This is a genomic window from Kribbella sp. NPDC006257 (assembly GCF_040613535.1).
In the GTDB taxonomy this organism is placed as follows: Bacteria; Actinomycetota; Actinomycetes; order Propionibacteriales; family Kribbellaceae; genus Kribbella.
This window is the reverse complement of record NZ_JBEXSJ010000003.1, coordinates 56,213-112,136: the sequence shown is the minus strand read 5'-3', so window position 1 is coordinate 112,136 and position 55,924 is coordinate 56,213. Positions and strand designations below refer to the sequence as shown.

The window sequence follows — 55,924 nt, the reverse complement described above, 5'->3', positions numbered from 1 at the left end:
GCGGCACCTTCGACTTCGGGAACTTCAGCTGCAGGCCGTTGCCACTGTGCGTCGTACGGAGGCTCCACACCACCACGTCCCCGACCCGGCTGCGGACGTAGAGAGGCTTGCCCACGTTCACGTCAGGAGTGTTGTGCGACTGGTGGCGCAGGTTGAGACCGCCTGTGTGGCGGTAGTGATCCTGCAGATAGACGCCGAACCGTAGGACCGTGTAGCGACCTTGCCAGTCCGGTGCGTTCGGGTCGATCCGGTCGGCGTTGTCCTTGTGGAACCCCCGCTGGATCCCGTTGACCGTGAACGCACTGTCACCGGCGTACAGGATCTTGTCCTCGCCGAGGATCTGCTGTGCGATCCGGACGAAGTTGCCGTCGGTCAGTACTTCGCGCAGCCGCGCATTGGCGAGCAGGTCGCCGCCGAAGTGCTTCCTGGACCAGTACGCCGCCTCCCGCAGTCGCTGCACATCGTCCTTCGTGTACACCCCACGGACGATCGTCCAGCCGTTCTCCCAGAATCCGGTGACATCCACCGCAACCATCCGCCAACCTCCAGTTCAGCCGGGCAAACACCCGGTCCTACCCGCTCGATGCAGGAAGGTGGTGGTTTGTTGCGATCAGTCCGTGAGGTAGGCAGCGGTTGAAGCGCGCACTGCTTCACTGAAGGCCACTACAGCTGGATGCTGAGCGGCTCCTGGCCGATGCGCGATCCGGGTCCGCCGCCGCGCGTCAAGGGGGAGTAGCCGTACGCCGGGAGGCGGGTCGGCTGCCGCTAGCTGCGGCACTAGCGAGACGCCTTGTCCAGCGGCGACGAGCGCGAGCACTGCTGCGAAGTCGTCGGCATAGTGCCGGATGCGCGGGCTGAAGCCTGCGGAGTGGCACAGCTGCAACGTCACCGCATGGCAGACCGTGCCCGGAGTCCCCGCGATCCATGCGGAGTCCTTCGTACTACGGATGCTGTCGAACCCAACTCCCGCGAGGAACACCGTCTCCTCCAGCAGCGGCGACTCCTCCAACCCCTGACCAGGCGGCGTCGGCAACACGTCGTAGTCGTGCACCAGAGCGACATCCAATCGGCCGTCGCGCAAACCCTCGGGAGCATCAGCCGGATCCACCTCGGTCACCATCAACTCCAGACCCGGATGATCCCGCCCGAGCGTGACCAATGCCCCCGGCAACAAGGTCCGTACTGCGGTAGGAAACGCCCCGATCCGGAACGGGCCGGCCAACTCGTCGCCGGCCGCGGCGACGGCGGCTCCTGCTTCCTCGAGCGCCGACAACACCGTCTCGGCATGCTTCGCGAGGACGCTCCCGGCCGATGTGAGCACCACCCGACGCCCGGATCGCTCGAGCAGCGGCACGCCGGCTTCCCGCTCCAGCGCTGCCAATTGCTGGGAGACGGCCGACGGTGTGTAGGTATGGACCTTCGCCACCGCCGCGATCGTTCCAAGCCGGGCGAGGTCGCGGAGCAGCCGGAGCCGGCGGACGTCGAGCATAAGCACAGCTTACGATTCGGCGTACGAATCGGAACTGGACCTTGGCTGTCGGCTGCCCCGAGGCTGGTGCCATGACGCTCACCGGCCTGTACGTCCCGTTGATCACGCCGTTCGATTCGTCTGGAGCCGTCGCTCTGGATGCGCTGGAGTCGCTTGCCCGACGCGTGCTCTCCGAGGGAGCGGCCGGCTTGGTCGCCCTTGGTACCACCGGTGAGCCAAGCTCGCTCACCGAAGCAGAACGCCAAGCGGTCATCGACGTCGCCACCCGCGTCTGCCGCGAACATCACGCTCAACTTCTCGTCGGTGCCTCGACGCCAGACACCCTGGAGGACCTGCGGGCGAGAGCCGACGCCGCTCTGACCGTCGTACCGCCGTTCGTCCGACCAGGCGAAGCCGGCGCCGTCGCCTACCTGACCCAGCTCGCAGCCAACAGCCCAGTTCCTCTCGTGATCTACCACGTGCCCTACCGCACGGGGCAGCCTCTCTCCGCTGATTCACTCCGACAGCTGGCGGCTCTCCCGAACGTGATCGGCGTGAAGTACGCAGCCGGAATCACCGAGGAGACGATCGCCCTGGTGGCCGACCTGCCACCAGACTTCGCAGTACTGGGCGGCGACGACCTCTTCATCTCTCCGCTCCTGGCCCTAGGTGCCCACGGCGCCATCCTCGCCTCAGCCCACCTCGAAACCACCCGCTTCGCCCAGCTCATCCACGCTTGGCAAACCGGCGACCTCACCACGGCCCGCTCCCTAGGCCACCGCCTGTCCCGCCTCTCGAAAGCCCTCTTCGCCGAGCCCAACCCCACCGTCATCAAAGCCACCCTCCACGCCCACGGCCTGATCCCCACCCCCGACGTCCGTCTCCCACTCCTCCCCGCCACCCCCACCTCCCTCGACGCGGCACTCCTAACCCACCCCGTCCCGGCCTGACTCGGTCTAGCGGCGCCTGGTCTGGTCGGTCGCCGCCCGCCCTCGCGGCGAGCAGTTCCGCGCTCGACGCCGCCCTCGTGGCCCAGCCGATCGCGCCCTGACCGACCTCGACCCAGGCGATCCAACGCCGAAGAAGCTGGCCTGTGAGCCGGTCCTGCGCGACCATCAGCCTGTGCAGACCGCCTCCCTGACCTCTTCGCGCTGGGCAATGCCCGTCGCGGCCGGTGCTACTGCTGGTGCCGTTGTGATCCTCTTCGTCATCTCGGCAACTCCAGCACCGTGGCCGGCGGCGTTGGCGTGCGGCGCACTCGCTGCTTCCCTCATCGGCAGCCTGATCGAGCGGCAGGCCCGAGCACGGCGCGAACTCGTCCGTACTGCGGCCGGCAACCTCCCGCCCGACGCCGCGGCGGCCGCCTTCCACGCAGCCGGACACGGCGAGATCCCCGCCGACCCGGCCGTCCGGGAAGCCGCCCTGAAGATCGCCAGGCACCAGCTCAGCCTCACGCCACCGAAGAGCATCGCGCTCACGATCTTCCCGCTGTTCGGCGCCACCGCGGTGATGATCGCCAGTACCAACGCCCCCGGCTGGGTGCTCGTGGTCTTCGCCCTGCCCGCAGCGCTTGCCCTGATCTGCACCGGCGTCCTGACCTGGCAAGCCTTCTCCCGAGCGAACCGCCTGCGCGAACGCATCCGCCTCCTCTCCACCTGACCCACCGCCAACCCGCTTGGTGCACGACCTGAGCACCCGCTCGCGGTCGGCGTACTCAGTTGGTGCACAAAGTCGCCGAGCTGCCGGACGTGCCGCTTCGGGCGAGAGCTGATTTGCCGGTGGGGTGAGTCTCGAGGTTTTGGCTGTTGATAAAGTAACACGCATGGTTTAACTTACTCGGAATTGGGCTTTGTGTGGCCCAGAGCACACCCCCGGACCGGCCCGGTGGCGGGGTGCTCCCGGAAATTTGAGGAGTTCCGAGATGAAGAGAACGGCTAGGTGTGTCGTCACCCTGACTTCGGCAGCGCTGCTGCTGGCGGCGGCAGCCTGTGCGGACGGCAACACCCCCGCGGCGAGCAGCAGCGGTTCGATCGACGAGAACGCACCCGTCACGATCACGGTCGGGAACCGGCCGAAGCCCGACAAGCCCGCCGACGTCGCTTCGTTCGACCGCAACGTCAAGAAGTTCATGGACGCACACCCGAACATCACCGTGAAGTCGACCGAGACCTCGTGGGACGCGCAGACCTTCCAAGCTCAGGTGGCAGGTGGCTCGCTCCCGACCGTGATGAGCATCAGCTTCACCGAGCCGCTGAACATGATCCCGAACAAGCAGCTGCCGGACATCACCGACGAGCTGAAGCTGGTCGACCTCACCAAGGACCTGAACCCCAACACCCTCAAGCTGGTCCAGGACGACAAGGGCCGGATCTACGGCGTACCGTTCGAGGCCTTCTCCGTCGGGCTTGCCTACAACCGGGCATTGTTCAAGCAGGCCGGGCTGGACCCCGACAAGCCGCCGACGAACTGGGACGAGGTCCGTCAGTACGCGAAGCAGATCACCGAGAAGACCGGTAAGGCCGGCTACGCGCAGCTGACCAAGGACAACACCGGTGGCTGGATGCTCACCACGATGACCTACAGCATGGGTGGCACGGTCCAGAGCGACGACGGCAAGAAGAGCACCTTCAACGACGCGCCGACGAAGAAGGCGCTGCAGTTGCTGAAGGACATGCGCTGGACCGACAACACGATGGGCACCAACTTCCTCTACAACCAGGAGGAGGCCCGGCAGGACTTCGCGGCCGGCAAGATCGGCATGATCATGCAGGCGCCGGACGCCTACGACATGTGTGTGAAGAACTTCGGCATGAAGCCCGCCGACTTCGGCGAGGGCGCGCTTCCGCAGGACGGCGGCCCGTTCGGCACGCTGACCGGTGGCTCGATCAAGATGATCAACCCGAAGTCGACGAAGAACGAGATCGTCGCCGCGCTGAAGTGGATCAAGTCGCAGGAGTTCGACAAGTACACCAGCCAGGAGCTCGCCGTTCAGGACGCGAAGAACGCGATCGCCGACAAGGGTTTCGTCGGCCGGCCGGGCGTGACGCCGCTGAGCCAGGAGACCTACGACCAGTACAACAAGTGGCGTGAGCCCTACAACAACGTCCCGGTGGAGCAGTTCAAGGGCTACATCGAGTCGACCAAGACGCTGAAGCTGCTGCCGGAGCCGTCCAACAAGGGCCAGGAGGTCTACGCCCTGCTCGACCCGGTCGTGCAGCAGGTGCTGACCAAGAAGGACGCGGACATCGACAAGTTACTCACCGACGCCGCTTCGAAGATCGACGCCCGCCTGGCCCGGTAGCCGTCATGGCCCTCCTGACCAAGCCCGTCACCATCACCACCGCGGAGCCTGAGAGGTCCCGCCGGAGCCCAGCCACCTGGTTGCGCTCCGGCGGTCTCAGCGCGGTGCTGTTCGCCCTGCCGCTGGTGCTGACGTTCCTGTACTTCTCCTGGGGCCCGATCGTGCGCGGTCTGGTCCTCGCCTTCCAGAAGAACAACCTGGTCGCACCGGCCGAGTGGGTCGGCTGGTCCAACTTCAGCTACGTGCTGACCGACCCACAGTTGCCACAAGCAACGATCAACACCCTGTACTTCGCGTTGCTGGCACTCGTCTTCGGTTTCCCGGTGCCGCTGTTCCTGGCGGTGTTCATCAGCGAGCTGCGGAAGACCGGCTGGCTCTACAACGTGATCTCCTACCTGCCGGCCGTCGTACCGCCGGTGGTCGCGATCCTGCTGTGGAAGTACTTCTACGACCCCGGTTCCGGTGTCTTCAACGCGATCCTCGGCTGGGTCGGCCTCGGCCCGTACGCCTGGCTGAACTCGCCACACCTGGCGATGCCGGCGATCGTGCTGGAGGCGACCTGGGCCGGCGCGGGAGCCACCTCGATCATCTACCTGGCCGCGCTCACCGGCGTACGGAACGAACTGTATGAAGCCGCTGAGCTGGACGGGGCCGGGATCTGGCGACGGGTCTGGCACGTCACGATCCCGCAGATCCGCGGAATCATCCTGATCATGATGCTGCTGCAGCTGATCGGGACGTTCCAGGTGTTCACCGAACCGTTCCTGTTCACCGGCGGCGGTCCGGACAACGCGACCACCACGATCCTGCTGCTGATCTACCGCTATGCCTTCATCAACGGCGACTTCGGTGCGGCCACCGCCCTCAGCGTGCTGCTCGCGCTGGTGCTGTGCGTGCTGTCGGTCGTCTACCACTTCCTGACCAGACGTTGGAGTACGACATGACCGCGGAGGCGCCGGAGCGCGGCATCATCTCGTCCATGGACCGGCGCCGGCCGCTGATCCAGTACGGACTGCCCATCATCCAGGTGCTGCTGTTCATCGGCGTCGTGATCGCCGGGGTCGGCCCGCTGCTGTGGCTGCTGAAGTCCGGGCTGTCGACGAGCCAGGACATCATCCGGGGACCGATGTCGCTGTGGCCGAGCGGTATCCAATGGCATAACGTGCCGGACGCCTGGACCCAGGTGCAGATCGGTTCGTACCTCGGCAACACGGCGATCATCGCGATCGGATCGCTGATCTCGACCCTGTTCGTCTGTACGACGGGCGCCTTCGTGCTGAGCGTGCTGCGCCCGAAGTGGGGCGGGATCATCACCGGCGCCGTGCTGGCCACCTTGTTCCTGCCCGGCGTGATCTCGCTGGTCCCGCTCTACCTGACCATCCTCAAGATGCCGGTGTTCGGCTGGAACCTGCAGAACACCTTCTGGGCGGTCTGGCTGCCGCAAGCGGCCGGCGCGTTCAACATCTTGGTGATGAAACGGTACTTCGACGCGATTCCGCGCGAACTGATCGAGGCGGCGCGCATCGACGGTGCGAGCAACCTGAGGCTCTTCACGGCACTCATCCTGCCGATGTCGAAACCGATCATCGGTGTGGTCGCCCTGCTCACCGTGATCGGTTCCTGGAAGGACTACCTCTGGCCGCTCCTGGTCCTGCCGGATCCGAAGTTGCAGCCGATCTCGGTCGCACTGCCGAGAGTGCAGAAGACGACAGATCTGTCCTTGCAGATGAGCGCTCTATTCCTGGCGGTTCTGATCCCCGTAGTGCTCTTCTTGATATTCCAGAAGCAGTTCCTCAGAGGAGTCGGGATGAGTGGGGGTATCAAGGAGTGAGTTCAAGGGAAGGAAAGCAGAAGGCGGGTGGGTTGGCGGGGCGCCGGGTGCTGGTGACGGGGGCGACCGGGCGGATCGGGTCGGTCACCACGCGTCATCTGAACGATCTCGGCGCCCTGGTGACCACGTTGAGCATCGTCGAGGACCCGGCGTTGAAGGCCGACCGGGTGGTGATCGGCGACACCCGGTCCGAGGACGACGTCGCGACGGCGCTGGAGGATGTCGAGCTGGTGGTGCACCTGGCCGCCTTGGCGCATCGAGACGCCGGTACGCCGTATGACGTGTACACGGGCAACGTGATCTCCACGTTCAACGTGCTCGCGCAGGCCGGTGCCCGTGGCATCAAGCGGGCCGTGGTTGCGAGCAGCATCAACGCGTACGGCGTACCGATGAATCCGCAGGAGCCGCTGCCGGCGTATTTCCCGCTGGACGAGAACATCCCGTCCGATGTTGCCGACTGGTATTCGTTGTCGAAGCAGAACGACGAGAACACCGCCCGGATGGCCTGGCGACAGTGGGGGATCGATGTGGTGTCGTTCCGGTTCCCGCACGTGAACTCGGCCGACGTGCTGCTGCGGCAGGCCGAGCGAATGCGGGAGAACCCGGCGCCCGGCGTACGGGAGGGATGGTCGTATCTGGATACCCGCGATGCGGCGTACGCGATCGAACTGGGGCTGACGGCAACCTTGTCCGGGGCTCACAAGTTCTTCGTGGCAGCGCCGACCACCAACGCGCCGTACGAGACCGAGGCGCTGCTGGACGCCTTCGCACCGGGAGTGCCGCGGTTGCGCCGGTTCCCCGGGCGCACGGTGCCGATCGATCTGACCGCCGTCCGGACCGTGCTCGGGTTCCAGGCGCGCTACGAACTCGAACTGACCACCGATCGACTGGAGACCTGATGCCGCAGGAGACACCCGCCACCTTCGCCCAGCCCTGGCCGGTTCGCGACGACGTCCGGATCCGGGCGGTGCAGGCGATCGTGACCGCACCGCAAGGCATTCCGCTGGTGGTGGTGAAGATCGACACCACCGAACCGGGCCTCTACGGCCTGGGCTGCGCGACCTTCACGCAACGCTGGAAGGCGGTGCAGGCGTTCGTCAACGAGCACCTGGCACGGCTGCTGATCGGCCGGTACCCGGGCGACATCGGCGACCTCGTCCGGCTGGCCGGCTTCTCCGGCTACTGGCGAGGCGGCCCGGTGACCAACAACGCGATCTCCGGGATCGACCAAGCGCTGTGGGACATCGCCGGCAAGCGGGCCGGGATGCCGGTCTACGAGCTGCTCGGCGGCAAGGTCCGCGCGGCGGCCGACACCTACATCCATGCCGGTGGCATCACCATCGAGGAGACGCTGGAGCAGGCGAAGGAGTTCGTCGCGCAAGGCTGGCGCCACATCCGGCTGCAGGTGTCGACACCCGGCGGCGGTGGTTATGGTGCACCTCGGCTGGCCACGCTGTACCCGGACGCGCCGTACCGCAACGGCTGGTCGGCCCGCGACTACCTCCGTACGACGCCCGACCTGTTCGCGGCGGCCCGTCAGTCGCTCCCGGACAACATCGAGCTGCTTCACGATGTGCACTCACGGCTGACCCCCAAGGAGGCCGTGCTGCTTGCTCGGTCCTTGGAGCCGTATCGGTTGTTCTTCCTCGAGGATGTGCTGCCGCCGGAGCACTGGGATCGCCTACCCGAAGTACGGGCTGCTTCGCCCGTCCCATTGGCCGTTGGTGAGCTGACCACGTCGATGGGGGACGCCGTGCGGCTGGTCCGTGATGGCGGCGTGGACTTCATCCGCTCACACATCTCCGACATCGGCGGCCTCACCCCGGCCCGCAAGGTGGCCGACCTGGCCGAGCTGTGCGGAGTCCGTACGGCGTGGCACGGACCCGGCGACACCTCGCCGATCGGTGCGGCCGCGAACGTTGCGCTCGACGTCAGTTCTGTTGCCTTCGGCATCCAAGAGGGCCACATCTACAACGACGCCACGCACGAGGTGTTCCCGGGCACGCTCCGGATCGTCGACGGCTGGCTGACGCCGAACGAGACGCCCGGCTGGGGGATCGAGATCGACCTGGAGGCCGCTGCCCGTTACCCGGCCCAACTGTCCGGGCACGATGAATGGGCGGCCGGCGTACGTCGAATTGACGGAGCCCTGGAAGCACCATGAGCTTCGCCGCCCCGCGCGAATTCGACAGGTACGATCTCGGCTAGCGGGCGGGCCGGGGACAGTTTTTTCAACGGGGAAAGTTAGCGACGAGGAGGTGGGCGATGGTCACGTCCGACAGTGATTCGGCGGTGCTCGACGAGCAGACGCGCAGCGGTGCGAACCAGTACGACCTGGGCTCCTTCAACGAGGCCGTGATCATCGAGACGATCCGGCTGGCCGGCATCATCAGCCGGACCGAGATCTCCCGCCGGACCGGCCTGACCCAGCAGTCGGTCTCCCGGATCCTACGGATCCTGCTGCAGCAGGGCCTGCTCGTCGAGGAGAAGCAGGAACGCGCCGAACGCCTGGGCAAACCCCGTACGCCGGTGCGGTTGCGCTCGAACGCGGCCCATGCCGTCGGCATCCACATCGACCCCGAGTTGCTGACCGTGGCCGTGGTCGACCTGGACGGCACGATCGTGCGCCGCGAGACCGTCGACCTGGCGGCCGATCTGGACGCCGGCCGACTGGTCGATCTGGCCGCCGCCACGGTCACCGCGGCGCTCAGCATCAGCCAGGTCGACCCGGCCTCGATGCTCGGTGTCGGCGTCGCTGTGCCCGGCCCGATCAATGCCGACGGCACCTTGCTGGACCTGCCGCTGCAACCGGCCTGGCGCGGTCTGGAGATCCGCCAACTGCTGCAGCATCGCCTCAGTCACCCGGTGCTGGTGGAGAAGGACGGCACCGCGGCGGCGATCGGTGAACGCTGGATCGGCCGGTCCGCGCGGGCCCGCGACTTCGCCTACCTCTACCTCGGCACCGGTGTCGGCAGCGGCCTGATCCTGAACGGATCGATCTACCGCGGGCTCACCGCGAACGCCGGCGAGTTCGGCCAGCTGTGTGCGCTGAAAATGGGGGAGTGGGACCCGCAGAACGGTCCGCGGATGATGGCGGAATGCAACCCGACCGCCTCGCTGCCGGTGATTGCCGAAGGATTCGGATATACCGAGACCGATTCGCAGGCGACCGACGAGGCGAAACGCTACAAGGCGGTTTGCCGAGCTGCCGCCGCCGGTGATCCGGCGGCCGCAAAGGCGGTTACCCAAGTGGCATCGGTCATTGCCCAGGGTGCGGTCGGACTGGTCGACCTGCTCGATATCGATCTGATCGTTCTCGGCGGCCCGGCCTTCGAAAAGGAAATCGCCGACGTTTTCGTGAAAGAAATCGACCGGGCAGTGAATTCGCACCCGATCGCGAAAGGCACCCGGACGGTCGCCGTCGAGGAATCGATGCTGCAGGCCGACGCGGCCGCGGTCGGTGCCGCCTCGACGATCTTCCACGACGCCTTCACACCCCGGGTCGGAGGCTCGAGCCAGGCTCGTAGGCTGCCCAAATGAACTTGACCCGCCAACTCACCGACCAGGTCGTGCTCCGCCCGGTGCAGCCGGCCACCGATGCAGAGTCCTACGTCGCGGCACAGGACCGATGCCGTGAGCAACTACGCCCGTACGAGCCGATCCGGCAACCCGACTGGTACACGCCGGCCTTCCACGTTGCCCGCTTCCAGAAGATGCTCGACAACGACACCCAGGTGCCGTGGGTGCTGGCCACCGAGGACCGCGTGATCGGCACGATCAACCTGACCAATATCGTCCTCGGCGCCTGGCGCAACGCCGACCTCGGCTACTGGGTCGACGAAGCCGAGACCGGCAAGGGCCTGGCTTCCGCCGCGGTCGCCGCGGTCTGCGAGCTGGCGGACACCGAGCTGCTGCTGCACCGGATCTCGGCCAGCACCGCTGTGCACAACGCCGCGTCCCAGGCCGTCCTGAGGAAGAACGGCTTCGAGCAGTACGCGACGGTCGAGAACTACCTCTACATCAACGGCAAGTGGGGTAACCACAACCTGTTCCAGCGGATTCTCAACGAGCGGCCGCCGGGCGAAGTCTGAGATTGACGGCGTCCTGGCTCGGTGGTGTCCCGTAGCGGCGGCGGTACTCGCGGCTGAACTGCGACGGGCTCTCGTACCCGACGGCGTAGCCGACGCCGGCGACGTCGTCGGGACGGAGCACCAAGAGCAGCCGCGCTTCATGCAACCGGATCTGCTTCTGGAACTGGATCGGGCTCATCGCCGTGACCGCCTGGAAACTGCGATGGAACGCCGAGACGCTCATCCGCGCCAGCTGCGCGAGTTGCTCGACGCGGATCGTCTCGGCGTAGTGCTCGCGGATCCAGCTGACCGCCTGGCCGACGTGCGTGAGGCTGCTGTCGGCGAGACCGAGCTGACGGACGTTCGCGCCTTGCTCACCGGTGATCAGCAGCCACAGGATCTCCCGCTCGATCATCGGCGCGAGGACCGGGATGTCCCGCGGCCGGTCCAGCAGCCGGAGCATCCGTACGGCGGCGTCGAGGAGCTCGAACGAGGCATCGCTGACTGCGAGCCCCGACGGTGCTGAGCCGCCGCGGCTGCTTTCGTCCGTGCTCAGGAGCAGCTCGGCGATCGCGGACGGTCGCAGCGTGAGCCCGAAACCGAGGGCCGGTTCGGCGGCGCTGGCCTCGACGTACTGGCCGGTGACCGGTAGGTCCACCGACGCTACGAGGTACTGCCCGGCGCGGTAGTCGTAGACCCGGTCGCCCAGCACGAGGCGCTTGGCTCCCTGCGCGATGATCGCCAGCACCGTGCCGGACGTCGAGGCGGTCGGCCGGGTCGGCTCGGTCGCGATCGACGCCAGCACGTTGTCGATCGCCGTACTCCCGTCGTCGCGCGCGTGCCGGGCGATCAACGCGCGCAACTCGTCCAGGGCCATGACTCGATTGAACCAGGTTCAGTCCGGGGGCAGCCGGACCCCTCGGCTGACCTCGACATCGTCGTACCGGCCTTCGAGCACGTCGGTGAACTTGACCGGCCGCTGGAGGGTGGAGGCGATGTAGACGGCGCGGACGGTGGCCAGCGCGTCGATCGCGTCGTGGACGGTGATGCCCGGCTGCTGACCGTTGCCGATGGCATCGAAGATGTCCTCGTACTGCGCGACGTGGCCGCCCGGCGGTTCCGCGTCGACCGTCACCTCCTCGTCGGAGCCGTCGACGTTGAAGCGGCGCAGCAGGTCGTCCTCGAGTTCGGCACCGCCTTCGGTGCCGTGCACCTGGACCCGCGTCCGGCCACCGGGGAAAGCCGCGGTGGTCGCGTGCAAAGTCGCGACTGCGCGGGACTCGAAGCTCAGGGTCGCGACCACCGTGTCCTCGACCTCGATCGCGTGGTGGGCGGCACGGATCGCCTGGGCCTGGATGTTCACCGGCCGGCCCATGAACCACAGCAGCAGGTCGACGGTGTGGACGCCCTGGTTCATCAGCGCGCCGCCGCCGTCCTGTGCCCAGGTGCCTCGCCAGCCGGCGGACGCGTAGTACTCGTCGCTTCGCCACCAGGCGACGGAGGCGACGGCCGAGGTGAGCTGACCGAAGCGACCGGCCTTGATGGCCTGGGCGACGAGAGCGCTCCCTGGGTCGAAGCGGTGCTGGCTGATCACGGAGGAGACGACGCCATGGCTCGCGGCCCGGGTGGCCGCCGCGCCGAGGCGGCGGGCCCGGGGGAGGTCGACGTCGAGCGGCTTCTCGATGACGACGTGCTTCTTCTCGGCCAGTGCCTGTTCGGCGAGCGCGGCGTGGGTCCCACTCGGCGTACAGATGGCGACGAGCGAGATGTCCGATCCCGACAGAGCGCCCGTCAGGTCGCCGTACACCTTCGGCTCCGGCTGCCCGGCCTCTTTCAGCTGGGCGGCCAGCGCCTCCCGGGCGGCCGGGTCGCCGTCGACCAGTGCGGTCACGACGGCATCCGGCCGGGCGGCGATGGTGTCGGCGTGGGTGCGGCCGATGATGCCGCAGCCCACGATGGCGACCTGGTGGTTGTTCGTCTCGGACATCTCGCCCTTTCGGTCAGCCGGCAGTGAAGTTTGCGGTCAGCACCTGGTCCGTTGCGACGGTGAACGTGTACGCCGGGGTGGTGGCCACGATCTCGCCGTTCACGGTCCAGTTCTGGAAAACGCTATCCGATCCGGGCGCCGCCGTCACGGTCACCTGCGCGCCGACTTCGTACGTTCCCGGTTCGGACTCGTTCCCGGCAATCTTCGCCGTACCGTTGCCGGTGACCGCAACCGAGACGTGTCGCTGGACCACGTTGATCACCATCACGTTGTGCAGCGTGACCGGTCCGGTGCTGGTGGCGCCGTTGTAGCGGGCAAGGTTGGTGGCCTCGACGTCGCCCTTGACCACCTTCACGGTGAACCCGCCGTCGCCGAGGTTGTCGGTGCCGAGATTGAAGGCGTCCACCTGGCCGTCGTTGACGACCAGGCCGTCGTGGAAGCCGTAGGCGAAGACATTGAACAAGGTCAGCGCCCGGGCACCGTCGACGGTGACGATCTTCGCCGTCTTGCGCATGTACTTGTCGATCACGAGTTCGAAGATGTTCCCCTCGTTCATCCAGTTCGGCTGCTGGTAGCCGACCCGGGTGACCGCGTTCCCGTTCGACAGCACCCCCTCGATCCGCCCGCCGGTACTCCGGCCGACGGCGATCGCGTGGTCGAAGAAGGCGCCCGCGATCTTGCGGACCACGAAGCCGTCGTTGCGGTAGGTGGTGAAGTCGAGACCGTTCCAGGCATTCGGGAAGCCCGCGTTGATCACGTACGTCTGGGTGCCCTTGCCGCGGACGGCGTACGGATAAGGTACTACGCCTTCGGGCTTTCCGGGGTTGTTGTCGGGATAGAAGACTCTCAGTCCGCGAAGGCCGGCCTTGGTGCCGTTCAGCGTCACGAGAGCGGTTGCCGAGTCGGGTGCAGTCGTCGCCCGTCCCTCGAAGGCCTGCAAGACGGTGCCGGCACTGGCGCCACTCTGATCGCGGTTCGGTACTGCGGAAGACCCGCGCAACTCGACGCTTGCGGGAACGGTGAGGTGCGTGCTGATCCGGTAGAAGCCGGCTGGGAGGTAGACGATGCCGCCTCCGTCACGCCCGGCCTTGTCGAGCGCTTTCTGTACTGCGATCGTCGCGTCGGCCGTGGGGAGATAGCCGACTCCATGCGGCGCGTTCGCGACGTACAGGCTTCTGCGTGCCGGTCCGGGAAGCGGCTTCTGGTTGTAGGTCGGAGCTGTGCCCGCCATCTGGTGAATGGTGCCGGAGAGCGCTCCCTGGAGTGCTGTGCCGGTGAGCTTCACGTAGCCGGCCGAGTTGTTCTGGATCGCCTGGACGCTGCCTTCGACCCGGCCGCCGGCGAGCGTGAGCCCCCACCGATCGTCCATCACGTCGACCTTGAGGCCGATATCGGTACGCCGGATGTCGGGCTCCAGGAAGCTTCCGGTGAACTGGGCGCGCTGGCCGACGATCACGTTGATCCCGATCCGGTAGTCGGAGAGCGTGATCTTGTAGAACTGGTCCCACTCGAGATCGCCGAGCGCGAGACCGGTGCCGTTCGCCCTGGTCCACGCGTCGAGCGTGGCGCGTGCCGGCGGCTTGTACGCCGCGGGTGCTGTTGCCCAGTAGGAGTTGCTCAGGGTGAGGTTCTCCCACGTGCCGACGTCCGAGCCGTTGTAGGCGCGGGCGCCTTCGAAGAGAACGGTTCCCTTCACGTTCCGGACCGTTGCGGACTCGTGCACGGTGCCGGAGGTGTTGCCGTGGTCGTTGGGGAAGGTGCTGATCCCGATGCCGCGGTAGGAGTTCAGCATGGTGACGTCGGAGATCGTCGACATCATGTAGTTCTCGTTGCCGATCCAGGCGTGCCCGGGGATCTCGAACGTGTAGTTGTAGGGGACCGGCTGGGTCGCGCTCTGGTGCGGGTAGTAGGTCGTGACGCCGATGACCCCGGCCGAGCCGCCGACCCGGAAGAGCACCGGACCGTCGTTGCCCGAGGCAACGTCGGCGATCACGACGGTGCCGTAGTCGTCATGTCCCTTGGCATGGGCGTCGGGGTTGCGGTGGTCGCCGCGGAGGGTGCAGAACGCGTGCACCTCGAGGGTGTCCTTGACCAGGTATTTGCCGGCCGGGAGCCAGACGGTGCCGCCGCCCGCGTCCTCGCAGGCGTAGAGCGCGTTCTGGATCGCCTTGGTGGAATCCTTCCGGCCGCTGCGGTCGGCGCCGAACCGGGTGGCGTCGAAGTCGGCGATCACGCCGTCCTCGGTCGGGTTCACCGTTTGGACCAGGGTCGGCGTCGGGTTGACCACCGGCGCTGCCCGGAGCTGGAGCTCCTTGACTGTGAAGTTGTCCGCGCCGGTCATGACCACGCGGACGTAGCGAGCCTTGGTGGTGGCGAAGCGGGTCCGGCTGAACTGGTTCGCACCTGGGGAGCCGGTGCGACCGACAGTCGTGAACATGGTGCCGTTGGTCGAGACCTGCACGGTGTAGTCGGGGGAGGAGGACTGACCCCATTCGACGCGGACATCGTTCACCGATCGCGGCTCTTTCAGGTCCACCTGCAGCCAGGAATCACCGGCGCCGCTCGTCCACGCGGTGCCGTGGTCGCCGTCGTTCGCGTTGGCGACTCCGGTGCCGCCACTTGCGCTCGCCGTACCGGCTGTTGCGAAGTTCGTGTCGACGGCGGAGGCGTTGAACGCATCCAGCTTGGCCTGCAGGGTCTGCAGAGCGGCCTTGACCTGTATGTCGGTGACGCCCGGCGTGGCTGCGACCGCGCGCGCCTCGTCGATTGCCTGCAGGAAGGTCGCGCGGCTGCCGACCGGGAACTGGCCGTCGCGGGTGCCTTCGCGCGCTGCCTTCTGGACCAGGGCGGCCTGGTTGATCAGGTCGACCAGGCCTTCGGTCACGTCGAGAACGGTCGCGACCTTGGCGACCCGGACCGCGGCGACCTTGAGCTCGGCGCGGCCGTCGCCGGTGTGGATCCGGAAGTCGGAACCGTTCGAGCGGTTCGTCATCACCGCGTCCGGGAGCGCGAAGGTGTAGGTCTTCCAGGTCTTGGTGTCGCCGTAGGTGATGACGTCGGAGTTCTTGAACTTCTCCGGGATCGTCTCGCCGGGGGAGTCGTAGTGCAACCCGAACTGGCCGTTGCCCTCGTCGAAGTAGTCGATGCTGATCAGCACCAGGCTGCGGTTGGCGTACAGGTAGCTGTCAGCGACGTTCATGTACATGAACCCCGTCGCCTTGGTCGTCTGCCAGTACGAACGGCCGTCCTGTACGCCGGTGACGATGCCCGGCTGATCGCCGTCGCGCGGGGAGATGCCGTTCTGGATCGTCGAGGCGCCGAGCCCGACCGATGCTCCGAAGGTGCTGATCCGCAAGGCGGCGACGGTGATGTCCGTGCTGCCTTGTAGTCGCAGGTCGGCGCCGCCGAGGCGATCGGTGAACCCGATGTCCTTCAGGTCGAAGGTGCCGATCTTCCATTGCCCGGTGCCGGTGAGCTGTACGTCATCCGCGTGCGCCGCGGGGTCGGCGGCCGCGTCGTACTGGAGCTGGAGCGTCCCCGTGCCGCTGTCGAGATACGTGACGCTCACGACGACGTCGTCGGTGCTCAGCTCGTCGACGTACGTGCGGTCGACGTCGAACGAGAAGTAGCTCGTGTTGGCCGCCTGGTTCGTACGCCAGTAGGTGCGGCCCTGCTCGGTCCCGGTCTGGAGGCCGGCCGGGTCCTGGCCGGCGGAGGGCTGTACGCCGAGGGTGGTCGGTGCCGCTCCCAGGTCGGCACCGACGCCGCTCGGGTACATCGTGGCCGCGTGGGCCGGTGGGGCTCCGGCGAGCGCACCGGTCAGCAGAAGTGCGGGAATCAGCCCGGCGAGCAGGCGGCGTGCGGTCATCAGGGAACCTCCAGATGGCGGACCGGAAGCGCAGTCGCGGTTAAGTTAAACCATGCGTGTTACTTATTCAAGAGTCCGCGGTAGAGCCACTGCGGGCACGATCGAGAGGACTGTGAAGCCGATCGCCCACCAAAGGTGTCGGCATAACCGGCGCTCGTCGGGTGACCGGCGAGCTCACGCTGGAGCACGACGGCCAGTACTGCGGCACCGAACGAACCCGGGACGCGACCAGGGCACCGAGATTCCAGGCGAGTCCGCAGAGCGCCGAGGACGAGGATCCCGGACAGCCACCCGCCACCCACAACACCATCCGGGGGTACGGACAACATTTCGGCACCTCGGACATCAACCCGGCACCTCGGACAGCCAGTGCCTTGTCCTGACGGCCGGCTTGGTGTCCGGACCCCGAGGTGGCTGCGCCTGCGGGGGGTGCGGACTGTTTGGTGTGGGCGGCGGGGGGAGTGGTTAGGCGACGCCGACCAGGGTGCGGGTGGGCTCTAGGGTCTCCAGCAGGGTGAAGAAGTGGGTGGCGGCGTCGGCCAGACGCAGTGAGCCGGCTTCGTGGTGGGTCCAGCCGAAGAGGAGTTCGCCGTCGAGGACGCGTTCGGCCAGCGGAACGGCGTACGAGCTGAGCGTGATGCGGTTCGGGCCGGTCTGCGGGTGGTGATCACCGCAGCCGCACTCGGCCGCGATGACGATCGAGGTGAGTGCCTCTGGGGCGTAGTGCCGCAACCGGAGTGCGGTGCCGCGCGCGGTGAACCGGACGATTGTTGCGTCCGGCAACTGAACGAGGACGTCGACCGGGACCGCGGCCGAGCCCGGCAGCAGGCGGAGTCCGTGGGACGCGAGCAGGTCGGCGAAAGCCTGGAGATTCATGGGAAGTAAGTCCTGTGGGTGCTGGTGTCGGCGGGCGGGCCTGGAGAAAGGGCAGGGCCTCGCGCGCCTCAGACGGCGCGCGTCAGCGACAACAACAGCAACAACACAGCGAGATACGCATGCCGAAGATGATGGCAGAGACCCCACCCGCTGCCAAACCCCGCCCGCACTCTGAGACAACCGTCCGTAGCCGCCGGGTCGCGCACCGATGCCAAGCAGCCTACCGAGGCAAGCCGAGCAGGCACACATCACGGCCGATCGGACCAGCCGACCGCGCAGGCACCCCACAAGGCGGCCCGGACTGCCTACGGTCTCAGCACCGAGATGCCGACCGAGGGGACACCAACCAATGACCGAGCAGAGCTACGACGTCGTCGTGGTCGGCGCAGGATTCGCCGGGCTCTACGCACTGCACAAGTTCCGCGACCAACTCGGCCTGTCGGTCGCGGTGGTCGAACTCGCCGGTGACGTCGGCGGGACCTGGTACTGGAACCGTTACCCGGGCGCCCGGTGCGACATCGAGAGTTTCAACTATTCCTACTCGTTCTCCGAGGAACTGCAGCAGGAGTGGGTGTGGTCGGAGCGGTTCGCCGGCCAGCCCGAGATCCTGCGGTACCTCAACCACGTCGCCGCCCGCTTCGACCTGCGCCGCGACATCCGCTTCGGCACGCGCGTGGAGTCCGCCACCTTCGAGAACGACGGCTGGACGATCGGTACGTCGGACGGCGCGACGCTGCGCGCCCAGTTCCTGGTCTCCGGTGTGGGGAACCAGTCGCTCGCCAAGCAGCCGGACTTCGTAGGCCTGGACGACTTCGCTGGGGACGTGTACTACACCTCGGCCTGGCCCCATGAAGGTGTCGACTTCACCGGCAAGCGGGTCGCCGTGATCGGCACCGGCGCGAGCGGTACCCAGGTGATCCCGGTGGTCGCCGAACAGGCCGCGCACCTGACCGTGTTCCAGCGGACCCCGAACTACGCCATGCCGATCGGCAACGGCCCGCTCGACTACGAACTCCAGTCGCAATTGAAGTCGAACTACGCGGCGCTGCGGGCCCGTTCCCGCTCGAGCTTCAGCGGCATCCCGTACACGCAGGCCCAGCCGTCGGCGGTGGCGGTCAGTCCGGCCGAGCGGCGTGCGACGTTCGAGGCGCGCTGGTCGCAGGGTGGGTTCAAGCTGTTCCTGGACAGCTATCAGGACCTGTTCTTCGACCCGGCCGCGAGTGAGGCGGTGGCCGAGTTCATCCGCGAGAAGATCGGCGAACGGGTCGACGACCCCGAGGTCGCCGCGCTCCTCACGCCGACCGATCATCTGTTCGGCACGAAGCGTCCGCCGCTGGAGACCAACTACTATGAGGCGTTCAACCGGCCCAACGTGACCTTGGTCGATCTCCACAAGAACGCGCTGCAGCGATTCACCTCGACCGGGATCCAGACCGAGCAGGGGTCGTACGAGTTCGATGCTGTGGTGCTGGCGATCGGCTTCGACGCGATCAGCGGGCCTCTGCAGCAACTCGGCATTCGCGGCCGCGAGGGCCGGGCACTGACGGAGCACTGGGTCGAAGGGCCGCGCACCTATCTCGGCCTGGGGGTGCACGGATTCCCGAATCTCTTCCTGATCACCGGTCCGCAGAGCCCGGCGGTGCTCTACAACGGCCCGCTCGCGATCGAGGACCACGTGGACTGGATCGCGGATTCGATCGAGCACCTGCGCGCGAACGGCCTGCGCACGATCGAGGCCACCGCCGAGGCCGAGTCGGACTGGATCGAGCAGACACTCGCGATCGCGGACCAGACACTGCTGCCGCGCACGGACTCCTGGTACATGGGGGCCAACATCCCCGGCAAACCACGCGTCTGCATGGTCTACCTGGGCGGCGCACCGCAGTACCGCGAGGTCTGTGCGCAGGTCGCCGACGACAACTACCGGGGCTTCCAGCTGAGCTGATCGGTCAACGACAAGGACCAGCTGAGTGGTCGGCTCAGCTGGTCCTTTTCGGGGTTTGTGGTCAGTCGGCTTTCTTGCCGAACATGATCTCGTCCCAGCTCGGCACGCTGGCTCGCTTCGAGGCGCGCTTGGCCGGCTTCTTCTTCGGTTCCTCGGCCGGTTGTTCTTCCGCTGCGACCTGCTCAGGCTCGTTGGCAGCCGGCTGCTCGACGGCTGGCTGCTGGGCGGGGGCCTGCGGGTTCGGTCGCTGCTGTGCAGGTGGTTTCGGAACGGGTCGCTGGGTGGGCGGCTGCGGCACCGGGCGCTGCTGCGGCGCTGCCTGCTGCTCGGCCGGCTGGTGCGTTGGCCGCTGCTCCGGCGTGCGCTGCTGAGGTGCCGGCGTTGGCGCCGGGCGCTCGGGGACGATGCGGCGTTCGGTGAAGCGGTTCTCGGGTGCGGCCGCACGCTCTTCCAGCGGCGCAGGCGGTGACGTCTCGACAGGAGGCTGGGCCGGCCGTTCGACAGCCCGTACCGCGGACCGCACGGCCGGCGGCTCCTCGATCGGTACGTTGATCAGCGTCGGCTCTTCGTCCGGGCTCGGCACCGAGTGCACACGCCGCGGCCCCCGCTCACCCTCGCCCGGCATCTCACCGCGCGCCACATCCCCACCGCGGAATCCGTCGGCCCGCGCGCTGTCCCTCCGTGCGCCGTCGCGGCTCGTGTCGCGGCCGGGTCCGCGGCCGAACTCGCGGCCGGGCTCGTGTCCGTACTCCGGCGCCTGGTCGCGCCCGAAGCCCCGGCCGGTGTCGCGGTTGGCGTCCCGGTCCGACTGATGTGCGCGACCGCGCGGCAGGCTGATCGTGTCCTCGAACCCGGCCTCGTAGCTGTCGGCGCCATGGTCGGGAGCAATGCTCAGGTCGAAGTCGGCGACCGCGGTCAGTCTGCGCTCCGAGGTCGGCTGCGGCGCGATCACCTGCGCCTGCTCGCCGACCAGCCAGCGTGCCTCGTCGTCATCCGGTACGGCATACCGTCCCGGGGCGTCGTAGGCGAACATCGCGACCTTCTCGTCGCCGGACTCACCCTCGCTCGCATCCGCGAAGTAGGAAACGCGCACGGCCCAGCGGCCGTCGTCGCGCCGCCAGGCATCCCATTCCGCGGTGGCCGGGTCGACGCCACGGATCCGCAGCCGCTCGGTGACCCAGGCGCCGAGGTTGCGGGTGGGGGCGTCGCCACCACCGCGACGGCGGACCGACGCCCGCTGGGCGAGGCTCGCGACATGATCCCGTTCCGCCAGCACCGGGCCGGCGAAGGCCATCACCCGTTCCATCGGCATCTGGGCGACGGCAGCGACCGCCTCGGGACTTTCTCCGGCTCGGATCCGAGCCTGGATGTCTCGTGGGCGGAGCGCGCTCTCCATTTGAATCTCCAGCTGGCCGAGTCGGGCACGGTCACCGCGCAAGGCCGCACGCAACCGGTCGTCGACCGGAACGGCGAACTCCTCACCCGTCTCGGCCACAGCCAGGATGAGCGTCTTGCCATCCTGACTCAGCCCAACGAGCCTCGCCTCGCGCATTGCCTCTGTTCTCCTGTGCGGTTCTTGACAGTCTCTCCCGACACGTACGCCTGCACCAAGACCGGCGCGCCGTGCCCGCCGGTCATTGTGGAGGTTATGTCACAAAGGTCCATCCTGCCTGCTCAGCAGGGTCCTCGTCGTCACACCAGTCACACTAGTCACAACATCCAGTGACCTCGACGGCAGGTCCGCCCGGATGACCGCTCCGCAAGCAGCCATCCGGACGGAAACCGATCAGTTGTGCGGGTAGGCCGCCCGGACCGCCAGGGCTCGCTTCAGGTCGTCGGCCTCGTCGCCGATCGCCCGCCGGATGCCGGCCGCGACCGACTCGTCCGCGACCAGGTCCGCCGCCAGCCTGACCACCCGCTCGTCGATCGAGAACCGCGGGAAGGCCAGCTGCGCACCTCGCGCCACCGCCCAGCCCGAGCGAAGCTTCTCGGTCGCCGCGATCTCGGCGAAGTACCGCTCGACGTACGGCGCGGTGAGATCCTCCTGACTCGGGTGCCAGAAGCCGGTCGCCGCGGCGTACAGGTCGTAGTTGGCCGCGTCCGCATCGGTCGTGATCAGGTTCCACGCGCGCTCCTTGGCCTCGGCCGTCGGCAGCGAGGCGCGGCACTCGGTGGCGTGCACCTGACCCTCGGAGGAATGGTCGCGCTCGAGCTCGGCGTCGATCTCCGCGTCACCGATGGCGCCGAGCCGGGCCAGCCGCTGGGTGATGTCCCACCGCAGCTCGGCATCGACAGCCAGCCCCTCCGGTACGCCGGTGCCGGCGAGCCAGCCCTTCAGCTGCTCCACCTCCGACGAGACCCGGACCAGACCGCGAACGACCGCCAGTTGCAGGCTGCTCCCGGCCGGGGTCGATCCGACCCGCGCCGCGAGCACGTCGGCCAGCTGCTGACGATGCGGCTCGTAGGGCAGATAGCCGCCGAGCAGCCGGGCCAGGCTCCAGGAGACCATCGTCGCGACCGCGATATCGCTGTCCTCGTGCGGCAGTGCCGCGAGCACCACGTCGAACCCGAGCTGCGGGTCGAGCTCGGCATCCGCGACCGCGTCCCGCAGGCTGTTCAGGACGACCGCGCGGGTCACCCCGTCCTCGATCTTCGGCAGCACCTCGGTCAGCCGGCCGAGGCTGTCGGCGTCCAGCCGGATCTTCGCCCAGGTGTCGTCGGCCGCGTCCGGCACGATCACGGCCAGCGACGGGTCCAGCTCGACCTCGACCTCGTCGGAGTCGAGCAGCACCGGCACCGAGACGCCCCGGCCGGACTCGTCGAATCCGCCGACGGTCAACTGGTGCGGGCGGCTCGCGGGATACGCGGCCGGCGCGACCCGGCGTAGCTTCACCCCGGTCGCGGTCCGCTCGGCGCTGATCGTGTCGACGCCCGGCGTACGGAGCCAGTTCTGGGCCCAGTCCTCGAGGCCGGCCGCGCCGGCCTCGGTCCACTTGCCGACCAGGTCGGCGAAGGTGGCGTTGCCGAACTCGTGCGAGGTGATGTGCGCGCGGACACCGGCCAGGAAGACGTCGTCGCCGAGGTAGGCGGCGAGCTGCTTGAGCGTGGCGGCGCCCTTCGCGTAGGAGATCCCGTCGAAGTCGTCGAGCGAGCTGAGGGCGTCCTTGACCGCGTCGGCCGCGATCGGGTGCGTCGACGACCTCTGGTCGGCCTGCAGACCCCACCACTTGCGGACGAAGGCGAAGTCGATCCAGTTGTCGGTGTACTGCGTCACGGCGCTGGAGACCCGGTGCGCCATGTACTCCGCGAACGACTCGTTCAGCCACAGGTCGTTCCACCACTGCATCGTCACCGTGTCGCCGAACCACTGGTGCGCCATCTCGTGCACGATGGTCCGGGCCCGGCCGCTGCGCTCCTGGTCGGTCACGGCCGACCGGAACACCATCGCGTCGCGGAACGTGACGCAGCCCGGGTTCTCCATCGCGCCGGCGTTGAACTCCGGGACGAACGCCTGGTGGTACTCACCGAACGGGTACCGGTAGCCGAACAGGCGGTGGAACTCGTCGAAGGCCTGCTTGGTGACGGTGAAGATGTCCTCGGCGTCGCGGTCCAGGGCTTCGGCGAGCGACTGGCGCGACACCACCCCGAGCGGGATCCCGTCGTGGGAGTCCAGGATCTGGTGGTACGGACCGGCGACCAGCGTGACGAAGTACGTCGAGAGCGGCTTGGTCTCGGCCAGCTCCCAGCGGCCCGGTGAGACCTGGGTGGCGGCTCCGTTGCCGAGCACGATCCACTCCGGCGGCGCGGTCACGGTCACCTTGTACGGCGCCTTGAGGTCGGGCTGGTCGAAGCAGGCGAAGATCCGGGGTGCCGCATCCAGGAACGACATCGCGTAAAGATAGGTGAGGCCGTCCGCGGCGTCGACGCTGCGGTGCAGGCCCTCGCCGTCGTTGGAGTAGAGCATCGACGCGACCACGACGAGCTCGTTCTCCGCGGTCAGGCCGGTCAGCGCGAGCCGCCCGTCACTCAGTCCGGCGACGTCGACCGCTTCGCCGTTCAAGGTCACCGACGTCAGCTCGGCGGGTTTGACGTCCAGGAAACTGGACTGACTGGACGCCGAGAACACGATCCTGGTCGTGGAACCGAAGGTCTGGTCCCCGCGGGTCAGGTCGAGATCGACGTCGTACGAGTGGACGGTGAGTGCGGCGGCCCGGGTACGGGCGCCGTCGACGGTAAGGCTCGGCATGCCCTGAACTCTATGCGGTCGCCGAAGCTCCCGACACGACCCCGACCTGACTCCAGCAGGACCTTTCCAGGACCTCGCAATGCACTGGTTAAGGTTTGATCATGACCGACATGGAGTACCGGCAGCTCGGTGACTCCGGTCTGACCGTCAGCGTGGTCGGACTGGGTTGCAACAACCTCGGCCGCAGGCTGGGCGCGGACCGGGCGGACGCGGTGGTGAACGCGGCCGTGGACGCGGGCATCACCCTGTTCGACACCGCCGACATCTACGGTCTGGGCAGCGAGCACGGCACCAGCGAGGAGCTGCTCGGCCAGGCGCTCGGCAAGCGCCGCGCGGACGTGGTGATCGCGACCAAGTTCGGTGGCGACATGCACGGCGAGAACGGGCCCGACTGGGGTGTGCGCGGATCCCGCCGGTACATCCGCAAGGCGGTCGAGTCGAGCCTGCGCCGGCTCGGCACCGACTGGATCGATCTCTACCAGCTGCACTTCCCCGACCCGGTCACCCCGATCGAGGAGACCCTCGCCGCACTCTCCGAACTCGTTGCCGAGGGCAAGGTTCGCTACATCGGCAGCTCGCAGTTCGCCGGCTGGCAGGTGGTCGACGCGGACTGGGCGGCACGCACGTCCGGATCGGAGCACTTCATCAGCGCGCAGAACCGCTATTCGCTGCTCGAGCGCGACGTCGAGGACGAACTGATCCCGGCCTGCGAGCACCTCGGCATCGGCGTCCTGCCGTTCTTCCCGCTCGCCTCGGGGTTGCTGACCGGCAAGTACAAGCGCGGCGAGCCCGCACCGGAAGGAAGCCGGCTGGCGAGCCAGCCCGAGCGGCTGAGTTCGGCCGACTTCGACCGGATCGAGGCACTCGAGACGTTCGCGGCCGAGCGCGACCTGAGCCTGATCGACGTCGCCATCGGTGGACTCGCGGCGCAGCCGGCGGTCGCGTCGGTGATCGCGGGTGCCACCACTCCGGAGCAGATCGAGCAGAACGTCGCTGCCGGCCTGTGGAGTCCGACCCCGCAGGATCTGGCCGCGCTGGACGAACTCACGTGACCGTGATCCTGCTACCGCCGTCCGAAGGCAAGACGGGCCGCTCCCGTGGCAAGGCGGTCGATTTGCCGTCGCTGTCGTTCCCGGAGCTCAACGACGTGCGCGAGACCGTGCTGGACTCGCTGGCCAAAGTGAGTTCCACGAGCGACGCGTACGGCGTACTGGGTGTCGGTCCGTCATTGCGGGACGAGGTAGAGCGCAACATCAATTGGCGGACCGAGCCCGCGGTACCGGTCTCTGAGCTGTACTCCGGTGTGCTGTACGACGCTCTCGGGTACGCCACGTTGTCGCCTGGTACCAAGCGTCGCGCCGGTGCCCGTCTCCTGGTGGTGTCTGCGGCGTGGGGTGCTTTGCGGATGGCGGACCGCGTACCGCCGTACCGGCTTTCGATGGGTACTTCGTTGCCGGGGCTCGGGCCGCTCGCTTCGCACTGGCGCGATCCGCTTGTCGCGTCGCTCGATGCGGCGGCAGGGAACTCGGTGATCGTCGACTGTCGTTCGTCGACGTACGCCGCCGCGTGGCGCCCTAGTGGCGAGCAGGCGGCCAAGTGGGTCGCAGTGTCGGTGGTGCGTGAGCGCGGGGGAGTGCGGTCGGTCGTGTCGCACAACGCGAAACACACGCGCGGACTGGTGGCGCGGCACCTGCTGGAGTCGGGGAAGGATCCGGGCACGCCGAAGGCGCTGCACAAGTTGATCTCCGAGCGCTGGAACGCGGAACTCGAGCGGAGCGGCGCGGGCTGGACGCTGACCGTGGTGGAACACGACTGACCTTCACCAGGGGTTCACCGGTGAGTGGTTTCCCCTGCTCACCAGCCGGGGAAGGGTTAGGCAGCGCAGTCAGGGGGCACCGCCCACGACCCTCACCGTCAAAGCGGAAGGAACAACCACCGGCTACAGCCGCGACAAGTTCCCGCACTGGCACACGGTGTCCGGCACTTGTGACACCCGCGAAGAAGTACTGAAGCGCGACGGGACCGGCGTCACCGTGGACAACTCCTGCCAGCCGACAGCCGGCAAGTGGACCAGCGTCTACGACTCAGTGGTGATCACCGACAGCTCTGACGTCGACATCGACCACATCGTCCCGCTGGCCGAAGCCTGGAAGTCAGGTGCGAGCACGTGGACGACAGCCAAGCGGGAAGAGTTCGCCAACAACCTCACGATCTCCCAGCTGATCGCGGTCTCCGCGTCGAGCAACCGCTCCAAGGGCGACAAGGACCCGGCGTCCTGGCAGCCGCCCGACTCCGCGATCCATTGCCTCTACGCGCGCTACTGGATCTCGGTGAAGTACACCTACAAACTCTCCCTCCAGTCAGCCGAGAAGACTGCCCTGCAAGACATGCTCGACGCCTGCTGACCGGCCGGCGGACCGTATCGATGGGACCATAGGGCGAAGAGGTAGTACCTTCCAACGTCCTGGGGAGGCAAGATGAGCGAGAGCTCGGCGACAACCACCGTGGACCGCCCGGAGCTGAAGCGGGTGATGGGACCCGGCCTGCTGCTGCTGTTCGTGGTCGGCGACATCCTCGGCACCGGCGTGTACGCGCTGACCGGCAAGGTCGCGGGCGAGGTCGGTGGTGCGGTCTGGCTGCCCTTCCTGTGCGCCTTCGTGGTCGCGATGCTGACGGCAACGAGTTACCTGGAGCTCGTCACGAAGTACCCGAAGGCCGGTGGTGCGGCGGTCTACACGCACAAGGCGTTCGGGATCCACTTCCTCACCTTCCTGCTCACCTTCGCGGTGATGTGCTCGGGGCTGACCTCGGCGTCGAGTGCGTCGAAGGCGTTCTCGGAGAACTTCTTCAAGGCGGTGAAGATCGACTCCTCGCACGGGTCGATCCTGATGATCACCGCACTGTCCTTCATGGCACTGATTGCCCTGGTCAACCTTCGCGGCGTGGGCGAGAGCGTCAAGGCCAACGTCGTACTGACCCTGATCGAGCTGACCGGTCTGCTGATCGTGATCGGTGTCGGCGCCTGGGCACTGGCCGGTGGCGACGGCGACACGTCCCGGCTGACCGACTTCAGTACGCCGAACGGCGAGTCTCCGTTCAGCGCGGTCACCGCGGCGACGGCGCTCGCGTTCTTCGCGATGGTCGGCTTCGAGGACTCGGTGAACATGGCCGAGGAGACCAAGGATCCGGTCAAGATCTTCCCCAAGATCATGTTGCTCGGCCTCAGCATCACCGGCGTGATCTACGTCCTGGTCGCGATCTCGGCCGTCGCGCTGGTCTCACCGGACGAGCTGAACAAGGGCGCCACCCCGCTGCTCAAGGTGATCCAGGCCGGCGCCCCCGGCTTCCCGCTCCAGATCTTCGCCTGGATCACGATGTTCGCGGTCGCCAACTCGGCGCTGATCAACATGCTGATGGCGAGCCGGCTGCTCTACGGCATGTCCCACGAGAAGGTGCTGCCGGGTCCGCTCGGCCGCGTCCTGCACAAGCGCCGTACGCCGTGGGTCGCGATCCTCTTCACGACCCTGCTCGCCTTCCTGCTGATCGGGTACGCCGACCTCGCGGCCCTCGGCGGCACGACGGCGTTCCTGCTGCTGTGCGTGTTCGCGATCGTCAACGTGGCAGTTCTCGTACTACGGCGCGACCACGTCGAACACAAGCACTTCCACGCGCCCACCGCGTTGCCGGTCCTCGGCGTGGTGCTCTGCGTCTACCTGGCCAGCCCGCTGTCCGGGCGCGCCAAGGACGACTACAAGATCGCCGGCTACCTGATGCTGGTCGGCGTCGGCCTGTGGGCGATCACCTGGCTGCTCAACAAGTACGTCTTCAAGCGCAAGTCCGACTTCGATCCCAGCCACCTAGACCCGAGCGGCCCTGTCAACTGAGGGGCGGACGGGGAGGAGGGCGGCGAGGATGACGGTGGCCAGGGCGGCCAGGGCCAGGGCGACGGCTATCCAGCCGAGGGTGGGGTAGCCGGCGCCCGCGTCGATCGCGAGGCCGCCGAGCCAGGGGCCGATGGTGATGCCGACGTTGAAGGAGGAGAAGTTGATCGCGGTCGCGAAGGTCGGTGCCTGGCCCGCGAGGCTGAAGACCCGGGCGTTCAGGGCCGGGTTGGTGGCGAAGCCGAAGCCGCCGAGCAGGAACACCGTTGCGATCGCGATCACCGGATCGCCGGCCCAGAGCGCGAGTGCCGCCGACAGCACGATCAGTCCGGTGATCCCGACCGACAGCGTGCGGAAAGGAGTGGCGTCCGCCGTACGCCCGCCGATGGTGATGCCGATCAGCGAGCCCACGCCGTACAGGGCGAGCACACCAGGGACGGCGCCAGGCCGCAGGCCGGTGGCCTGGGTGAGCAGGGGCGCGAAGTAGCTGAAGATCACCAGGATCGCCGCGGTGACGAGCGCGGTGGTGGCATAGGACAGCCACAGCCGTGGGTTCGCCATCGCGCGGATCTCCTCGCCGAGGTTCGGCGTGGCCTCCGGGTCCGGTGCACCACCCGGGATCGTGGCCAGCACCCCTGCCATCGCCAAGGTGGACAGCGCGGCGACCGTCCAGAAGGCTGCCCGCCAGCCGAGGTGCTGGCCGATCACCGTCCCGGCCGGCAACCCGACGATGGTCGCGACGGTGAGCCCGCTTGCGACGACGCTCATCGCTTTCGCCCGGCTGTTCCGAGGGACCAGGTCGACCGCGGTGACAGCGGCAACCGCCCAGAACCCGGCGTACACGAAGGCGCCGACGACACGGGTCACCAGCAGCACTTCGTAGTTGGGTGTGAGCGCGCCCGCCACATGGGTCAGCGCGAAGACCGCGAGGAAGACCAGCAACGCCGTACGCCGGGGCCAGCGCAGCGTGACGACCGCGAGCACCGGTGCGCCGACCAGCATGCCGACGGCGAACGCGGAGATCAGCAGTCCTGCATCCGGGATCGAGACGCTCAGGTCTCCGGCCATCTCGGGCAGCAGTCCGGCCAGCATCAACTCGGACGTGCCCTGGGCGAAGATGGCCAGCCCCAGGATGTAGACGGCGATCGGCATCGCGAATCCCCCTCAAGATTCGGTTTCGTACGTCGGTCGGCCGCGGACGCGGCTGGGCAGTCCCCTCTCTGTTCCCCTCACACAGCGCGGCGAGCGCGGTGACAGTCGTCACAGCACGCCACAGTTGTAATACCCATTGTGACGCATGCAGGCCGGTTCGCGCTGGGCGTGTCTCCCGGTTGTGGACAAACTCACCCGGGAACCGCCGGGGAGGCTGCGGAGGTTTGGCCCGATCGGGCATCGTTGAGGCATGAGCTTCCAGACCCCGGCCCGGAAGAGCGGCAGCGTCGTCGACGCCGCCCGGATCAGCAGCGGGATCAAGCTACTCGTCGTACTGGTCGGCCTGATGTGGCTCAGCGAGATCGTCGACACCGCACTGCACGGACGCCTCGACCGGTACGGGATCATCGCCCGCGAACCGGACGGTCTGTTCGGCATCATCACCGCGCCGTTCCTGCATCTCGGCTTCGGTCACCTGATCTCGAACACGCTCCCACTCGTCACCCTCGGCGCGATCATCGCGGTCGGCGGGGCGCTGCGGCTGTTCTCGGTGACGGCGATCGTCACCACGATCGGCGGCCTCGGTACCTGGCTGATCTCACCGCCGCACACGATCACGATCGGCGCGAGCGGCCTCGTCTTCGGGTATGCCGCCTACCTGGTCGCCCGCGGCATCTTCAACCGCCGGCTCGGCCAGATCGCGGTCGGCGTGATCGTCATCCTGGTCTGGGGCAGCGCCCTGCTCGGCGGCTTGCTCCCACAGGACGGCATCTCCTGGCAGGGCCACCTGTTCGGCGGCATCGCCGGCATCCTGTCCGCCTGGATCCTCGCCGAAGACCGCAAGCCCGCCAACCGCCCCGTCGTCTGAGATCAGGTGAGGGTGGACGGGTCCGTGTTGGCGCCGCAGACGACGACTACCACGCGCTCGCCGGGTGCCGGCTGGTAAGCGCCGGTCTGTAGCGCGGCGTAGGTGACAGCCGCGCCGTGTTCGACCGCGAGATGGTATTCGCGCCACAACTCGTTGCGCGCAGCAACGATCGAGTGCTCGGTCACGAGCACCGATCCGAAGTCGTAGCGAATTGCGGCGTCGAAGGCGAGCGCACCCAGCCGGCGCGCGCCGAGCGAGTCAGCAGCCACCCCTCCGACCTGTACGTCGACCAGCTCACCGGCTTCCAGCGTCTTGCGCAGCGTCGGCGCCAACTCGGGTTCCACGCCGATCACCCGGGCCCGATCTTCCAGCGCCGTCGCGATCCCAGCGATCAAACCGCCACCACCGACCGCGACCAGGACCGTGTCGAAGCCATCGATCTGCTCGAGCAACTCGAGCCCCAGCGTGCCCTGCCCCGCCACGACCTCCGGCTGGTCGTAGGCGTGCACCAGCAACGCCCCCGACTCCTCGGCAGATTCCACCGCCGCCTCATAGGCCTCGGCGTACTCGCGCCCGACCTGCACCACGTCCGCGTCGAGCGTCCGCAATCGCGCGACCTTCGGCAACGGCGCAGTCTCCGGCACGAAGATCCGAGCCGGTACGCCGAGTTCGCGCGCGGCGTACCCGACAGCCAGCCCCGCGTTCCCACCGGATGCCGTGACGACCCCTTGCCCGGTCAGCGCGCCCTGCTCCTTCGCGCTCAGCAGCCGGTTGAACGCGCCACGCGGTTTGAACGACCCGACATGCTGCACGAGCTCCAACTTGAAGGTCACCGTGGGGGCGACTTGCAGCACCGGCGTACGGCGTACGCGCCCTTCGATCCGCCGCCCAGCCGCCAGTACGTCAACACGCGAAACCGTCATGCCCCAACCCTCGCACACCCCTTACCAGCGGCCTCGAGGGCCACGACGGTGAGGGCGTTGTCTATACCTTGCTCGCCACCACCATGTAGTTCTCGGCCTCAGGGTTGTATGTGCTGCTTTCCGTCCGGAGCCCGACCTGGTGCAACTCGGCTGTGAGTTCGTCGTATCGATAGGGCCAGCACGACAGCAGTTCCGAGCGGACAAGAACCGGCCCAGCCGGATCAACTTGCGCGATCGCAATCTCGATGTGGTGCTCCTCCTCCCACTGTGAGGCGATCTCCCAGCGGTAGACCACGACGGCATTGCGCCCGTTGCGGCGGACAAGACGGTCGCTGATGTCCAGCCGGGAACCTCTGGCCCTGACGAGTTCCCAGGTGCGGGAGGTGAGTACCAAGTGCCCGCCAGGCCGCAGCAGCCGTGACATCGACTCCAGCGCGGCAAACCTGCCCCTCGCGCCCACTGCATGGTGCAGTGAGTTGCCGACGCAGAACACCATGTCGAAGGTGTAGTCCTCGAAATGGTCGGGCAACTCTTCCCAGTTCGCCCGCACCGTCTTGACAGGTGCCCGGTATTCCTCAGCCAACTCCGCAGTCCGACGAACCATGGCTTCGCTGGCGTCAGTTGCGACCACCTGCAGGCCACGACCGGCGAGGCCAACCGCCAGCTGTCCGGTCCCGCACGAACAATCGAGGACGTGAGCGTTCGGCGGCAGGAGACTGAGGACGTCGTCGAACGAGGCAGCGAACTCGGCCGGGGCCAGCTTTGCATCCGAGATGAGCCATTCGTACACCTCGGCAAGCGCGTTGTAGCTCGTCACAACTACCTCCACCACGGGGCAGACTCACGGTCGATTGTCAGTACATCAGCGGACCAATCCGGTTCACCAATGGTTTTGCAGTGCAGCGAAGGCTGGCCGTGACCGTATGACTGTTGGGGGTAGGGGTGATAGGCAGGACACCAGTGATTGGGTGAAGGAGGCAAACAGATGGGTGCCTACGCGGAGAGTTATCGCCGGAGTCTGGCGGATCCGGAAGGTTTCTGGCTGGAGGCGGCCGGGGCGATCAGCTGGTCGCGTACGCCGACTCGCGCGCTCGATGCATCCGCTGCGCCGCTCTACCGGTGGTGCCCCGACGGCGAGCTCAATACGGCGTACAACGCTCTCGATCGGCATGTCGAGAACGGCGACGGTGAGCGCACCGCGCTGATCTACGACTCACCGGTGACCGGGACGAAACGCACGTTCTCGTACGCCGAACTTCGCGACCGGGTCGCCGTGTTCGCCGGCGCGCTCAGGTCGCTCGGCGTCGGGAAGGGCGACCGCGTCATCGTCTACATGCCGATGATCCCCGAGGCGGTGATCACGATGCTGGCGTGTGCACGGCTCGGCGCGATCCACTCGGTCGTGTTCGGCGGGTTCGCACCGAAGGAACTCGCGGCGCGGATCGACGACGCGACCCCGAAGGTGATCGTCGCCGCGTCCTGCGGGATCGAGCCGGCTCGCGTGGTCGAGTACAAGCCGATCGTCGACAGCGCGCTCGAACTCGCCACCCACCAGCCCGACCACACCGTCGTGCTGCAACGCGAGAACGCGCCCGGGAAACTCGGAGAGCGCGATCTCGACTGGGAAACGCTGATCTCGGCGGCGACGCCGGCGGATCCCGTGCCGGTCGCCGCGACCGATCCGCTCTACGTGCTCTACACCTCAGGGACGACCGGCAAACCGAAGGGCGTCGTCCGCGACAACGGCGGCCACGCGGTCGCTCTGGCGTGGACCATGCGCGCCGTCTACGACATCGGTCCGGGTGATGTCTGGTGGACCGCGTCCGACGTCGGCTGGGTGGTCGGCCACTCCTACATCGTCTACGCGCCCTTGCTCGTCGGCGCGACCACGATCCTCTACGAGGGCAAACCCGTCGGTACGCCGGACGCGGGCGCCTTCTGGCGCGTCGTCTCCGAACATCGCGCGAAGGCGCTGTTCACCGCGCCGACCGCGCTCCGGGCCATCAAGAAGGTCGATCCCGAAGCGGCCGAGCTCGCGAAGTACGACCTGTCCGGGTTCGAGACGCTGTTCCTCGCCGGTGAACGGCTGGATCCCGAGACGTACCAGTGGGCGCACGGCAAACTCGGCGTACCGGTGGTCGATCACTGGTGGCAGACGGAGACCGGCTGGCCGATCGCGGCGAATCCGCGCGGGCTCGAGCCGTTGCCGACCAAGCCTGGTTCGGCGACCGTTCCGTTGCCGGGGTGGAACGTGCAGATCCTGGACGCCGCCGGGACCGAGGTGGCGGCGGGGGAGGAGGGGGCGATCGCGATCAAGTTGCCGCTGCCGCCTGGTTCGCTGCCGACGCTCTGGGGTGACGATGCGCGCTACATCGACAACTACCTCAGTCAGTACGACGGGTATTATCTGACCGGTGACGGTGGTCATATCGATGCCGACGGCTACGTGTTCGTGATGGGGCGGACCGACGACGTGATCAATGTCGCCGGTCACCGGTTGTCGACGGGCAGCATGGAAGCGGTGCTCGCGGCGCATCCCGCGGTCGCCGAGTGCGCGGTGATCGGCGTCCACGATGCGCTGAAAGGTCAACTCCCACGCGGCTTCGTCGTCCTGAAGGCCGGTGCCGAGATCTCCGCCGAGACCCTCCAGGAAGAACTGGTAGCCGCCGTACGCCGTGACATCGGTCCCGTCGCCGCCTTCCGCGAGGTCTCCGTCGTCGACGCGCTGCCGAAGACCCGCTCCGGCAAGATCCTCCGCAAGACCATGCGAGGAATCGCCGACGGCCGCGACGAGCCGATCCCCTCCACCATCGAGGACCCCACCGTCCTCGAAACCCTCCGCCCCATCCTCCGGCACACCCCCTGACCATCGCTAACGTCCGAAGAAGCGGAGGGACGTGTCGTCCACTTCTTCGGACGTTAGCGTCGCTCGGTGAGGTGGCGGGGGGAGGCGGGGGAGGCGGGGGGTTAGGGTCGGGGGTATGCGAGTCGTTGTTGCGGGTGGGCATGGGCAGATCGCGCTGCGGTTGACCAAGTTGCTGGCTGCTGAGGGGCATCAGGTGGTCGGGCTGGTGCGGAACCCGGCGCACGTGGCCGACATCGCCGCAGCGGGTGGCACAGGCGTCGTACTGGATCTGGAGAAGTCGCACGTGACCGCGGTCGCCGACGTACTGGCAGGCGCCGACGTCGCGATCTTCTCCGCCGGTGCCGGGCCGGGCAGCGGGAACGCCCGCAAGGACACGGTCGACCGTGGTGCCGCCGCGCTGCTCGCCGACGGGGCTCAGCGGGCCGGCGTACAGCGGTATCTCCAGGTCAGTTCGATGGGTGCCGACCGCGTCGACCAACTGGACCCCGACGACGACTTCACCATCTACCTGCGAGCGAAGAAGGCGGCCGAGGACGACCTACGCGCCCGCGACGACCTGGACTGGACCGTACTCCGGCCAGGCGCGCTCACCAATGATCTCGGGACCGGCCTGGTCCTGATCGCCGACAAGACCGGCCGTGGCAGCGTCACCCGCGATGACGTGGCCGCCGTCCTTGCGGCACTCTGCGAGACCCCGGCCGCGATCGGCCGGACCCTGGAACTCATCGCCGGCGACACACCGATCGCCGCCGCGCTGAGCAACCTCTGACAGTTGCTACCAGCAACAGATTGCGACGGACATGGGCGACGACACCCTCCGCTCGGTGCACTTCGAGCGCACCGAGAACAGCAAGTACCTGGTCCACAACGTCCGCGGCGGCACGCTGTCGGTCGGCTCCGGCGGTGAGACCGACACCGACTTCACCCCGGTCGAGTTGCTGCTGGCCGCGATCGGCGCCTGCTCCGCGATCGACGTCGACGTGGTGGTGAGCCGGCGCGCCGAGCCCACGGAGTTCAGCGCCGTCGTCCGCGGCGACAAGGTCCGCGATGCCGAAGAAGGCAACCGGATGGAGAACCTCGCCGTCGAGTTCACCATCCGCTTCCCCGAAGGCGAAGCCGGTGACAAGGCCCGCGAGGCGCTGCCACGAGCGGTCAAGATGTCCCACGACCGCCTCTGCACAGTCAGCCGCACGGTCGAATTAGGCACCCCCGTCGAGACCACCGTCGCCGGCTAGCTGGTTGCTCAGCGCATCCATCGTCTGCAAGAACGCGCTCTCCAGGTCGACCTCGTACGCGTCCGCCAGCACCATCACCGACCACAAACAGTCGGCGAGCTCATGCGCCAGCGCCGCGTCGAGGTCGTCCCGCGCCCGCACGCCTTCCTTACCCTGCACAAGCTTCGCCAGATCCCCGACGTCACCCACAAACCCCAGCATCAACTCTTCCCGCGACCAACTCCGCCCATACCGCCGCGCCTCCACCGCGGCATACTCCTCCCGAACCAACCGAGCCTTCCCCACCATCTCCCCAAACTCCATCCCACGACGGTAGCCGCCGCCCGGGATCACGCGTTGGATGCCAGCCGCTGCCGTAGAGCGTCGTTGTCGTCGTGGTGGACGACCTCGTCGAACCGCAGTCGCAAGCCGTGCTTGGCCAGCAGTTCGGGGACGATGGCGTCGAGCTGTTCGCGGTGTTCCGCGCTGCGGGCCTGGACGTACGCCTCACGGACCTCCTCGGGCTCGCCGGTCAGAACCTGATCCATGCGCTCGCGGATGTACCGCTTGAGGTTGATGTGCTCCATGAACACCTCGGTCACGCCCGCCTCGACGAACTGACCGAACAGATCGTCCAGCAGTTCGGGCTGGTTCGCGAAGTGCGGCAGGAGAGGCCCGACGAACGCATAGGTCGCGACGCCGGCCGCGTTGAGTTCGGTGAGGGTGCGGAGACGGCGCGAGGCGATCGGGGCGCGGACCTCCAGCCAGCGGCTGACCTTGTCGTCGGTGGTGGTGATGGTCATGCCCACCTCGGCACGGGGCAGACTGGTGAGCAGGTCGATGTCACGGGTGACCAGCGGCGACTTGGTGAGGATACGGACCAGACCTGGGTAGGCGACGGCATCGAGTTCGCGCAGGATGCCGCGGGTGAGCCGGTACTTCTTTTCGTGGCCCTGGTAAGGATCGGTGACCGAGCTGAGCAGCATCGTGCCCTGCCGCTTGTGCTCCGGCATCTTCGCCAGTTCCTTGCGGGCGAGCTCGACCGCGTTCCTCTTCACGTACAGGTAGTCGCCCCACTCCTGGACGGACCGCCCGAACTGCCGACCGGCGAAGCTGGCGAAGCAGTACGCACAGCCGAAGACGCAGCCGGTGTAGGGGTTGATGACGTAGTCGTTCGACGGGGTCTTCGACTTCTGGATCAGGGTCTTCGCCTCGATCTCGACGGGCTCCATACGGACTACTATACCCGGAAGAAGAATCCGTGGAAGTTGATTCCATGGAATAGATATGGTTGTCTGGGTGTCATCTCAACTACTTCAAGGAGACAGCTGGATGACGAATCCGAACATCGACATCGCCCGCACCTACTTCGAGGCGGTGCAGAGCGGGGACCTGGCCACGGTGGGGGAGCTTCTCGACGCCGGCATCGTCTGGCATCAGCCGGGAGCCAACCAGTTTTCCGGTGATCACAAGGGCCAGGGCGCGGTTTTCGGCATGCTCGGCCAGATGATGGAGACCAGCCAGGGGACCTTCGCCATCGACAAGGTCCACTCGCTGATGGCCAACGGTGACCTGGTTGCCGCGCACATCCACTTCACCGGCCACCGTGGTGAGACGTCAATGGCCATGGACGGTGTCGACCTACTGCGCATCGAAGACGGCAAGATCACCGAGATGTGGCTGTTCTCCGGCGAGCAAACTGCCGAAGATGACTTCTGGGGCCGCTGACTGAAGGGTCAGCCTGCGGCTTTCCGCTCCGCGTTCAGGGAACGCCCTGCTGCGCGGAGGGTGCTGAGGACCTCGGTGACCTCGCGGACCGATTGCTCCGGAATCACCGAACCGATGCGCAGCTCCAGCTCGGCCTCGAAGACCTTCATCGCCTTGTCCACCAGCTTCCGCCCCGCGGGAGTCAGCTCGACGATCGAGGAGCGCCGGTCGTTCGGGTTCGCGCGCCGCTCGCACAGGCCTGCAGTCTCGAGCCGGTCGACCACCTTGCTCGTGCCGCCCACCGTGATCGAGAACTCCTCGGCGATGTCCTGGATCCGCCGGCCGGGCTTCAGCCGAAGCAGCTGCAAGATCTCGAATGACGTCAGCGGCAGGTCGAACTCGGTCCGCAACCGCTCCTCGATGCCGGTCCACAGCTCGATCTCCAGGCTGACGATCTCCCGATAGAGCCGCCTCAGATCAGCCATCAGGCATCTTCCGAAGAATTATCTTCCATGGACATCAATGCTAGCTGAGGTGATGGTGTGGCGGTGGAGGTGCCAGCCGGGGGTTCTGGTGGCGTGGAGGATTTCTTGGGTGGTGCGGACTTCGCGGGGGCCCATCCAGGACTGGTTGGGTTTGTGGAAAGCCCAGCCGGCGCCGAGGGTGACGGCTGCGTGCTGGACCGCGCGGTTGGTGTCGCGCCAGACCAGGACAGTTCCTGGTACGTCGTCGCGCCCACCGCGCATGGTGTGCTGGTCGAGCCAGGCGTGGAACGGTTGCCGCTGCATCCATTCCTGGGCGGCGCCTTCGATCCCGGCGGCGGCCATCACCGTGCCGAAGCAGTTCGGGCCGCTTCCGTCGGCGAACGTTCCGGCAAGTTCACTCGCATGAGGAAGTACCTGAGCGGCCTTCGACCAGACGGCCCGAGGCACCTCGCGATGCCGGCTCGGTCCGAGGTCGTCGGTGATGACGCGGGTGAGCACCAGGGGCGCCGCGTCCCGCAGTACGGACTTCCACCAGACGAAACGGTGGCCGTCGGCTTGCTGTGCGATCTCCGCGCCGAGCGCGTCTCGCCAAGCCCGGACAGTCGGTACTTCGGAGCGCCCGTGCGTCACCTGCGCACGGACCAACCCGGCCCGCGTCGACCGCGGCAATTCCATGAACGCCGCCTCGTCCAGCCAGACCGACTTGAGTCGGCTGTCGAGGTTGTAGATCTGATAGGTATCCCGTGCTTGCTTGTCGGGCTCGGTCGGGTCGAGCGGCAACGACCACGCCTTCGCCTGCCGTGCGGTCACGTAGAAAGGCTGCCGATCCGGAGCAAGCCAATCGACCCAAGAACTCAGCAATCCCGAGGACACCTCGATATCGAGGACGCGCATCAAACCTCCGGCGGCGGACCTTGCGGCCCCCACAGGGCTGCGTCTGGCTGTACACGAGATTCGTAGTCGCACTCCCCGAACCCGGTCAACTCGTTTACTAGCTCTTTGCGCTGAGATCGGGCCATAGTGATGGCGCATCGAGGAATGGAGAACAAGTGAGCACTGCAGAAGAGGACTTCCTGCGGCGGGCGATCGCCCTGGCCGCGGCGGCTCGGGAGTCCGGCAACCCGCCGTTCGGATCGATCCTGGTCGGCGCGGATGGGTCGATTGCTGCTGAGGAGGGCAACACGAGCATCACCGACAACGACATCAGCGCGCACCCGGAGCTCAAGCTCGCGAAGTGGGCCGCTCGCGAACTGACGCCGGAAGACGCCGCCAAGACGACGATGTACACCAGTTGCCAACCGTGTGGGATGTGCACGGGGGCGATCGAGCGCTCTGGTCTCGGCCGGGTCGTTTACGCAATGTCCGGCGACCAGTTGAACGGTCTCAAACCAGGTGGCGGCTTCGCGCCCGTAGTACAGGACGGTCCGGCGCTGTACGACGAGGCTCGGGCTGTGGTGGATGGGTATTACAGCTGAAGGAGAGGGGCCCTTGCTGGGCCCCTCTTTCAGTTAGTTGGGGGCTAGGCAGAGGGTGTAGCCGGAGGAGCGGTTGCCTTCTTCGGTGTACGCGACGGTGTAGCCCTCGAACTGCTCACACTGGTCCGTGTTGGTCGTGTTGCTCAGCTTGCCGACGACCTTGTAGTCCGCGTCGGTGGAGGTACAGCCGACGACCTTCACGTTCGGCTTGAGGACAGTGCCCTTGTTGTGGATGCAGTCGCCCACACTCGCTGACGACGGCGAGCCCAGGTTGCCCACGATCAGCAGCGCGATCACCGCGATCGGGATCAGAAATCCGAGGATCGCGGGGCGCAGGAACAGCGGCTTGCCCATGTCCATCGGCTGACCCGGCGCACCCGGCATCGGCTCCGGCAGCTGGTTGAACTTCAGCCGGGTCGGGATGTTGATCAGCATCGTGATCGGGTTGATGATCGACGATCCGACACCCCACCAGCCCTGCCAGAGGCTCTTGGCGGTCATGTTGCGGACGGTCGCGATCCCGCAGGTGCGGCAGAACGGGCCTTCCAGCTTCAGGAAACGCATCATGATCAGGAAGCCCTGGTGACCGCGGACGGTCGCCTGGACGGCCGGCATCCCGCCACAGAAACGGCACTGGATCGCACCCTGCGGATAGGCCGGCATGCCTTGCGGCGCCTGCTGCGAGAAGCTCTGCCCGAACTGCTGCTGGTCGTACTGCGGCTGAACCGGCTGACCCGGCTGACCCGGCTGAGCCGGGGCCTGGTACTGACCGGGCTGCGCATAGTTCTGGCCCTGGTCGTACTGCGGCTGCTGGGGAACCTGGTACTGCGGCGCCTGCTGGTCGGCGTGCGGGGTCTGCTGCGCGTACTGCGGGAACTGCTCTTGCGGGGGACCGTATCCGCCACCGGCGCCGGGCTGCGCCGCGTAGGGATCGTGAGGGGATTGAGGCGGGGTAGTGGTCACGGGGATTCCTGTTGCTCGATCGGGACAAAACGAACACCGCACCCTACTCACGCGACCCGGTCACCCGATGGCCTCCGGTACCAAACGGTGACCACCCGACGGCAAATGCCACCAACGGTCACCAGGCAACCCCTGTCCGTGCCGGAAATCAGCCGCGATAGCGGTCGACCAGCTCCTGGCCGAGCCGGGCCAACTCCGATTGAACAGCCGGCGGATCCAGTACTTCGATCATCCCGCCCCAGCCGGCCAGGTGCTGGGCGATCATCAGGGGAGTCGGCGCGGTGACCTCGATCTTGACCCGGCCTTCACCGGCCGGGCCGATCACCTCGCAGTGCCGGCCGAGGCGATCCTGCATCACGGAGAGGAAACGCTCCTCCATCAAGACTGTGGCCGTGAGCAACGACCGGTTCCGCTCCATCTGCTCCACGACATCGGCCCAGGCGGTGGCGAGGTCGAAGCCTGCCGGGCGTTCAGCGGGGTCGTCGGTGGGTTCTGCTTCGGTGATTCGCTCCACCCGGAAGGTGCGCTGGCCCTTGTCGGTCCCGGCGATCAGGTACCAGATGTCGTCCTTGTCGATGAGGCCGAGCGGCGAGACCAGCCTTTCGGACTCGGTTTGCCCGCGTCCGGCGTACCGGAGGCGCACTTTCACCCGGCGTACGACGGCCTCCTGGAGCCGCCGCACCATCTCGGGCCGCTCCTTCACGTGCTCTCCCCAGCGCGCCGGATCGATCACCACCGCTTCGGCCGCCGCCTCGGCATCCGCTCGGAAGGTGTCCGGCAGCGCGCGCACCAGCTTCCTCAACGCAGCTTTCGCCTCTGGTGCCACGGCGGCCGCAGGCCCAACCAGCAGGAAGAGCGCCTGAGCTTCACTCGCACTCAGCCCACTCAGATCCGTCCGCGCGCCGCCGAGCAACGACCATCCGCCACCGCGGCCCGGCTGCGGATAGACAGGAATCCCGGCCGTCGACAACGCCTCCAGATCGCGCCGTGCGGTAGCCACCGAGATCTCCAGCTCCCTGGCCAGTTCACCCGCCGTCACCCGTCCCCGCGACTGCATCAACAACAGCGTCGCCACCAACCGATCCGCCCGCATGCCCCCATCCTCCCAAACAAACTAGGCACCCGTTGAGCACTTATCGGGGAGGTTGACCTAGAGCGAGGTCTAGCTCCTAGTGTCGGCCGCAGGTCTTGCCGAACAAAGGAGCTGTTGGATGCGTTACCGCACGCTTGGTGCTACCGGGATCGAGGTCAGTACGCACTGTCTCGGCGCGATGATGTTCGGCGCGGTCGGCAATCCCGACCACGAGGACAGCGCCCGGATCATCCATGCCGCAATGGATCAGGGGATCAACTTCGTCGACACCGCCGACATGTACTCCAGCGGCGAGAGCGAAGAGATCGTCGGCAAGGCGCTGAAGGGCCGCCGCGACGACGTCGTGCTCGCCACCAAGGTGCACTTCCCGATGGGCGAAGGGCCCAACCGCGGCGGCAACTCGCGGCGCTGGATCGTCCACGAGGTCGAGCAGAGCCTGCGCCGACTCGATACCGATTGGATCGATCTCTATCAGATCCACCGGCCGGATCCACGGACCGACATCGAGGAGACGCTCTCCACGCTGACCGACCTGGTCAGCCAGGGAAAGATCCGCAGCTTCGGCTGCTCCACCTTCCCCGCCGAGGAGATCGTCGACGCGTACTACGTGGCGGAGCGTCGCGGGTTCGGCAAGTTCCGCACCGAGCAACCGCCGTACTCGATGGTCACCCGCGGCATCGAGCGTTCCCTGCTGCCGACCGCGCAACGGCTGAACATGGGCGTGCTGACCTGGAGCCCGCTGGCATCAGGCTTCCTGTCCGGGAAGGTGCGCAAGGATCAGCCGGTCGACCTGGCCTCGGGCCGGGCCGCGCTGACGCCGCACCGATTCGATCCGGCGCTTCCGGCGAACGCGTCGAAGTTCGAGGCGGTCGAGAAGCTGGTAGAAGTTGCCGAGGGCATCGGTCGCACGCTGCCCGAACTCGCGCTCGCCTTCGTCACCGCGCATCCGGCAGTGACGTCGGTGATCATCGGGCCGCGGACGATGGAACAGCTGGACGGCTTGCTCAAGGGCGCCGACCTGACGCTCGACGACGACGTACTGGACCGGATCGACGAGATCGTCCCGCCGGGTACCGACCTTCATCATTACCAGTCCGACGGGCTTTGGGAGTCGGCGGCGCTCACCGATCCCAGCAAGCGCCGTCGGCCGGTCGCGGAGCGCGCTGCCGCCTGAGTAGACAGCAGCCTTGTACGCCGATGTTGCGGCGAGGGCCGGCGTACAAGGCTGCCGTTCTAGTTAGCCGTTCTAGTCGGCGGCGACTACGGAGAACTCGTTGCCGTCGGGGTCGAGCAGCTGTACGTCGTCCACGCGGGTCGCGCCGAGTGCGACCAGGCGATCGATCTCCGCCTCCCGATCGCCGTCGGCGGCGAGCTCGTAGCACAGGCGGTTCTTCGCGGTCTTCTCGCGCACCGGCGGACCGCCCCAGCTGATCTTCGACCCGCCGTCGGGCGACTGGATCGCGGTCTCCTCGTCCTGGTCCCAGACCAGCGGCCAGTCCAGCGCCTTGCTCCAGAAGTACCCGACGGCTTGCGATCCGTCGGACGAGAACGCGCCGATCACGCCGGTGTTCGCCAGGAAGTTGTTCCCCGGCTCGATCACACAGAACTCGTTGCCCTCCGGGTCGGCGAGCACGATATGGCCCTCGTCCCCGGTCTGACCGATGTCGATGTGCTGCCCGCCGAGCTCGAGCGCCTTCGCCACTTTCGCCTGCTGGTCCTCGAGCGAGGCACTGGTCAGATCGAAGTGCATCTGGTTCGGCTCGGTCTTCTTCTCGTCGGTCGGAGTGAACCGGATCGCGAATTCGAGCTCGTCCCGCGGCGCCAGCGTCACCCCGTCGGCCGCCACCTCACGCCCCAGCACCCCAGCCCAGAACCGGGCCAGCCCAGACGGATCGTTCGCAGCAAAGCTCAACATCACCAACCGAGAAGTCATCCACCGACGCTAGGCGCTCCCTACCCGTCCCGCAAACCAAATAAAACTGTGTTAGTTAGTGGTGCGGAGTTGGGCGGCCTGGCGGATCAGGTGGACTTTTTCCAGGGCGTTGGTGGCTCGGTGGGCTGCTTCGGCGTAGGCGGTGGCGGCGGCCGGGCGGTCGCCGGCCAGTTCGTAGAGGTGGGCGCGGACGGCGTACCAGCGGTGGCGGTCGCCGAGGATCTCGCGGAGGCGGTCGGTTTCGCGGAGGCCGGCGGCTGGACCGAGGACATGGCCGACGGCGACTGCCCGGCCGAGGACGGCGGCGGGCGACAACCGGACGGGATCATCGGTGAGCGCGACCAAGTCGTCGTACCAGGCGAGGATCTGCGGCCAATCCGTCTCCTCGGCAGTCGCGGCGTCGTCGTGCAGGGCGGCGATCGCGGCCTCGATCTGGTACGGCCCTGGCTGCTCCAGAGCGAGTGCCGACTGCAGCACCCGCACGCCGTCGGCGATCTCGTCGGTGCGCCACAGACTGCGGTCCTGGCGATCGAGCGTGACGAGCCGACCCTCGGAGTCGAGCCGCGCGGGATGCCGGGCGTGGTTCAGCAGCATCAGCGCGAGCAACCCGCGCGCCTCCGGCTCGGCGGTGGCGAGATTGAGCTGCCGGGTGAGCCGGATCGCCTCGGCGGCCAGGTCGATCCGGCCCGCGTGCCCGGCGGTATAGATGAGGTAGAGCACCCGTAGTACGACGGCCAGATCGCCCGGCTGATCCAGCCGCCGCCCGCGCAGCGTGCGTTTGGCGCGACTGATCCGCTGCGCCATCGTTGCCTCCGGCACATAAAATGCGTCGGCGATCTCCCGTGTCGTGAGACCGCCGACCGCGCGCAGCGTCAGCGCCACCTGCGAGGCCGGCGCGAGATCGCGATGGCAGCAGCAGAAGAGCAGGAACAGCGTGTCGTCGCCGTCCTCGGTCGCGCCCGGCTGCGGTTCGTCGTACGTCGCCTCCTGGCGCCGCGTCCGCGCCATCTCGCTGCGCCGCGCGTCGACGAGCCGCCGGGTCGCGACCGTCGCCAGCCACCCGTGCGGATTGTTCGGCGGATTCGACGGCCAGACCCGGAGCGCCTCGATCAACGCCTCCTGCAGCGCATCCTCGGCGGCATCGAAATCCTCACCCCGCCGGACCAGCCCGGCCAGCACGCGCGGGACGAGGGCGCGCAGGGCACCCTCGTCCACCCGTTGCGGATCGCTCACGCGGTCTCCGTCACGACATGATCTCCCGTACGTCGATCCACTCGTACAGCGGTTCGCCGCCGGGACCCGGCTCCGACGACACGTACGCCGCGAGCTCGACCGCCCGCTCGTGGGAGTCGACGTCGATCATGTACCAGCCCGCCACCAGGTCGCTCGTCTCCGGCAGCGGCCCGTCGGTGGTCACCGGAGCCGCATCAGGACCGCCGTACCGGACCCAGGTCCGCTCCGGCGTCAGCGCCTGCGCGCCCACGTATTCGCCGTTCTCCTCGAGCAACTCGCTGACGTGCTTGAGGAACGCCATGTGCGCCTCGATGTCCTCCGGTGCCCACTGGTCAATCGGAGGCACCTTGCGGTGCTGCTCCGGGCCGCCACGGTAGTGCTTGAGAAGCAGGTACTTCGGCATCTTCGTCTCCAGGTGTCCTGAGCCGCGCCGATCGCGGCCTTCACCTGGTGAGCGGAGCCGACCGGCAGTTCTCGACATGGCAGCTTACTGTGCTAGCCGAGTTGGTCCCGGCGGCGCGTGAGATAGGCGAGCTCGGCGGTGTTCCCGGCGAGTTCGATGGCTTTGCCGTACGCCGTACGCGACTCCTGGCTGCGACCGAGCCGGCGGAGCAGGTCGGCACGCGCCACGTGGTACGCGTGATAGCCGGCCAGCTTCTCGTCGAGACGGTCGATCGCGGCCAGCGCCACCTCTGGCCCGTCGAGCTCGGCGACCGCGATGGCCCGGTTGAGGGCGACGATCGGCGAGGGGTCGAGCCGGACCAGCTGGTTGTACAGGGCAACGATCTGCGACCAGTCGGTGTCGCGGACGTCGCGGGCGTAGGTGTGCACGGCGTTGATCGCCGCGAGGATCTGATAGCGACCAGGCGCCACCCCGGCAGCCAGGCGCTCGCGGACCAATTGATGTCCCTCGGCGATCAATGCCGCGTCCCAGGATCCCCGGTCCTGCTCGTCGAGAGTGACCAGTTCACCGGTTCCCGACACCCTCGCCGTACGCCGTGCTTCGGTCAGCAGCATCAGCGCCAGCAACCCCGCCACCTCACCGTCGTCCGGCATGAGCGCGCGGATCAACCGAGTGAGCCGGATCGCCTCGGCCGTCAACTCGTGCCGTACGGGATCGCTGTCGGGGCCGGTCGCCAGGTACCCCTCGTTGAAGACGAGGAACAAGACAGCCAGCACTCCGCTGACGCGCGTCGGCAGGTCTTCGGCGGACGGCACCCGATACGGAATCCGGGCAGCCTTGATCTTCGCCTTCGCCCGGGTGATCCGCTGGCCCATCGCGGTCTCCTGCACCAGGAACGCGCGGGCGATCTCGGGAACGGTCAGCCCACCGACCATCCGGAGCGTGAGCGCCATCCGGGTCTCCATCGCGAGCGCCGGATGGCAACAGGTGAAGATCAGCCGGAGCCGCTCGTCCTCGATCGCGCCGACAGGCTCGGGCGGATCGTCGTCGTAGAACACCTGAGCCTCCTTCTGCTTGGCGTCGCGCTTGCTCTCCCGGCGCAGCCGGTCGATGGCTTTGTGATTGGCGGTGGTGGTCAGCCAGCCACCCGGATTCGGCGGTACGCCGTCCGCGGCCCACCGCTCGACGGCGGTCGCGAATGCCTCGGCCGCCGCTTCCTCGGCGATGTCCAGATCACCGAACCGGCGGGTCAGGGTCGCGACCACGCGGGCCCACTCCTCGTGGTGGGCCCGGGTGATCGCCGCTTCGACGTCACTCACGCTGTCAGGAACGGCCGGACCTCGACCTTCCGGTGACAGGCCTTCGACCCTTCGGCGGCCAGCTTGAGGACCACGTCGAGATCGGGCGCCTCGATGATCCAGAAGCCTGCCAGGTACTCCTTCGACTCCAGGAACGGACCGTCGGTGACGACCGCCTGGTCGCCTCTGTTGTCGATCGTGGTGGCCGCGTCCGTCGTACCGAGACCACCGGCGAAGACCCAGTAGCCCTCGGCCTGAAGGTGGTCGTTGAAGACGTCGATGGCAGCGTCCTCGCTCGGAGTGGCCCGGCCTGCGCCATCGTCGATCACGGAAATCAGATACTGCATCTCAGCTCAACTCCTGCTGTCCGGTGGTCCCTTTTACCTCTGTAACGAACGCGCCTGCCTCGATCCGACATCTGATCGCGAGAATTCTTTCAGCCATGCAGGGTCGGGTGGTAGACGAGCTCCTGGGTGTTGTTGTCGAAGGTCCGGCTTTCGAGCAGCTCGAGATCGAAATCGGCTCCGCCGGCCCAGATCGGGGTCCCTCCGGTCTTCCCTGTGATCACCGGGAAGACCGTCACCTGGACGCGGTCGACCAGACCGGCCGCCATCAGCGCGCGATTCAGCGACAGGCTCCCGTGCGAGCGCAACGGTACGTCGGACTCTTCCTTGAGCCGGGCAACGACCTCGACGGCATCGCCCGCCACGAGGGTCGCGTCCGGCCAGTCGAGTGGACCGTCGAGGGTGTTCGACACCACGAAGGTCGGCAGCTTCATCAGCTGGCTCACCCACGGATCGAACGCCTCGGGGTCGAGAGTCGATCGCAGCATCGCGAACGTCCGGTACATGTTCGCGCCGAAGACGATCCGCTGCTCCCCGCCGTACGCATCGGTCCGGGCCGCCAGAAACTCGGGCCCCTGCTTCCCCCAGTACCCACCCCAGTCCCCACCACCAGGCGTCCCGAAGCCGTCCAGTGTGGAAAACACGTCGAAGGTGTAAATGGCAGTCATCACGCTCTCCTCGACCTCAGCGCAGCGCCCCGCTGGCGCCTGCTCACTCGTACTACGAACGCCCCCAGCCGGATCCGACAGGCCTCCGGCGCCCCACCAGCCTGCCCCGGCCACCCCGACACCGACAGATACCAAAGTCGGTAGCCCAACATGACAACTGTCATCTCAGTCGAACAGGCAGGGGAGCAGTTCGAGTGGTGCGACGCTCGCCGGCGGGAACTGGGCCGGCGGATCGACGGAGCCTTCTTCGGTGCCGCGGAGGTGCGTGTTGATGAAGTGCTGGGTTCTGGTGAGGGCGGTGGCGCACTGGGCGGGGGAGAGGTGGCCGGCGGTGAGCGCGTCGGCCAGTTCTTCGAGGTCGAGGACGTGGTAGCGGTCGGCGCCGGGTGGGACGAGGAAGTCGACGTACAGGTCGTGGACAATGAGGCCGGCATCGGTGTGCTCGATCTCGACGACATCGACGTACCACCAACCTTCGACGGCGCCTTCGAAGACGACGGTTCTGGTCAGCTGGATGCCTTGGTCGAGTAACAGATAGCTGCGGTCGACAGTCGGCCGCCCGGCGACTTGGTACTCCGGAAGAATGCGTACGTCGTACGCGACAACCTCCCCGACCTGCCGCCCCGGACACCACTGCCCCGTGCGATGAAACACCTCAACAACGCGCATCCCCGAACTCTTTCACGTGGCAGCAACTGTCCAAGCCTCCATTTGATGGGTTCGTCGCTGCGACGATCGATGTCATGCACGAGAAGCTGATCGCGGCAGTGGACGACCTCGTCGGCAACATCCGGCTGCCGGGGGAGCAGGTCGACCACGCCGTACCGGCCAGTGAGGTCGGCGCTGGGAGTATCTCCGCCTGAACACCGAGGCAGGCCTGGCTCTCAATGCCGCCCTCCGCGAGAGAGCCCCGATCGCCCTATAGGTTGATGCTGAATTGAACGGACCTGCCGAGAGGGCCCACGAGTGACCACCGACTACGACACGTTCGCGGCCGCCTACGCCCGCGAGAACGAGTCCAGCCTCTTCAACGCGTACTACGAACGACCGGCGATGATCAACCTCGCTGGGGACGTCGCCGGCCACCGAGTGCTGGACGCAGGTTGTGGATCGGGCCCGCTGACTGCGGCACTGCGCGACAAGGGCGCCATCGTGACCGGCCTCGACCTGAGTGCCGGGATGCTAGAGCTGGCCCGGCAGAGGTTGGGTGCCGATGCAGACCTGCACGTCGGCGATCTCGGCCAACCACTTCAGTTCGACGACAACGCCTTCGATGACGTCGTCGCCTCGCTGTGTCTGCACTATCTGGAGGACTGGTCGGCGCCGCTTGCGGAGTTGCATCGCGTACTGCGGCCTGGCGGACGACTGATCTTGTCCGTGCCGCACCCGAGCGCCTACCTGGTGAACTACCCGGATCGCGACTACTTCGCCGTCACCCAATACTCGGAGACCTTCACCTTCGCGGGGCAGGAAGGAACCCTGACGTACTGGCACCGGCCGTTGCACGCCATGACCGACGCGTTCACGGAAGCAGGGTTCCGGATATCGGTGATCAGCGAACCGCCGTACGCCGCTGACACGCCCGCCGAGATTCTGCCGCCTGAACTGGAGAACGTCAGCGCGTTCGTGTGCTTCCTGTTCTTCGTTCTCGAAGCAGGGTGAGATCAGGCCAGCCAGGAGGCGTAGAAGATGCCGAGGCCGATCGCGACGAAGATTCCTGCGATGATCCAGAAGCGGATCACGACAGTGACCTCGTCCCATCCCAGGTGTTCGAAGTGGTGGTGGATGGGAGTGATCCGGAAGATCCGGCGTCCGGTGCCGGTGAGGCGCTTGGTCAGCTTGAAGTAACTCATCTGCGTCAGCACCGACAGGGTCTCGAGCACGAACAGTCCGGCGATGACTGCCATCAGGATCTCGGTACGCGACATGATCGCGAGCGCGGCCAGGGCGCCACCGATGGCGAGCGAGCCGACGTCGCCCATGATGATCCGGGCCGGCTTGGCGTTCCACCACAGGAAGCCGACACAGGCGGCGGCGATGGCGGCGGAGAACACCGCGAGGTCGAGCGGATCGCGCACCTGGTAACACTGTGCGCCCACCACGGTCGGCCGCGAGGAGCCGCACAGCTGGTTGTTCTGCCAGACATTCACGATCGTGTACGCGCCGAAGATCAACGCCGAACTCGCGGCGAGCAGCCCATCGGCGCCGTCGGTGAGGTTGGCGCCGTTGGAGGTCGCGGCCACGATGAACCAGATCAGCAGCAGAACCACCACCAGGGGAAGCTTGATACCCCAGTCGTGAGTAATGGAGAGGTACTGCGACGCCGGTTTGACCCCTCGATCGTTGGCGAAGAAGCTCGTCGCCAACACACCGAAAACCAGTGCGACCAACGTCTGACCAGCCATCTTCGCCCGACTGCTCAGACCCTGGTTGTTCTGGGTGTAGACCTTGATGAAGTCGTCGAGGAAACCGACAACTCCACAGCCCAGGAACAGCACCATCAGCAGCCAGGCGCTGGCGCTCGGCCGGTTGCCGGTCAAGAAGGTCGTCGCCAGGTACGCCGCGGTGGCGCTCACCAGGATCATCACGCCGCCCATCGTCGGCGTACCCCGCTTGACGTGATGCGTCGTCGGTCCGTCGACCCTGATCGGCTGGCCGAAGCCGTGCCGGGTGAACCAACCGACAGCGATCCGGGTCCCCAGCAACGAACAGACCATCGCGAGCGCGCCGCTCAGGAGAATTGCCCGCATGAAGTCCTCTCGGATGGTCGCTGCCCACGTCGAGCGGCCCATTCTGACCCATGAGCGGTCGAGCCTCATCAACCGGCAACCAGTTAGGGTCTGTCTCGTGGCGACGTCAGACGACTCACAGGCTTTGGATCCGAGCCGCCCGTGGCTCGAACTCGCTCCGCACTACGAGCGGGCCCGATCCAAGGAGGACTCGCTCGACCGGCTGGTCGAATGGCCGGCGCAGCGAGACCTACTGGGCGATGTCACCGGTCGATCAGTTCTGGATGCCGGTTGCGGCAACGGCGGCAAGCTCGCCGAGCTGGTCCTGGACGGTGCGGTTGATTCCGTAGGCGTCGACATCAGCGGCAACTTTCTCAGCACACCGCCGCCCGGCCTGGAGCTGATCCAAGGCGATCTCTCCGAGCTGGATTCCCTGCCGGAGCTTGCCGGTCGCCGATTCGACCGGATCATGTTCCTGCAGTCTTTCGGCTACGCGAAAGATCCCGTCCGCACCCTGAAAGCGGCGCGCGCAATGCTCGCCGACGACGGATTCATCCTGCTGACCAGGACGCAACCGATCCGCTACGCCGTCGAACAGTCCGAACAGAACGGGACATCACTGGGGGAGGAGTACTTCTCCAACGCCAAATTCTCCTACGTGAGCGGCTGGAACGACCAGATTGCCCTCACCAAACGGCGCTACACCATCTCCGACCTGCTCAACGAATTCAGCGCCGCAGGCCTGTGGATCGAGACCGCCGTCGAGCCCCAATTACCCGAAGAAGCCCGCCGCCGCTACCCCCACAAACAAGCCTGGATGAACAAACACCTAGGCATCCTGATCTTCAAACTCCGCGCCCACTGAGTAGTCACCCCAGAACCTCTGCGAGCAGCGTCTCGAGCTGTGGGAGGCGGCCGAACAGATCCGGAAGACCTCGTACGCCGTTGCGCACCGACTCATGTGACAACGCCAGGTCAGGACCTGTGCTCGCCTCGACGCCGGCCAGGCAACGGAGGATGTTCGACCTCGTATGCCCCAGCCACCCGCCGATCATGAACACGAACCAGCTCGGACCCGCCGGCGGCAGCGCTCCGCCTGCTGCGACGTACCCGTCAAGGACAGCACGGAAGCTGGTGCGCTCGATCCGCTCGAAGCCGGGGCCTTTGGAGAGGCTCAGCGCGGTCGAGCCGAGCTCACCGGACAAGTCGAGCAGCCCCGAGAGCTCCCAGTCGAGCACCACCGGGCGACCATCCCGAGCGAGCAGGTTCCACGGTTGGATGTCCTTGTGGGTCAGTACGACGGGGCCCGGGCGTTCGCAGGTGTCGACGAAATCGGCGATCGCGAGGAACGTCTCGACGTGAGCAGCGAGCTCGCCGGCCCACGGCTGTCCGGTCGCCACCGCCCGTTCGGCCAGCTCGGGCCAATCTTTGTACGCCGGATCGTCGGTCGCCGCCTCGGGCCACTCGACATCGAGCGCGTGCAGGCGCGCGAGAATCTCGCCGATCTCGAACCCGTACGCCGCCGAGACCGGTGCCTCGGGAACCTTCTCTCCCTCGACCCACCGGTGCACGAGCGTCCCATCGCCGGCCGCGATCGGCTCCGGCATCGGGATCCCGGCGGCAAAAGCGGCTCGCTCGAACCGGAACACCCGATCGAGCTGGTAGGCCGACCGGCGATCAGCAAGATTCAGTTCCTTCACCGCGAACGACCCCTGATCGGTGTCGAGCCGATACATCCGATTGGCAAACCCACCCTGAACGCGCACCACAGCCCCAACCGGCGTACCGAACTGCAAAAGATCCACGCCCCGCAAACTACCGGCGAGGGGGAGTGGGCGCAGCTCCGGCAAGAAAAGCGCTCGTTCCGTGGGGTTGAGGTCGATACGTTGATGTCTTGTCATCCGTTCTAAGGAGCAGTGCGATCAGCCAGTCACCGCCGTTCGTCGCCGATCCGGCGCTGCTGAGAACGCTGGCGGCCGCTGGTCTGCCGGCGACCGGGCGCTTTCTTCCGAAGGCCGGCTGGGTGAGCCGCGTCTGGGTCGGCGACGAATACGTCGTACGACTGAACAACGGACAGTTCCGCGACGCGTATCGCCACGAAGCTGCAGTCGTCAACCTGCTGGCCGGCAGCGAGGTCCCGCACGCCCGGCACCTTGCCCACGGCGACGGCCCAGACGGTCCGTGGTACATCTCCGAACGCCTGCCCGGCCGAGCCATGCACGAAGCGTGGCCGGCGGCGGCCTCGGACACGCGCCAAGCAATCATCGAAAGCCTCGGCGCTGCGTTGCGCGCCCTGCACCGCGTTCCGGTCCCGGCTGACCTGCTGCCGCCCTGGCTGGCCGACGCTCTCGCGGGCAAGCCGTGGCCTGCGTTTCACCCACCCGTAGTGAGCGCGGCGCTCCAGCAGGTCGAGGCTGCCCGGCGACTGCCCGGTCATGATTCGCGGCTGCTCTCCAATGTCGCCGATTGGATCCAGGAGCGACTGCCGTTGTTCGCCGCCGACGAACCCGCGCTCGTCCATGGTGATCTCCACGGATCCAACGTGATCGTCGACCAAGGACGCGTCACCGGTCTGGTCGACTTCGCCGAGGCACTGGCTCAGCCGGCGGATGCCGAGCTCGATACGATCCTGCGCTGGTGCGCCAAGGCGCGAGAGTACCCACCCACCCCCGACGGACGAGGGCTCGACAAGACCACACTCACCGAGGTGCCCGGATGGCTGCGCGGCGCGTATCCGGAGCTGTTCGAGCGCAAACATCTGCGTGAACGGTTGAACTTCTACGACATGTACGTCGAGCTCGCGCTGTACGCACATCACTCGCAGCCCGACGTCCGCGAATCGGCGCAACACCGCGTCGCCCGCCTGCTTTCCGGCCACAACCATCTGGATGAACTCGCCTGGTAGCTGGTCGCCGGGGGAGTAGGCACCCGCACGTCGCCCCGTTGACCGGGCAGGGGAGTGGGGCGCCACAAAGCTCGCCTGAGCAACCAACTCGCAGTACGAGAGGACCTTTGTCGGACGTCTCTGCTCTGATAGGCGAATGCACGAGGTCGTTATCGGAGCGCTCGTCACTGGCCGTCGGGTGCTGCTCGCCCACCGAAGTCCAAACAAGCGCGCGTACCCCGGCAGGTGGGATCTGCCAGGTGGAGTGGTCGAGACAGGCGAGTCTGAACTTGAGGCGCTCGCCAGGGAGCTAAACGAAGAGCTCGGTGTGAAGATCGCGGCGTCCTCGGTATCTCATCTGGGACGGGTGGAAGCTGGACCGGCTGAGGACCCGGCACACCTCAGTGCGTGGCTAGTCCGTGACTGGCAGGGATCACCAGCGAACGAGGCACCCGAAGAACACGAGGAGATTGGATGGTTCGACCTCGACGACCTTCCTACTCTCGCCCACCCGCTAATTCAGGTGGCCTTGGTGAAGGCGATGCAGGCGGACTGCGGCTAACCCTCAACGCCCTGTCTCCGGCAGATGCCAAGCGGCTAGTTGACATAATGTCCATTATCGGACATCCGGATAAGGCGTGCCGACCGACAGGAGGTAGCCGAAGGCAACTAGTGCACCCGAGCGCGAATCGGCCGTTCGTGTACACCGTGTCAAGGTGTACTACCTGTCCGTCCGCACATCTGCCAGGCTGACAACATGGCCGAGCCGATACGCGTGGTGAAGTACGACCCGGACTGGCCGCGACGATTCGCCGAGCTTGGAACGGCGTTCCGTACGGCGCTCGCCGGCGTGGCGCTCCGGATCGACCACATCGGTTCAACGGCGATACCAGGGCTCGCCGCGAAGCCAGTGATCGACGTACAGATCTCCGTAGCCGACCTGGAACCAGTTGAGCCGTTCAAGGTCCCGCTAGAGCAACTCGGCCTGGTCTATCGAGCCGACAACTCCGAACGCACCAAGCGCTACTTCCGCGAACCCGCATCCACGTACGCCGAGCAGGCTCCTTCTCCGAGCAGTTCGCCTTACTCTTCCGCGACTACTTGAGAACCCATCCCACCGATGAGCCGAGGCGGCTGAGAGGATTGGTTATGGCTGCTCGGATTCAGATCTCGGTTGCTGCGCTTGTGCGGGATGGGCTTGTGTTGCTGGTGCATCGCAGTCCATCGCGTCTGGTGTATCCGGATTGCTGGGATCTCGTCGGCGGGCATGTGGAGCCTGGCGAGGTTCCTCAGCAGGCTGTCCGTCGGGAATGCCTCGAGGAGATTGGTGTGGACATCCACGATCCGGTGCGGATCCCGAGGGTGGTCAGCGACTCGGCGCTCGAGATGCACACGTTCGTCGTCACGCGCTGGGACGGAGAACCTGTCAACGCTGCACCGGAGGAACACGACGATCTCCGGTGGTTTCGGCCCAGCGAACTCGCAGAGCTGAAGCTGGCTCACCCGACCAGTCTTCCGTCCCTCCTTTCTGGGCTCCCCCGGTGAAGACTGGCAGGAACCGGACATGGGTCAGCATCCGGAAGCTGATCGTCCGGAATGGTTTCTACAGTGCGGGGCATGGGAGAAATCGGGGCGGATTGGCGCCGGATCGATGGCGGTTCGACGCGCCTTCGCTGACTGACGGGGCGGCGCTGGCCGGGCGCATCGTCGAGTTATCGGCGGAGAGCTTGGTCGATCTGCGGGCGACAGGCTTGCGGGTACTCCTAGATTCGGATGAGTACGCCGAGGCGGTGTCGGCGGCTGCGCGGGATCTCGGGGTGGCCGCGAATCCTGCCGTGTTGCAGCAACTGAGCGTCGTGTTCGAGTCCGTAAACCCGTCTGATGTGCGGCATTTCTGGCAAGGCGTGCTCGACTATGCACCCGGGGCAGACGGCGGTTTGGCGGATCCGTTGCGCCGCGACCCCGGCGTACGGATCCGGCAATCGGCCGAGCCACGGCCGTTGCGAAACCGCATTCACCTCGATGTGGTGCGGCCGGCCGCGGCGGTCGAGCAGGCGAGTCCTGGTGAGCCATCGGGACCGTTCGGGGTCTGTCACAGAGACATCGACGGCAACGAGGTTGACCTGGTGCCGGGTGCGGAGTTCGGCGAAGGGATCGGGACCGCCGATTGGCAGGAAGTGTGGAGCGCGATGGCGAACTACCGCATCACCTCGCCGACCCAACAGCGTCACCTGGTCGCCGCTGTAGCGGCACGTGCGGACGACGCCGGCTTCCCATTTCTGATTGACCTGCGTCCCGGGCTCGTGATCATCGACAGCGGTAAGGATCAATGGGATCGCGACGCCCACGGCCTCGAGCTCGAATTCACCGACCTCGCCGCCGACCTGCAGATCGCTGCCCGCGAACTTGGGGCCACCGCTGATCCCGCGCTGCCACGCCTGTTTCAGCTCTTCCTTGATGCCGCGGACGTCGACGCGGTCCGCGCGTTCTGGATCGCCGCACTCGGCTACACCCCTGACCGGCGGGATGGGGTCAACGACATCCATGACCCACGGGAGCTCAGCCCGGTGTTTGTGTTCCAGGAGCTCGACGCTACGGAGACGGACCGTCGCCAGCGCAACCGCATCCACTTCGAGCTCGCCGTACCGTCAGATCTCGCGCAAACACGCCTGGCCACCATCGTCGCCGCCGGTGGCCAACTCCTCGGCAAGTCGGAGCACCGCTGGCAGCTTGCCGACCCAGAAAGCAACGAACTCGTCCTCCTCACCGAGGCCTGAGCCTCTCGATCGTCTTACCGCGACTGGCCGACCTGGATCACGGCCGGCAGGCGCCCAGAAAATGTCGGCGGGGCCTGCCAGGGTTGAGGGAATCGGGCGAACTCCTGGAGGGTTGGATGGCTGTGTCGTATCAGCTGGTGATCGACTGTCGCGAGCCTGAGCCGTTGGCTCGGTTCTGGGCGGAGGCGTTGCATTACGTGATCGAGCCGGCGCCGGAGGGATTCGACTCGTGGGACGACTTCTACCGGTCCATCGGTGTGCCAGAGGAGGAACTCGGTATCGGTGCGGACAGCATCGCGGATCCGAAGGGTGAAGGGCCGCGGATCTGGTTCCAGATCGTTCCTGACGAGAAGACGATCAAGAACCGCATCCATATCGACGTGAACGCGAGCGGTGGCCGCGGCTCGTCTCTCGACGTCAGGCGCGAACGCGTCGAGGCCGAGGCGGACAGGCTCGTCGCCCTCGGCGCCACCCGGCTGAGCACGCTCACCGAAGAAGGCCTGGATCATTACGCCGTCGCCATGACCGACCCGGAAGGAAACGAATTCGATATCAACTAGCGGGGCTTGACGGTGGGTGAGACGCTCTGGCGATGGACGTACGGCGGAGGCGGGTCACCGGGTGGTTGCTGGTTGGCGGAGCGCTGGCCGTCGTGTTCGGGCTGGTCGGTGCCGGAGTGGCGAAGGCTGGCAATGACCTGAGTTATGACGTGCTGGTGACTGAGGTCTCCGGGAGCGGGAAGCTGGCGAAATGCCGGTCGACCATGCTCATCGTCGATCGCAAGACCGGGGCAGAACTCCCCTGCGCCGGTACGCCGGAGGAAGGGTTCACCAAGGCCGAGCGGCAGGAGATCCTCGGGCAGGCGGCGACGTTGGCAGCCGATGGTCAGCTCGACGGCGCGGACGCTTTCAAGCTCAGCGAACTCGCCACCACGATCGGCCACCGGCACAGCGAAGAGGCGAACAATGTTCTCTCAGCGCTCTTCCTAGGGATTGCGGTGCTCGGCGGGGTGACTCTCATCGTCGGCATCGCCCGCAAAGTGCTGCAGATCCGCGCCTCCCGAGCCCATTGGCGCGACTGGCAGGGACGCCTCGGCCGCTGATCTCGCGCTGGGCTTACGTCGTACTCCGGTACGCGGTACTCCGGTACGCGGGCACGTCGTACTCCTGCACGCGGTGATCCGGGTGCGCCAGTACTCCGGAACGCGGTGATCCAGGTGCGCCAGTACTCCGGTACGACGGCAAGTGCTCGCTCCGGTAGTCGCGATCTCCCGGTTCCGACCGGCAGGTGCTGGAGCGGTTCACCGGCCGTACGACGTGCCGCGCCTGTGCGGCCGGCGTACCGGATGATCGAGTGGGCGGACAAGAGCTTCCGCACGTCTCGAGGTCAGCGGACCGAAGGGCTCCCCCAATAGGGGTCGGAGGGGCGATCTGGGG

57 protein-coding genes (1 of these 57 only partly in view) are annotated in these 55,924 nt (G+C 66.9%); 31 read left to right on the top strand and 26 right to left on the bottom strand.

From position 1 onward, the window contains the following. Positions 1–535, bottom strand: partial view of a hypothetical protein gene (locus tag ABZ004_RS04825; RefSeq protein ID WP_355678424.1) — the 5' portion only. 287 nt of this gene lie to the left of the window's left edge; only the first 535 of its 822 coding nucleotides appear in the window; it begins with the start codon at positions 533–535; its stop codon lies off the left edge, out of view. A 75-nt stretch (positions 536–610) separates the two neighbouring features. Next, a complete protein-coding gene (locus tag ABZ004_RS04820; RefSeq protein ID WP_355678423.1) occupies positions 611–1,489 on the bottom strand; it encodes a LysR substrate-binding domain-containing protein in 879 nt (292 codons plus the stop codon). A 71-nt stretch (positions 1,490–1,560) separates the two neighbouring features. On the opposite strand from ABZ004_RS04820, the gene ABZ004_RS04815 reads away from it, so the two are divergent. The 9 genes from ABZ004_RS04815 to ABZ004_RS04775 all read left to right on the top strand — a co-directional run bounded on the left by ABZ004_RS04815 (position 1,561) and on the right by ABZ004_RS04775 (position 10,691). Next, positions 1,561–2,418: a dihydrodipicolinate synthase family protein gene (locus tag ABZ004_RS04815; protein WP_355678422.1), complete on the top strand. Its 858-nt coding sequence runs from the start codon at positions 1,561–1,563 to the stop codon at positions 2,416–2,418. Between the two features lie 172 nt (positions 2,419–2,590). Beyond that, positions 2,591–3,127: a hypothetical protein gene (locus ABZ004_RS04810; protein WP_355678421.1), complete on the top strand. Its 537-nt coding sequence runs from the start codon at positions 2,591–2,593 to the stop codon at positions 3,125–3,127. A 262-nt stretch (positions 3,128–3,389) separates the two neighbouring features. After that, the gene (locus ABZ004_RS04805; protein ID WP_355678420.1) at positions 3,390–4,769 is read left to right on the top strand and encodes an extracellular solute-binding protein; all 1,380 of its coding nucleotides are present in this window, start codon (positions 3,390–3,392) and stop codon (positions 4,767–4,769) included. Between the two features lie 5 nt (positions 4,770–4,774). Continuing rightward, positions 4,775–5,713, top strand: coding sequence for a sugar ABC transporter permease (locus ABZ004_RS04800; protein WP_355678419.1), 939 nt, complete (start codon positions 4,775–4,777; stop codon positions 5,711–5,713). Beyond that, positions 5,710–6,600, top strand: a complete 891-nt coding sequence (locus tag ABZ004_RS04795) for a carbohydrate ABC transporter permease (protein ID WP_355678418.1) — start codon at positions 5,710–5,712, stop codon at positions 6,598–6,600. Before ABZ004_RS04800 ends, ABZ004_RS04795 begins: the two co-directional genes overlap by 4 nt. Beyond that, positions 6,597–7,499 carry an NAD(P)-dependent oxidoreductase gene (locus ABZ004_RS04790; RefSeq protein WP_355678417.1) on the top strand — a complete coding sequence of 301 codons (903 nt, stop codon included), beginning with the start codon at positions 6,597–6,599 and terminating at the stop codon, positions 7,497–7,499. The genes ABZ004_RS04795 and ABZ004_RS04790 overlap by 4 nt, the downstream gene beginning before the upstream one ends. Then, positions 7,499–8,764: an enolase C-terminal domain-like protein gene (locus tag ABZ004_RS04785; protein ID WP_355678416.1), complete on the top strand. Its 1,266-nt coding sequence runs from the start codon at positions 7,499–7,501 to the stop codon at positions 8,762–8,764. The genes ABZ004_RS04790 and ABZ004_RS04785 overlap by 1 nt, the downstream gene beginning before the upstream one ends. A 101-nt stretch (positions 8,765–8,865) precedes the next feature. Then, on the top strand, positions 8,866–10,140 hold the full coding sequence (locus ABZ004_RS04780; protein ID WP_355678415.1) for an ROK family transcriptional regulator: 1,275 nt from the start codon (positions 8,866–8,868) through the stop codon (positions 10,138–10,140). After that, positions 10,137–10,691, top strand: coding sequence for a GNAT family protein (locus ABZ004_RS04775; RefSeq protein WP_355678414.1), 555 nt, complete (start codon positions 10,137–10,139; stop codon positions 10,689–10,691). The genes ABZ004_RS04780 and ABZ004_RS04775 overlap by 4 nt, the downstream gene beginning before the upstream one ends. Here ABZ004_RS04775 and ABZ004_RS04770 read toward each other — a convergent pair. The 3 genes from ABZ004_RS04770 to ABZ004_RS04760 are packed head-to-tail and all read right to left on the bottom strand — an operon-like array spanning position 10,663 to position 16,525. Then, positions 10,663–11,547, bottom strand: a complete 885-nt coding sequence (locus tag ABZ004_RS04770; protein ID WP_355678413.1) for an AraC family transcriptional regulator — start codon at positions 11,545–11,547, stop codon at positions 10,663–10,665. The two genes, ABZ004_RS04775 and ABZ004_RS04770, sit on opposite strands and share 29 nt — an antisense overlap. Positions 11,548–11,565: 18 nt before the next feature. Next, entirely contained in the window at positions 11,566–12,657 is a 1,092-nt protein-coding gene (locus ABZ004_RS04765) for a Gfo/Idh/MocA family oxidoreductase (RefSeq protein ID WP_355678412.1), read from the bottom strand. 13 nt (positions 12,658–12,670) lie between these two features. Continuing rightward, the gene (locus ABZ004_RS04760; RefSeq protein ID WP_355678411.1) at positions 12,671–16,525 is read right to left on the bottom strand and encodes a glycosyl hydrolase family 28-related protein; all 3,855 of its coding nucleotides are present in this window, start codon (positions 16,523–16,525) and stop codon (positions 12,671–12,673) included. 161 nt (positions 16,526–16,686) lie between these two features. Here ABZ004_RS04760 and ABZ004_RS04755 point away from each other — a divergent pair, with 161 nt between their 5' ends. Next, on the top strand, positions 16,687–16,908 hold the full coding sequence (locus ABZ004_RS04755) for a hypothetical protein (protein WP_355678410.1): 222 nt from the start codon (positions 16,687–16,689) through the stop codon (positions 16,906–16,908). Between the two features lie 82 nt (positions 16,909–16,990). On the opposite strand, the gene ABZ004_RS04750 is transcribed toward ABZ004_RS04755, so the two are convergent. Then, positions 16,991–17,401, bottom strand: a complete 411-nt coding sequence (locus ABZ004_RS04750) for a hypothetical protein (protein WP_355678409.1) — start codon at positions 17,399–17,401, stop codon at positions 16,991–16,993. Between the two features lie 349 nt (positions 17,402–17,750). Between ABZ004_RS04750 and ABZ004_RS04745 the strand changes: the two genes are divergently transcribed. Further along, positions 17,751–19,346 (top strand): NAD(P)/FAD-dependent oxidoreductase, encoded by a 1,596-nt coding sequence (locus ABZ004_RS04745; RefSeq protein ID WP_355678408.1) that lies wholly within the window; start codon positions 17,751–17,753, stop codon positions 19,344–19,346. A gap of 61 nt (positions 19,347–19,407) precedes the next feature. Here the strand turns inward: ABZ004_RS04745 and sepH are convergent, their stop codons facing one another. Together sepH and pepN are read right to left on the bottom strand one after the other, a co-directional pair. Next, complete coding sequence (sepH, locus tag ABZ004_RS04740; RefSeq protein WP_355678407.1) at positions 19,408–20,898, bottom strand: septation protein SepH; 1,491 nt, start codon at positions 20,896–20,898, stop codon at positions 19,408–19,410. A 234-nt stretch (positions 20,899–21,132) separates the two neighbouring features. Beyond that, positions 21,133–23,592, bottom strand: coding sequence for an aminopeptidase N (gene pepN, locus ABZ004_RS04735; protein WP_355678406.1), 2,460 nt, complete (start codon positions 23,590–23,592; stop codon positions 21,133–21,135). Positions 23,593–23,693: 101 nt separating this feature from the next. On the opposite strand from pepN, the gene ABZ004_RS04730 reads away from it, so the two are divergent. From ABZ004_RS04730 to ABZ004_RS04715, 4 genes are all read left to right on the top strand, one after another. Then, positions 23,694–24,644, top strand: coding sequence for an aldo/keto reductase (locus tag ABZ004_RS04730; RefSeq protein WP_355678405.1), 951 nt, complete (start codon positions 23,694–23,696; stop codon positions 24,642–24,644). Next, entirely contained in the window at positions 24,641–25,408 is a 768-nt protein-coding gene (locus ABZ004_RS04725; protein ID WP_355678404.1) for a peroxide stress protein YaaA, read from the top strand. The genes ABZ004_RS04730 and ABZ004_RS04725 overlap by 4 nt, the downstream gene beginning before the upstream one ends. Positions 25,409–25,565: 157 nt before the next feature. Then, positions 25,566–25,997: an HNH endonuclease family protein gene (locus tag ABZ004_RS04720; RefSeq protein WP_355678403.1), complete on the top strand. Its 432-nt coding sequence runs from the start codon at positions 25,566–25,568 to the stop codon at positions 25,995–25,997. Between the two features lie 72 nt (positions 25,998–26,069). Continuing rightward, positions 26,070–27,476, top strand: coding sequence for an APC family permease (locus ABZ004_RS04715; RefSeq protein ID WP_355678402.1), 1,407 nt, complete (start codon positions 26,070–26,072; stop codon positions 27,474–27,476). Here ABZ004_RS04715 and ABZ004_RS04710 read toward each other — a convergent pair. Next, positions 27,450–28,625, bottom strand: coding sequence for a Cmx/CmrA family chloramphenicol efflux MFS transporter (locus ABZ004_RS04710; RefSeq protein ID WP_355678401.1), 1,176 nt, complete (start codon positions 28,623–28,625; stop codon positions 27,450–27,452). The genes ABZ004_RS04715 and ABZ004_RS04710 overlap by 27 nt on opposite strands. Before the next feature lie 250 nt (positions 28,626–28,875). Here ABZ004_RS04710 and ABZ004_RS04705 point away from each other — a divergent pair, with 250 nt between their 5' ends. Next, entirely contained in the window at positions 28,876–29,493 is a 618-nt protein-coding gene (locus ABZ004_RS04705) for a rhomboid family intramembrane serine protease (protein WP_355678400.1), read from the top strand. Positions 29,494–29,495: 2 nt separating this feature from the next. On the opposite strand, the gene ABZ004_RS04700 is transcribed toward ABZ004_RS04705, so the two are convergent. Together ABZ004_RS04700 and ABZ004_RS04695 are read right to left on the bottom strand one after the other, a co-directional pair. Beyond that, positions 29,496–30,416, bottom strand: coding sequence for a threonine/serine dehydratase (locus ABZ004_RS04700; RefSeq protein ID WP_355678399.1), 921 nt, complete (start codon positions 30,414–30,416; stop codon positions 29,496–29,498). A gap of 61 nt (positions 30,417–30,477) precedes the next feature. Continuing rightward, positions 30,478–31,233 (bottom strand): class I SAM-dependent methyltransferase, encoded by a 756-nt coding sequence (locus ABZ004_RS04695; protein WP_355678398.1) that lies wholly within the window; start codon positions 31,231–31,233, stop codon positions 30,478–30,480. Positions 31,234–31,401: 168 nt separating this feature from the next. Here ABZ004_RS04695 and ABZ004_RS04690 point away from each other — a divergent pair, with 168 nt between their 5' ends. From ABZ004_RS04690 to ABZ004_RS04680, 3 genes are all read left to right on the top strand, one after another. After that, on the top strand, positions 31,402–33,282 hold the full coding sequence (locus ABZ004_RS04690; RefSeq protein WP_355678397.1) for a propionyl-CoA synthetase: 1,881 nt from the start codon (positions 31,402–31,404) through the stop codon (positions 33,280–33,282). A gap of 115 nt (positions 33,283–33,397) precedes the next feature. Then, positions 33,398–34,051 (top strand): SDR family oxidoreductase, encoded by a 654-nt coding sequence (locus tag ABZ004_RS04685; protein WP_355678396.1) that lies wholly within the window; start codon positions 33,398–33,400, stop codon positions 34,049–34,051. 31 nt (positions 34,052–34,082) lie between these two features. Next, on the top strand, positions 34,083–34,517 hold the full coding sequence (locus ABZ004_RS04680; protein ID WP_355678395.1) for an OsmC family protein: 435 nt from the start codon (positions 34,083–34,085) through the stop codon (positions 34,515–34,517). Here ABZ004_RS04680 and ABZ004_RS04675 read toward each other — a convergent pair. Together ABZ004_RS04675 and ABZ004_RS04670 are read right to left on the bottom strand one after the other, a co-directional pair. Continuing rightward, complete coding sequence (locus tag ABZ004_RS04675; RefSeq protein ID WP_355678394.1) at positions 34,482–34,820, bottom strand: MazG nucleotide pyrophosphohydrolase domain-containing protein; 339 nt, start codon at positions 34,818–34,820, stop codon at positions 34,482–34,484. The two genes, ABZ004_RS04680 and ABZ004_RS04675, sit on opposite strands and share 36 nt — an antisense overlap. A 26-nt stretch (positions 34,821–34,846) precedes the next feature. Next, entirely contained in the window at positions 34,847–35,728 is an 882-nt protein-coding gene (locus ABZ004_RS04670; protein WP_355678393.1) for a radical SAM protein, read from the bottom strand. A 100-nt stretch (positions 35,729–35,828) separates the two neighbouring features. Between ABZ004_RS04670 and ABZ004_RS04665 the strand changes: the two genes are divergently transcribed. Further along, entirely contained in the window at positions 35,829–36,224 is a 396-nt protein-coding gene (locus tag ABZ004_RS04665) for a nuclear transport factor 2 family protein (RefSeq protein ID WP_355678392.1), read from the top strand. An 8-nt stretch (positions 36,225–36,232) separates the two neighbouring features. Here the strand turns inward: ABZ004_RS04665 and ABZ004_RS04660 are convergent, their stop codons facing one another. Further along, entirely contained in the window at positions 36,233–36,688 is a 456-nt protein-coding gene (locus ABZ004_RS04660) for a MarR family transcriptional regulator (protein ID WP_355678391.1), read from the bottom strand. 18 nt (positions 36,689–36,706) lie between these two features. After that, on the bottom strand, positions 36,707–37,498 hold the full coding sequence (locus tag ABZ004_RS04655) for a hypothetical protein (protein WP_355678390.1): 792 nt from the start codon (positions 37,496–37,498) through the stop codon (positions 36,707–36,709). Positions 37,499–37,737: 239 nt separating this feature from the next. Between ABZ004_RS04655 and ABZ004_RS04650 the strand changes: the two genes are divergently transcribed. After that, positions 37,738–38,163 (top strand): nucleoside deaminase, encoded by a 426-nt coding sequence (locus ABZ004_RS04650; RefSeq protein WP_355678389.1) that lies wholly within the window; start codon positions 37,738–37,740, stop codon positions 38,161–38,163. A gap of 33 nt (positions 38,164–38,196) precedes the next feature. On the opposite strand, the gene ABZ004_RS04645 is transcribed toward ABZ004_RS04650, so the two are convergent. Both ABZ004_RS04645 and ABZ004_RS04640 read right to left on the bottom strand, forming a co-directional pair. Further along, positions 38,197–39,126 (bottom strand): toxin-antitoxin system, toxin component, encoded by a 930-nt coding sequence (locus tag ABZ004_RS04645; protein WP_355678388.1) that lies wholly within the window; start codon positions 39,124–39,126, stop codon positions 38,197–38,199. 148 nt (positions 39,127–39,274) lie between these two features. Beyond that, entirely contained in the window at positions 39,275–40,219 is a 945-nt protein-coding gene (locus ABZ004_RS04640; protein ID WP_355678387.1) for a WYL domain-containing protein, read from the bottom strand. 118 nt (positions 40,220–40,337) lie between these two features. Here ABZ004_RS04640 and ABZ004_RS04635 point away from each other — a divergent pair, with 118 nt between their 5' ends. Then, complete coding sequence (locus ABZ004_RS04635; RefSeq protein ID WP_355678386.1) at positions 40,338–41,393, top strand: aldo/keto reductase; 1,056 nt, start codon at positions 40,338–40,340, stop codon at positions 41,391–41,393. Between the two features lie 72 nt (positions 41,394–41,465). Here the strand turns inward: ABZ004_RS04635 and ABZ004_RS04630 are convergent, their stop codons facing one another. From ABZ004_RS04630 to ABZ004_RS04600, 7 genes are all read right to left on the bottom strand, one after another. Continuing rightward, positions 41,466–42,152, bottom strand: coding sequence for a VOC family protein (locus ABZ004_RS04630; RefSeq protein WP_355678385.1), 687 nt, complete (start codon positions 42,150–42,152; stop codon positions 41,466–41,468). 51 nt (positions 42,153–42,203) lie between these two features. Beyond that, positions 42,204–43,385: a sigma-70 family RNA polymerase sigma factor gene (locus tag ABZ004_RS04625; protein WP_355678384.1), complete on the bottom strand. Its 1,182-nt coding sequence runs from the start codon at positions 43,383–43,385 to the stop codon at positions 42,204–42,206. A gap of 10 nt (positions 43,386–43,395) precedes the next feature. Beyond that, positions 43,396–43,866, bottom strand: coding sequence for a hypothetical protein (locus tag ABZ004_RS04620; RefSeq protein WP_355678383.1), 471 nt, complete (start codon positions 43,864–43,866; stop codon positions 43,396–43,398). A gap of 14 nt (positions 43,867–43,880) precedes the next feature. Continuing rightward, entirely contained in the window at positions 43,881–45,107 is a 1,227-nt protein-coding gene (locus ABZ004_RS04615; RefSeq protein WP_355678382.1) for a DUF6596 domain-containing protein, read from the bottom strand. Further along, entirely contained in the window at positions 45,104–45,433 is a 330-nt protein-coding gene (locus ABZ004_RS04610; RefSeq protein ID WP_355678381.1) for a YciI family protein, read from the bottom strand. Before ABZ004_RS04610 ends, ABZ004_RS04615 begins: the two co-directional genes overlap by 4 nt. Before the next feature lie 89 nt (positions 45,434–45,522). After that, on the bottom strand, positions 45,523–46,098 hold the full coding sequence (locus tag ABZ004_RS04605) for a dihydrofolate reductase family protein (RefSeq protein ID WP_355678380.1): 576 nt from the start codon (positions 46,096–46,098) through the stop codon (positions 45,523–45,525). A gap of 165 nt (positions 46,099–46,263) precedes the next feature. Further along, a complete protein-coding gene (locus tag ABZ004_RS04600) occupies positions 46,264–46,767 on the bottom strand; it encodes a DUF402 domain-containing protein (protein ID WP_355678379.1) in 504 nt (167 codons plus the stop codon). 297 nt (positions 46,768–47,064) lie between these two features. Here ABZ004_RS04600 and ABZ004_RS04595 point away from each other — a divergent pair, with 297 nt between their 5' ends. Further along, a complete protein-coding gene (locus ABZ004_RS04595) occupies positions 47,065–47,760 on the top strand; it encodes a methyltransferase domain-containing protein (RefSeq protein WP_355678378.1) in 696 nt (231 codons plus the stop codon). A gap of 2 nt (positions 47,761–47,762) precedes the next feature. On the opposite strand, the gene mraY is transcribed toward ABZ004_RS04595, so the two are convergent. Beyond that, positions 47,763–48,848 (bottom strand): phospho-N-acetylmuramoyl-pentapeptide-transferase, encoded by a 1,086-nt coding sequence (gene mraY, locus ABZ004_RS04590; protein ID WP_355678377.1) that lies wholly within the window; start codon positions 48,846–48,848, stop codon positions 47,763–47,765. A gap of 97 nt (positions 48,849–48,945) precedes the next feature. On the opposite strand from mraY, the gene ABZ004_RS04585 reads away from it, so the two are divergent. After that, a complete protein-coding gene (locus ABZ004_RS04585; protein ID WP_355678376.1) occupies positions 48,946–49,692 on the top strand; it encodes a class I SAM-dependent methyltransferase in 747 nt (248 codons plus the stop codon). A 4-nt stretch (positions 49,693–49,696) separates the two neighbouring features. Here ABZ004_RS04585 and ABZ004_RS04580 read toward each other — a convergent pair whose 3' ends face one another. Then, complete coding sequence (locus ABZ004_RS04580) at positions 49,697–50,632, bottom strand: phosphotransferase (RefSeq protein ID WP_355678375.1); 936 nt, start codon at positions 50,630–50,632, stop codon at positions 49,697–49,699. An 89-nt stretch (positions 50,633–50,721) separates the two neighbouring features. On the opposite strand from ABZ004_RS04580, the gene ABZ004_RS04575 reads away from it, so the two are divergent. The 7 genes from ABZ004_RS04575 to ABZ004_RS04545 all read left to right on the top strand — a co-directional run bounded on the left by ABZ004_RS04575 (position 50,722) and on the right by ABZ004_RS04545 (position 55,590). After that, complete coding sequence (locus ABZ004_RS04575) at positions 50,722–51,732, top strand: phosphotransferase (RefSeq protein ID WP_355678374.1); 1,011 nt, start codon at positions 50,722–50,724, stop codon at positions 51,730–51,732. A gap of 136 nt (positions 51,733–51,868) precedes the next feature. Then, positions 51,869–52,273, top strand: coding sequence for an NUDIX domain-containing protein (locus tag ABZ004_RS04570; RefSeq protein WP_355678373.1), 405 nt, complete (start codon positions 51,869–51,871; stop codon positions 52,271–52,273). A gap of 195 nt (positions 52,274–52,468) precedes the next feature. Continuing rightward, positions 52,469–52,816, top strand: a complete 348-nt coding sequence (locus ABZ004_RS04565; protein WP_355678372.1) for a GrpB family protein — start codon at positions 52,469–52,471, stop codon at positions 52,814–52,816. 44 nt (positions 52,817–52,860) lie between these two features. Beyond that, positions 52,861–53,256 (top strand): NUDIX domain-containing protein, encoded by a 396-nt coding sequence (locus ABZ004_RS04560; RefSeq protein ID WP_355678371.1) that lies wholly within the window; start codon positions 52,861–52,863, stop codon positions 53,254–53,256. Further along, positions 53,253–54,488: a VOC family protein gene (locus tag ABZ004_RS04555; protein WP_355678370.1), complete on the top strand. Its 1,236-nt coding sequence runs from the start codon at positions 53,253–53,255 to the stop codon at positions 54,486–54,488. Before ABZ004_RS04560 ends, ABZ004_RS04555 begins: the two co-directional genes overlap by 4 nt. Before the next feature lie 116 nt (positions 54,489–54,604). Continuing rightward, entirely contained in the window at positions 54,605–55,048 is a 444-nt protein-coding gene (locus tag ABZ004_RS04550; RefSeq protein WP_355678369.1) for a VOC family protein, read from the top strand. A 32-nt stretch (positions 55,049–55,080) separates the two neighbouring features. Continuing rightward, complete coding sequence (locus ABZ004_RS04545) at positions 55,081–55,590, top strand: hypothetical protein (RefSeq protein ID WP_355678368.1); 510 nt, start codon at positions 55,081–55,083, stop codon at positions 55,588–55,590. The last annotated feature ends 334 nt before the right edge of the window (positions 55,591–55,924 follow it).

Bases quoted from the DNA above. Each gene is read 5' to 3' on its own strand.
- ABZ004_RS04820 (WP_355678423.1), bottom strand. From the start codon at position 1,489: ATGCTCGACGTCCGCCGGCTCCGGCTGCTCCGCGACCTCGCCCGGCTT.
- ABZ004_RS04815 (WP_355678422.1), top strand. From the start codon at position 1,561: ATGACGCTCACCGGCCTGTACGTCCCGTTGATCACGCCGTTCGATTCG.
- ABZ004_RS04805 (WP_355678420.1), top strand. From the start codon at position 3,390: ATGAAGAGAACGGCTAGGTGTGTCGTCACCCTGACTTCGGCAGCGCTG.
- ABZ004_RS04800 (WP_355678419.1), top strand. From the start codon at position 4,775: ATGGCCCTCCTGACCAAGCCCGTCACCATCACCACCGCGGAGCCTGAG.
- ABZ004_RS04795 (WP_355678418.1), top strand. From the start codon at position 5,710: ATGACCGCGGAGGCGCCGGAGCGCGGCATCATCTCGTCCATGGACCGG.
- ABZ004_RS04785 (WP_355678416.1), top strand. From the start codon at position 7,499: ATGCCGCAGGAGACACCCGCCACCTTCGCCCAGCCCTGGCCGGTTCGC.
- ABZ004_RS04780 (WP_355678415.1), top strand. From the start codon at position 8,866: ATGGTCACGTCCGACAGTGATTCGGCGGTGCTCGACGAGCAGACGCGC.
- ABZ004_RS04775 (WP_355678414.1), top strand. From the start codon at position 10,137: ATGAACTTGACCCGCCAACTCACCGACCAGGTCGTGCTCCGCCCGGTG.
- ABZ004_RS04770 (WP_355678413.1), bottom strand. From the start codon at position 11,547: ATGGCCCTGGACGAGTTGCGCGCGTTGATCGCCCGGCACGCGCGCGAC.
- ABZ004_RS04765 (WP_355678412.1), bottom strand. From the start codon at position 12,657: ATGTCCGAGACGAACAACCACCAGGTCGCCATCGTGGGCTGCGGCATC.
- ABZ004_RS04760 (WP_355678411.1), bottom strand. From the start codon at position 16,525: ATGACCGCACGCCGCCTGCTCGCCGGGCTGATTCCCGCACTTCTGCTG.
- ABZ004_RS04750 (WP_355678409.1), bottom strand. From the start codon at position 17,401: ATGAATCTCCAGGCTTTCGCCGACCTGCTCGCGTCCCACGGACTCCGC.
- ABZ004_RS04745 (WP_355678408.1), top strand. From the start codon at position 17,751: ATGACCGAGCAGAGCTACGACGTCGTCGTGGTCGGCGCAGGATTCGCC.
- sepH (WP_355678407.1), bottom strand. From the start codon at position 20,898: ATGCGCGAGGCGAGGCTCGTTGGGCTGAGTCAGGATGGCAAGACGCTC.
- pepN (WP_355678406.1), bottom strand. From the start codon at position 23,592: ATGCCGAGCCTTACCGTCGACGGCGCCCGTACCCGGGCCGCCGCACTC.
- ABZ004_RS04730 (WP_355678405.1), top strand. From the start codon at position 23,694: ATGACCGACATGGAGTACCGGCAGCTCGGTGACTCCGGTCTGACCGTC.
- ABZ004_RS04715 (WP_355678402.1), top strand. From the start codon at position 26,070: ATGAGCGAGAGCTCGGCGACAACCACCGTGGACCGCCCGGAGCTGAAG.
- ABZ004_RS04710 (WP_355678401.1), bottom strand. From the start codon at position 28,625: ATGCCGATCGCCGTCTACATCCTGGGGCTGGCCATCTTCGCCCAGGGC.
- ABZ004_RS04705 (WP_355678400.1), top strand. From the start codon at position 28,876: ATGAGCTTCCAGACCCCGGCCCGGAAGAGCGGCAGCGTCGTCGACGCC.
- ABZ004_RS04700 (WP_355678399.1), bottom strand. From the start codon at position 30,416: ATGACGGTTTCGCGTGTTGACGTACTGGCGGCTGGGCGGCGGATCGAA.
- ABZ004_RS04690 (WP_355678397.1), top strand. From the start codon at position 31,402: ATGGGTGCCTACGCGGAGAGTTATCGCCGGAGTCTGGCGGATCCGGAA.
- ABZ004_RS04685 (WP_355678396.1), top strand. From the start codon at position 33,398: ATGCGAGTCGTTGTTGCGGGTGGGCATGGGCAGATCGCGCTGCGGTTG.
- ABZ004_RS04680 (WP_355678395.1), top strand. From the start codon at position 34,083: ATGGGCGACGACACCCTCCGCTCGGTGCACTTCGAGCGCACCGAGAAC.
- ABZ004_RS04675 (WP_355678394.1), bottom strand. From the start codon at position 34,820: ATGGAGTTTGGGGAGATGGTGGGGAAGGCTCGGTTGGTTCGGGAGGAG.
- ABZ004_RS04670 (WP_355678393.1), bottom strand. From the start codon at position 35,728: ATGGAGCCCGTCGAGATCGAGGCGAAGACCCTGATCCAGAAGTCGAAG.
- ABZ004_RS04665 (WP_355678392.1), top strand. From the start codon at position 35,829: ATGACGAATCCGAACATCGACATCGCCCGCACCTACTTCGAGGCGGTG.
- ABZ004_RS04660 (WP_355678391.1), bottom strand. From the start codon at position 36,688: ATGGCTGATCTGAGGCGGCTCTATCGGGAGATCGTCAGCCTGGAGATC.
- ABZ004_RS04640 (WP_355678387.1), bottom strand. From the start codon at position 40,219: ATGCGGGCGGATCGGTTGGTGGCGACGCTGTTGTTGATGCAGTCGCGG.
- ABZ004_RS04635 (WP_355678386.1), top strand. From the start codon at position 40,338: ATGCGTTACCGCACGCTTGGTGCTACCGGGATCGAGGTCAGTACGCAC.
- ABZ004_RS04630 (WP_355678385.1), bottom strand. From the start codon at position 42,152: ATGACTTCTCGGTTGGTGATGTTGAGCTTTGCTGCGAACGATCCGTCT.
- ABZ004_RS04620 (WP_355678383.1), bottom strand. From the start codon at position 43,866: ATGTCGAGAACTGCCGGTCGGCTCCGCTCACCAGGTGAAGGCCGCGAT.
- ABZ004_RS04610 (WP_355678381.1), bottom strand. From the start codon at position 45,433: ATGCAGTATCTGATTTCCGTGATCGACGATGGCGCAGGCCGGGCCACT.
- ABZ004_RS04605 (WP_355678380.1), bottom strand. From the start codon at position 46,098: ATGACTGCCATTTACACCTTCGACGTGTTTTCCACACTGGACGGCTTC.
- ABZ004_RS04600 (WP_355678379.1), bottom strand. From the start codon at position 46,767: ATGCGCGTTGTTGAGGTGTTTCATCGCACGGGGCAGTGGTGTCCGGGG.
- mraY (WP_355678377.1), bottom strand. From the start codon at position 48,848: ATGCGGGCAATTCTCCTGAGCGGCGCGCTCGCGATGGTCTGTTCGTTG.
- ABZ004_RS04570 (WP_355678373.1), top strand. From the start codon at position 51,869: ATGCACGAGGTCGTTATCGGAGCGCTCGTCACTGGCCGTCGGGTGCTG.
- ABZ004_RS04565 (WP_355678372.1), top strand. From the start codon at position 52,469: ATGGCCGAGCCGATACGCGTGGTGAAGTACGACCCGGACTGGCCGCGA.
- ABZ004_RS04560 (WP_355678371.1), top strand. From the start codon at position 52,861: ATGGCTGCTCGGATTCAGATCTCGGTTGCTGCGCTTGTGCGGGATGGG.
- ABZ004_RS04550 (WP_355678369.1), top strand. From the start codon at position 54,605: ATGGCTGTGTCGTATCAGCTGGTGATCGACTGTCGCGAGCCTGAGCCG.
- ABZ004_RS04545 (WP_355678368.1), top strand. From the start codon at position 55,081: ATGGACGTACGGCGGAGGCGGGTCACCGGGTGGTTGCTGGTTGGCGGA.